At 63.7% G+C, this 54,330-nt stretch carries 52 protein-coding genes; 27 read left to right on the forward strand and 25 right to left on the reverse strand.

Annotated features, from left to right (window positions below; genetic code table 11):
* Both Q7T26_03770 and Q7T26_03775 read right to left on the reverse strand, forming a co-directional pair.
* On the reverse strand, window positions 1-188 hold a 188-nt coding region (locus Q7T26_03770), incomplete at its 3' end, for a hypothetical protein (GenBank protein ID MDO8531275.1).
* A gap of 29 nt (window positions 189-217) precedes the next feature.
* Window positions 218-1,015 (reverse strand): alpha/beta fold hydrolase, encoded by a 798-nt coding sequence (locus tag Q7T26_03775; protein MDO8531276.1) that lies wholly within the window; start codon window positions 1,013-1,015, stop codon window positions 218-220.
* A 697-nt stretch (window positions 1,016-1,712) separates the two neighbouring features.
* Here Q7T26_03775 and Q7T26_03780 point away from each other — a divergent pair.
* From Q7T26_03780 to Q7T26_03790, 3 genes are all read left to right on the forward strand, one after another.
* Window positions 1,713-2,297 carry a sigma-70 family RNA polymerase sigma factor gene (locus tag Q7T26_03780; protein MDO8531277.1) on the forward strand — a complete coding sequence of 195 codons (585 nt, stop codon included), beginning with the start codon at window positions 1,713-1,715 and terminating at the stop codon, window positions 2,295-2,297.
* Entirely contained in the window at window positions 2,294-3,127 is an 834-nt protein-coding gene (locus tag Q7T26_03785) for an anti-sigma factor (GenBank protein MDO8531278.1), read from the forward strand. Before Q7T26_03780 ends, Q7T26_03785 begins: the two co-directional genes overlap by 4 nt.
* Before the next feature lie 294 nt (window positions 3,128-3,421).
* Window positions 3,422-3,997, forward strand: coding sequence for a DUF1802 family protein (locus Q7T26_03790; GenBank protein ID MDO8531279.1), 576 nt, complete (start codon window positions 3,422-3,424; stop codon window positions 3,995-3,997).
* Between the two features lie 105 nt (window positions 3,998-4,102).
* Here the strand turns inward: Q7T26_03790 and Q7T26_03795 are convergent, their stop codons facing one another.
* The 9 genes from Q7T26_03795 to Q7T26_03835 form a co-directional block, all read right to left on the reverse strand.
* On the reverse strand, window positions 4,103-5,050 hold the full coding sequence (locus tag Q7T26_03795) for a magnesium transporter CorA family protein (GenBank protein ID MDO8531280.1): 948 nt from the start codon (window positions 5,048-5,050) through the stop codon (window positions 4,103-4,105).
* Window positions 5,051-5,117: 67 nt separating this feature from the next.
* Window positions 5,118-7,112 carry a glycoside hydrolase family 15 protein gene (locus tag Q7T26_03800; protein MDO8531281.1) on the reverse strand — a complete coding sequence of 665 codons (1,995 nt, stop codon included), beginning with the start codon at window positions 7,110-7,112 and terminating at the stop codon, window positions 5,118-5,120.
* A 50-nt stretch (window positions 7,113-7,162) separates the two neighbouring features.
* Window positions 7,163-9,301: a DUF1926 domain-containing protein gene (locus tag Q7T26_03805; protein ID MDO8531282.1), complete on the reverse strand. Its 2,139-nt coding sequence runs from the start codon at window positions 9,299-9,301 to the stop codon at window positions 7,163-7,165.
* Window positions 9,302-9,502: 201 nt separating this feature from the next.
* Window positions 9,503-10,609, reverse strand: coding sequence for a twin-arginine translocation signal domain-containing protein (locus Q7T26_03810; GenBank protein MDO8531283.1), 1,107 nt, complete (start codon window positions 10,607-10,609; stop codon window positions 9,503-9,505).
* An 84-nt stretch (window positions 10,610-10,693) separates the two neighbouring features.
* The gene (locus Q7T26_03815; GenBank protein MDO8531284.1) at window positions 10,694-11,926 is read right to left on the reverse strand and encodes a hypothetical protein; all 1,233 of its coding nucleotides are present in this window, start codon (window positions 11,924-11,926) and stop codon (window positions 10,694-10,696) included.
* Entirely contained in the window at window positions 11,923-13,389 is a 1,467-nt protein-coding gene (locus tag Q7T26_03820) for a glycogen/starch synthase (GenBank protein ID MDO8531285.1), read from the reverse strand. Before Q7T26_03820 ends, Q7T26_03815 begins: the two co-directional genes overlap by 4 nt.
* Before the next feature lie 104 nt (window positions 13,390-13,493).
* Window positions 13,494-14,780, reverse strand: a complete 1,287-nt coding sequence (locus Q7T26_03825) for a glucose-1-phosphate adenylyltransferase (GenBank protein MDO8531286.1) — start codon at window positions 14,778-14,780, stop codon at window positions 13,494-13,496.
* Window positions 14,781-14,956: 176 nt separating this feature from the next.
* The gene (locus tag Q7T26_03830; protein ID MDO8531287.1) at window positions 14,957-15,244 is read right to left on the reverse strand and encodes a hypothetical protein; all 288 of its coding nucleotides are present in this window, start codon (window positions 15,242-15,244) and stop codon (window positions 14,957-14,959) included.
* 157 nt (window positions 15,245-15,401) lie between these two features.
* Window positions 15,402-15,683, reverse strand: coding sequence for a hypothetical protein (locus tag Q7T26_03835; GenBank protein ID MDO8531288.1), 282 nt, complete (start codon window positions 15,681-15,683; stop codon window positions 15,402-15,404).
* Window positions 15,684-16,355: 672 nt separating this feature from the next.
* Here Q7T26_03835 and Q7T26_03840 point away from each other — a divergent pair.
* The 16 genes from Q7T26_03840 to Q7T26_03915 all read left to right on the forward strand — a co-directional run bounded on the left by Q7T26_03840 (window position 16,356) and on the right by Q7T26_03915 (window position 33,314).
* A complete protein-coding gene (locus Q7T26_03840; protein ID MDO8531289.1) occupies window positions 16,356-19,040 on the forward strand; it encodes a valine--tRNA ligase in 2,685 nt (894 codons plus the stop codon).
* 26 nt (window positions 19,041-19,066) lie between these two features.
* Window positions 19,067-19,939 carry an LLM class F420-dependent oxidoreductase gene (locus Q7T26_03845; GenBank protein MDO8531290.1) on the forward strand — a complete coding sequence of 291 codons (873 nt, stop codon included), beginning with the start codon at window positions 19,067-19,069 and terminating at the stop codon, window positions 19,937-19,939.
* Between the two features lie 213 nt (window positions 19,940-20,152).
* Window positions 20,153-20,470, forward strand: coding sequence for a hypothetical protein (locus Q7T26_03850; protein ID MDO8531291.1), 318 nt, complete (start codon window positions 20,153-20,155; stop codon window positions 20,468-20,470).
* A gap of 39 nt (window positions 20,471-20,509) precedes the next feature.
* Entirely contained in the window at window positions 20,510-20,752 is a 243-nt protein-coding gene (locus Q7T26_03855; GenBank protein ID MDO8531292.1) for a hypothetical protein, read from the forward strand.
* Complete coding sequence (locus tag Q7T26_03860; GenBank protein MDO8531293.1) at window positions 20,749-21,807, forward strand: hypothetical protein; 1,059 nt, start codon at window positions 20,749-20,751, stop codon at window positions 21,805-21,807. Before Q7T26_03855 ends, Q7T26_03860 begins: the two co-directional genes overlap by 4 nt.
* A 206-nt stretch (window positions 21,808-22,013) precedes the next feature.
* The gene (locus tag Q7T26_03865) at window positions 22,014-23,384 is read left to right on the forward strand and encodes an MmgE/PrpD family protein (GenBank protein ID MDO8531294.1); all 1,371 of its coding nucleotides are present in this window, start codon (window positions 22,014-22,016) and stop codon (window positions 23,382-23,384) included.
* 126 nt (window positions 23,385-23,510) lie between these two features.
* Window positions 23,511-24,632, forward strand: coding sequence for a hypothetical protein (locus Q7T26_03870; protein MDO8531295.1), 1,122 nt, complete (start codon window positions 23,511-23,513; stop codon window positions 24,630-24,632).
* A 19-nt stretch (window positions 24,633-24,651) separates the two neighbouring features.
* A complete protein-coding gene (locus Q7T26_03875; GenBank protein ID MDO8531296.1) occupies window positions 24,652-24,963 on the forward strand; it encodes a hypothetical protein in 312 nt (103 codons plus the stop codon).
* Between the two features lie 21 nt (window positions 24,964-24,984).
* Window positions 24,985-25,233: a hypothetical protein gene (locus Q7T26_03880; GenBank protein MDO8531297.1), complete on the forward strand. Its 249-nt coding sequence runs from the start codon at window positions 24,985-24,987 to the stop codon at window positions 25,231-25,233.
* 137 nt (window positions 25,234-25,370) lie between these two features.
* The gene (locus tag Q7T26_03885) at window positions 25,371-25,622 is read left to right on the forward strand and encodes a hypothetical protein (protein MDO8531298.1); all 252 of its coding nucleotides are present in this window, start codon (window positions 25,371-25,373) and stop codon (window positions 25,620-25,622) included.
* On the forward strand, window positions 25,619-25,876 hold the full coding sequence (locus tag Q7T26_03890; protein MDO8531299.1) for a type II toxin-antitoxin system RelE/ParE family toxin: 258 nt from the start codon (window positions 25,619-25,621) through the stop codon (window positions 25,874-25,876). The genes Q7T26_03885 and Q7T26_03890 overlap by 4 nt, the downstream gene beginning before the upstream one ends.
* 216 nt (window positions 25,877-26,092) lie before the next feature.
* Window positions 26,093-26,755, forward strand: coding sequence for a hypothetical protein (locus tag Q7T26_03895; protein ID MDO8531300.1), 663 nt, complete (start codon window positions 26,093-26,095; stop codon window positions 26,753-26,755).
* A 98-nt stretch (window positions 26,756-26,853) separates the two neighbouring features.
* Window positions 26,854-28,185 carry a CoA transferase gene (locus Q7T26_03900; protein ID MDO8531301.1) on the forward strand — a complete coding sequence of 444 codons (1,332 nt, stop codon included), beginning with the start codon at window positions 26,854-26,856 and terminating at the stop codon, window positions 28,183-28,185.
* Between the two features lie 435 nt (window positions 28,186-28,620).
* Window positions 28,621-29,571 carry a MoxR family ATPase gene (locus Q7T26_03905; protein ID MDO8531302.1) on the forward strand — a complete coding sequence of 317 codons (951 nt, stop codon included), beginning with the start codon at window positions 28,621-28,623 and terminating at the stop codon, window positions 29,569-29,571.
* Between the two features lie 24 nt (window positions 29,572-29,595).
* Complete coding sequence (locus Q7T26_03910; protein MDO8531303.1) at window positions 29,596-30,846, forward strand: DUF58 domain-containing protein; 1,251 nt, start codon at window positions 29,596-29,598, stop codon at window positions 30,844-30,846.
* Complete coding sequence (locus Q7T26_03915) at window positions 30,843-33,314, forward strand: transglutaminase domain-containing protein (protein MDO8531304.1); 2,472 nt, start codon at window positions 30,843-30,845, stop codon at window positions 33,312-33,314. Before Q7T26_03910 ends, Q7T26_03915 begins: the two co-directional genes overlap by 4 nt.
* A gap of 150 nt (window positions 33,315-33,464) precedes the next feature.
* Here Q7T26_03915 and Q7T26_03920 read toward each other — a convergent pair whose 3' ends face one another.
* The 9 genes from Q7T26_03920 to rpmH all read right to left on the reverse strand — a co-directional run bounded on the left by Q7T26_03920 (window position 33,465) and on the right by rpmH (window position 42,002).
* Complete coding sequence (locus tag Q7T26_03920; protein MDO8531305.1) at window positions 33,465-33,695, reverse strand: DUF2007 domain-containing protein; 231 nt, start codon at window positions 33,693-33,695, stop codon at window positions 33,465-33,467.
* A 169-nt stretch (window positions 33,696-33,864) separates the two neighbouring features.
* The gene (locus tag Q7T26_03925) at window positions 33,865-34,095 is read right to left on the reverse strand and encodes a hypothetical protein (GenBank protein MDO8531306.1); all 231 of its coding nucleotides are present in this window, start codon (window positions 34,093-34,095) and stop codon (window positions 33,865-33,867) included.
* Between the two features lie 33 nt (window positions 34,096-34,128).
* Window positions 34,129-37,716 carry a DNA polymerase III subunit alpha gene (locus tag Q7T26_03930; GenBank protein ID MDO8531307.1) on the reverse strand — a complete coding sequence of 1,196 codons (3,588 nt, stop codon included), beginning with the start codon at window positions 37,714-37,716 and terminating at the stop codon, window positions 34,129-34,131.
* 67 nt (window positions 37,717-37,783) lie between these two features.
* Window positions 37,784-38,449, reverse strand: a complete 666-nt coding sequence (locus Q7T26_03935; protein MDO8531308.1) for a peptidylprolyl isomerase — start codon at window positions 38,447-38,449, stop codon at window positions 37,784-37,786.
* A gap of 125 nt (window positions 38,450-38,574) precedes the next feature.
* Complete coding sequence (jag, locus tag Q7T26_03940) at window positions 38,575-39,267, reverse strand: RNA-binding cell elongation regulator Jag/EloR (GenBank protein MDO8531309.1); 693 nt, start codon at window positions 39,265-39,267, stop codon at window positions 38,575-38,577.
* On the reverse strand, window positions 39,158-40,081 hold the full coding sequence (locus tag Q7T26_03945) for a YidC/Oxa1 family membrane protein insertase (protein ID MDO8531310.1): 924 nt from the start codon (window positions 40,079-40,081) through the stop codon (window positions 39,158-39,160). The genes jag and Q7T26_03945 overlap by 110 nt, the downstream gene beginning before the upstream one ends.
* An 8-nt stretch (window positions 40,082-40,089) precedes the next feature.
* Window positions 40,090-41,226 (reverse strand): PQQ-binding-like beta-propeller repeat protein, encoded by a 1,137-nt coding sequence (locus Q7T26_03950; protein ID MDO8531311.1) that lies wholly within the window; start codon window positions 41,224-41,226, stop codon window positions 40,090-40,092.
* 41 nt (window positions 41,227-41,267) lie between these two features.
* Window positions 41,268-41,477, reverse strand: a complete 210-nt coding sequence (gene yidD, locus Q7T26_03955) for a membrane protein insertion efficiency factor YidD (protein MDO8531312.1) — start codon at window positions 41,475-41,477, stop codon at window positions 41,268-41,270.
* A 384-nt stretch (window positions 41,478-41,861) separates the two neighbouring features.
* On the reverse strand, window positions 41,862-42,002 hold the full coding sequence (rpmH, locus tag Q7T26_03960; protein ID MDO8531313.1) for a 50S ribosomal protein L34: 141 nt from the start codon (window positions 42,000-42,002) through the stop codon (window positions 41,862-41,864).
* A gap of 110 nt (window positions 42,003-42,112) precedes the next feature.
* Between rpmH and Q7T26_03965 the strand changes: the two genes are divergently transcribed.
* From Q7T26_03965 to Q7T26_03985, 5 genes are all read left to right on the forward strand, one after another.
* On the forward strand, window positions 42,113-42,844 hold the full coding sequence (locus Q7T26_03965) for a TlyA family RNA methyltransferase (protein MDO8531314.1): 732 nt from the start codon (window positions 42,113-42,115) through the stop codon (window positions 42,842-42,844).
* A 10-nt stretch (window positions 42,845-42,854) separates the two neighbouring features.
* Complete coding sequence (locus Q7T26_03970) at window positions 42,855-44,162, forward strand: LpqB family beta-propeller domain-containing protein (GenBank protein ID MDO8531315.1); 1,308 nt, start codon at window positions 42,855-42,857, stop codon at window positions 44,160-44,162.
* 311 nt (window positions 44,163-44,473) lie between these two features.
* Window positions 44,474-46,141 carry a peptide ABC transporter substrate-binding protein gene (locus tag Q7T26_03975; GenBank protein ID MDO8531316.1) on the forward strand — a complete coding sequence of 556 codons (1,668 nt, stop codon included), beginning with the start codon at window positions 44,474-44,476 and terminating at the stop codon, window positions 46,139-46,141.
* A 28-nt stretch (window positions 46,142-46,169) separates the two neighbouring features.
* The gene (locus tag Q7T26_03980) at window positions 46,170-47,102 is read left to right on the forward strand and encodes an ABC transporter permease (protein MDO8531317.1); all 933 of its coding nucleotides are present in this window, start codon (window positions 46,170-46,172) and stop codon (window positions 47,100-47,102) included.
* A gap of 15 nt (window positions 47,103-47,117) precedes the next feature.
* Window positions 47,118-48,125, forward strand: coding sequence for an ABC transporter permease (locus tag Q7T26_03985; protein ID MDO8531318.1), 1,008 nt, complete (start codon window positions 47,118-47,120; stop codon window positions 48,123-48,125).
* A gap of 62 nt (window positions 48,126-48,187) precedes the next feature.
* Here Q7T26_03985 and Q7T26_03990 read toward each other — a convergent pair whose 3' ends face one another.
* Entirely contained in the window at window positions 48,188-49,567 is a 1,380-nt protein-coding gene (locus Q7T26_03990; GenBank protein ID MDO8531319.1) for a peptidase MA family metallohydrolase, read from the reverse strand.
* Window positions 49,568-49,674: 107 nt separating this feature from the next.
* Between Q7T26_03990 and Q7T26_03995 the strand changes: the two genes are divergently transcribed.
* From Q7T26_03995 to Q7T26_04005, 3 genes are read left to right on the forward strand one after another with little or no spacing between them, the layout of a single operon-like run.
* Window positions 49,675-49,941, forward strand: a complete 267-nt coding sequence (locus Q7T26_03995; GenBank protein ID MDO8531320.1) for a hypothetical protein — start codon at window positions 49,675-49,677, stop codon at window positions 49,939-49,941.
* An 11-nt stretch (window positions 49,942-49,952) separates the two neighbouring features.
* Window positions 49,953-51,098 carry a MaoC family dehydratase N-terminal domain-containing protein gene (locus Q7T26_04000; GenBank protein ID MDO8531321.1) on the forward strand — a complete coding sequence of 382 codons (1,146 nt, stop codon included), beginning with the start codon at window positions 49,953-49,955 and terminating at the stop codon, window positions 51,096-51,098.
* 8 nt (window positions 51,099-51,106) lie between these two features.
* Entirely contained in the window at window positions 51,107-51,727 is a 621-nt protein-coding gene (locus tag Q7T26_04005; GenBank protein MDO8531322.1) for a PH domain-containing protein, read from the forward strand.
* 6 nt (window positions 51,728-51,733) lie between these two features.
* On the opposite strand, the gene Q7T26_04010 is transcribed toward Q7T26_04005, so the two are convergent.
* The 4 genes from Q7T26_04010 to Q7T26_04025 all read right to left on the reverse strand — a co-directional run.
* Complete coding sequence (locus tag Q7T26_04010; GenBank protein ID MDO8531323.1) at window positions 51,734-52,231, reverse strand: B-box zinc finger protein; 498 nt, start codon at window positions 52,229-52,231, stop codon at window positions 51,734-51,736.
* Window positions 52,232-52,304: 73 nt separating this feature from the next.
* Window positions 52,305-52,754: a 3-hydroxyacyl-ACP dehydratase FabZ gene (gene fabZ, locus Q7T26_04015; GenBank protein MDO8531324.1), complete on the reverse strand. Its 450-nt coding sequence runs from the start codon at window positions 52,752-52,754 to the stop codon at window positions 52,305-52,307.
* The gene (locus Q7T26_04020; protein ID MDO8531325.1) at window positions 52,751-53,605 is read right to left on the reverse strand and encodes a PHP domain-containing protein; all 855 of its coding nucleotides are present in this window, start codon (window positions 53,603-53,605) and stop codon (window positions 52,751-52,753) included. The genes fabZ and Q7T26_04020 overlap by 4 nt, the downstream gene beginning before the upstream one ends.
* The coding region (locus tag Q7T26_04025; protein MDO8531326.1) for a TIGR00282 family metallophosphoesterase at window positions 53,602-54,330 on the reverse strand (729 nt) is incomplete at its 5' end. The genes Q7T26_04025 and Q7T26_04020, both read right to left, overlap by 4 nt.

Below are 54,330 nucleotides of genomic sequence, written 5' to 3' on the forward strand. Positions count from 1 at the left end.
GTCACGGCGCCAGTGGTGAGCGAGCGGCTCCAGCCGAACTCCTCGGACATGGGCTTGAGGAACACGCTGAAAAGGAACCCCGTGAGGCCCGCCTTAACGAAACCGGCCAGGAACCCCACAAAAACGATAGCCCATCCGTGGTACACGCGACCGTGGACGACGTCGTCCAGCAGCGCCACGACTTTCATGCCGCGCCAGCCGTCCGCCCGACGCAGCCCTAGCCCACCGACCGCAGGAAGTCCAGCACCGCCTGGGCGCAGACGTCAGGATGCGTGTGCTGCACGAACCCACCCGCGCCCGGCACCATGAAGAGCCGCGCGCCAGGGATGAGCTGCTGCTGCTCGCGGTAGACCTCCGAAGGATGGCCGACGCTGTCCCCCGGCGCGATGACAAGAGTCGGCGCCTTGATGCGGCGGATCCGCTCGGTCAGGTCTTTCCCCTGCAGGTACCGCAACGTCTCCATAACCACCCAGGGCTTGGTGCGACTCATCTGCTGGGCGTACCATTCGGCAAGGGCGGGGTTGGCGTCCTTTCCCAGACGCCTGCTCATGGACGAACGCGCCCACGCCTCCACGCCGTTCTTTTGGACGAAGTCCGCCGACTCCCTGTAGTAAGGGCCGAGGAACTTGAACGGCGATGTGCTGGTGGTCAGACTCTTGACGCGCTCCGGGTACTGGTACGCGAACTGAAGCCCGATAGTCCCGCCCACTGTCTCGCCGACGAAGTGGACCTTCTGCACCTTCAGGTGGTCTAGGAGGCGCGCCACGTCCGTGGCGAAGCCCTCCACCGACCACGGATAACCCGACGGTGGCGCCGTGGAGTCGCCGAAGCCACGGGCATCCATCCGTATCACGCGGTAGTGGCGAGCCAGGATGGGCACCCAGGCCCACCAGAAGCGGTGATTCTTGCCGTTGCCGTGGTGGAGAAGGACGGTGTCAGGCGTGCGCCAGGGATCAGTGAAATCGTCAACACAGAAAAACATCTCCAGGGCGTCATCAATGCGGACGGTGGGCATAGAGGTCTCCTTTCAACCAAGTAGATGCGGGCCGCGCCTATGCTACATCAGCAGGCATCTGAGGGCAAGGCTTGGGCGAGGCGGACGACGCATCCAACGTCGCTCTGTCCCGTGGCCGGGCGCGGTGGACGAGTCAGCGTATTTCCCAAAAAATTCCCCTGAAACTCGCTGGGCGCATAGCTGGAAAATTACACGATTGCGCTATAATAAAAAAAGAGCGTTATAAGACTCAATGGTCACCATCCTAAAAGAAAGCGGAGCAAACACCCCTGAAATGAGCAGGGACACAATTGACCTCGATCACCAAAGCATCGTCTCTCCTCGGAATCTTCTCCGGCGGCGAGCATTTGTCACCGCTGTCGTCTTTTGCAAGTCCTCCATCTTTTCGGTCCCTGCTCAACCTCCCTGTAACTGGATGATTATTCCTTGACTCATCCTTATCACGAAAGGGGGTGACCCCACATGCCAGCAGCCAAGAAGGCCGCCAAGAAGGGCAAGAAGTAGCCCGACGCCCGGCGACCCAAAAGCAGAGAGACCTCGGCGGGAGGTCTCTCTGCTTTTAATGAAGGAATGTACTCTGGCCTCGCTCGGAGCAGTTGTGGTAGCATAACGAACAAATTGGGGCCTGGCCCGGAAAACCGTCCGCAGTAATTCTGCGTACTCTCTAGTGAAGGCCGGGCCCGGCACGAGGTTGCCGGTGGACTATACTCCGTTACAGGATGAAGACCTGGCGGCGCGCATCGCCCTGGGGGACCGAGAGGCGTTGGGCCTGATTTATGACCGGTACGCTCGCTTGGTGTTTTCGGTGAGTCTGCGCCTGCTCAGAGACAGTACGGTGGCGGAGGAGACCACGCAAGAGGTCTTTGTAAACCTATGGCTCCACGCGGGAACGTATCATGCGGACAAAGGCAAGTTTTCCACATGGCTGCTGAGCATCGCGCACAACCGCGCGGTGGACCAGCTCCGCCGCATGATCCGGGAGGGCAAGACCGTGCCGCTGGAAGGCCCCGAGATGGATCATGCCGCCTCGGATGGGCCGGACCCCGCGCAGGAGACCGCGCTCCTGGCGGACCGCCGGGCCGTCCGGCGTGGAGTGGACCAGTTGCCGCCTTTGCAACGCGAGGTCCTGGTCATGGCCTACTATCAAGGCCTCACCCAGGTGGAAATCGCGAACCAGTTGGGAGCGCCACTGGGGACTGTCAAGACGCGTATGCGTTTGGGTCTGCTTAAAATGCGGGACTTGCTCAGGAACCTCAATAGGGAGGAGAGCGATTCACGGTGATCAACGGTAGACGTCGCAGCCCACTGATCACGTGCGAGGATATGGGAGACCTCCTGGCGCCGTATGTCCTGGGGGCGCTGGACGCACTGGACAGAAGGCCTGTCGAGGACCATATGCGGGCGTGCGCCCCCTGCGCTCAGTTGGCGCACGAGTACCAGACGATAGCGTCGTCCCTGGCGTACGGCGTGTCCCTGGTCGAGCCGCCCCCCTCGCTGAAAGAACGGATCATGGCGCAAGTCGCGGTCATGCCACAGGCTGCCCGACCGCCGGCGCCTCCCCTAAGTCGCTGGCAGCGCCTGCGGGAGGGGCTGGACGTGTTCCTTAGACCACACGCCGCGGCGGTGGCCATGGCAGGCGCTTTGGGCATCGTCGCGCTGGCCATCTGGATCAGCGTCCTGCAGACGGAGATCTCCAACGGGCGCTCCGCAAACCAGGCGATGGCCTGGACTCTGGAGCAGCAGCAGCAAACGCTTGCCTGGGCCACCACACCCGCGGTGCGCAGGTACGCGATGGACGGCACCGAGTCAGCGCCGACCGCGTGGGCGACCATGCTGTATAAGCCCGCGCACGAAGAGGCCATGCTGGTGGCTGGAGACATGCCGGCCCTCCCTTCGACAAAGGTCTATCAGCTCTGGCTCGTCCAGGATGGAGTGCGCACGAGCGGCGGCACGTTTACCGTGGACGCCAACGGGCGTGGACAGGTGTTGGTCCGCGCGCCCCTGCCCATCACGTCATACCAGTCTATGGGCGTGACCGTGGAACCGATGGGCGGCAGCCCCGGCCCTACAGGCGCACGCGTGCTCAGAGGTCCATCCCAGAACAACCCATAGGAACAAGGCCTTATTCAAGGGAAACGAGGGCTGAAAACAGGGTGCGTGGCGGATGGCGGGCAGGTTCAGCGCCGTGACGAAGCGGAAAAAGGACGAATATGAGCTCGGGTAAAACGCGATGGCTTCTGGCAGCCATCGCCCTGGTGACGGCATTGCCCCCCGTTGTTGGTGTGTACCTCTGGCTCCAGAGCTGCGGGGCCAGGCAGCGCACATAAGGCCCACGAGCGCTTCCCTGGCTGGGCCGTCGCGCTTGTGCTACCATTGATGTCACGGCTAGCCGGGGAGGGACATGAAATGCTCGCTGTCCAGACAAAGGCCTTCAAGGAATGGGCCATCACGATACAGGCGCTTAGCGAAGGACGTCAGGTCCTGCTCCTGCGCAAGGGCGGCATCTATGAGGCGGGCGGCCGCTTCCAGGTGACTTCCCCAGAGTTCTTCCTGTATCCCACCCTTGAGCACCAGCGCGCCGACTTGCTGAAGCCCGAGTACCAACCGTGGCTGGCCCGCCTGCTGGCTGAGGACAGAAGCGACGGCAAGACGGTGACGCTCACCCACTATGCACGGGTCACCGACGTCTTTCAGGTCACCGAGCCGGCCAAGCTCAATGCGCTCGCTCCCTACCACATATGGAGCGACGCCTATGCGGAGGTCCGCCTCCACTGGAAACCGCGCACGCCCGTTTACGTCATGGCGCTGCGGGTCTATCGCCTGGCGCGACCGGACACGCAGCCCATCCTGCCCGCGTATGCGGGCTGCACGTCCTGGCTGGACATGGCGGATGGCATCACCCTGCAGGGCATGACGCCCGTCCTCTCCGACGACCAGTACGAGCAGCGAACACGCCAGATTAAAGAAGCCCTGGACGCGTAATTCACATCAGGACAACACGAAGGCCCCCGACACGCGTCGGGGGCCTTCTCCTTTTGACCGTGATGAGCCGAATGAACACTGGAGTGGTCCCTGTTCGTTCGACTCCTAAAGCCACCCTCGGCGTCGGAACAGGAGAAGCATCACCGCCGCGATAGCCCCGCCGACCACGAAGTGGGCCCAGAAGAGCCACGGTTCGCCCTGAAAGGGAAGCGGCACGTTCATCCCGTAGAGCCCTGAGAAGACCATGAACGGCAACATGACCGTAAAGACGATCGTCAGCACGCGCACGACTTCGTTGGTGCGCTGCACGTTCAACGTCATGTAGGTCTCGTTCAGACCCACGGTGACCTCCTTGGTGTCCTGAAGCTCCGCCCAGATGCGCTGGATGTGGTCAACCACGTCGTCAAAGTAGGCGGACAGGTCTTCATTCATGAAATCGAAGCGCTTGTGGGCCAGGTACTGGAGGACGGCCACCTGGGGCCGGATAATCCGGTGCAGGGCGATGATGTCCCGTCGGAGGATGGAAAGCTCGCGCACCGTCTCTTGCGTGTCCGCCTTCAGGACCTGGTCCTCCACACGCTCCACGTTCGACAGCACCTTGTTGACGATGGGGAAGCAGTAGTCCACCAAACGGTCCAGAATCCGGTATACAAGGTAGCCCGTGCCGCGGCCCATGACGTGCTCGCGAACGCGATGCTCTTCGCGGCACTCCTGAAACAGGCGGACCAGGGGCTTGAGGTCGCCGGCGTGGACGGTGACCACGTAGTCGGCGCCGACGAACATGGTCACCTGGCTTGGCTGGCTCACCCGCGTCTTCTTGTTGAAGACGGGGAAGTGGAAGAGCAGCAGGACATAGTCGTCGTACTCGTCAATCTTCGGGAGTTGGACGCGGCTGACGCAGTCTTCAAGGGCCAGAGGATGAAAGGAGTGGCTATCCCGCAGATAGCCTATCTCCCGGCTGGTAGGGCGCTCGATGTTCACCCAAGTAATCCCATGCCACTTGACGGACGGGAGGTTGGGGTGCCCCGCCTGAGCTTCCGTCGTGACCGCCATGCTCGCCCTTGCCCCCTAGAGCCGCGTTTGCGCAATATCCATTCTAACACGGGCACAAACAGGAGCATCAGCCGCCGGAGTGAGCACGGGCCCTTGTGCGCAAAAGCCTCGTCTTCGCGACGTAGTCCAGCACCGTGCTCACGAACTCCGCATGGCTCCAGCTTAGAGGGGAGACGGACAGCGGCTCACGGGTGTACGGATTCATCTGCTCCCCCAGGACGCCGCTGGGCAAAGCGCAACCCTGGACCCACTCCAGGATTTTGCGCGCCGCATCCAGGTCCGCCAGATCTTCCGCCCGGGCGATATAGTACTGGGCGAGCCAGAGGGTGCAGATGAACCAGGGATTGCCCGGCACATTGGTGATGTCCCCGCTCACCTGGTGAAAATAGTCGTTCTCGTAGCGGGCCATGCCACCCACAGGGGTCCGGACACGCAGACGGTCCGCGATCTGCTCGACGGTGCTGACGATCATGGGGTCCCGAGCCGGAAACATGCCGAAGAGCGTCAGTCCCAGGATGCTGGAGTCCAGAATCGGGTCGGCCTCAAGGGGCTTGTCTCCATCCACTTTAAGGGTGCGCACAAAACAGTTCCGTTTTCGGTCGAACAGGTAGTTGACGGCGGCGTTGCGGATTTCTTCGGCGGCGCGCAGATACTTTTCGCTCAGGTCCTGGTCGCTCAGCATGTGCGCGAAACGGGAGGCCGCTTGCAGGCCCGCCCACACCGCTGCGACTGTCCAGGCGTGGATGCCCCGGCGTTCCTCCCACAGGTCATAGGACGGCGCAGGCAATCCCGTGCGCGGATCGCGGTAGGAAGCAAGGAAGTCGCCCGCCGTCTTGATGAGCGGCCGGTAGAATGGCCGCACGAAGTCCACGTCCTTGTAGCGCTGGTAGTGCCGCCACATGGCATACAGCACCAGGCCCGTCTCGTCCTCCTGAATGGGTAGCTGCTTCTTGCCCTGGGCGTCGGCCCACGGGAGCCAGCTTGACGCCACCGGTCCGGCGGGCGTGTACTTGTGCATGAAATAGCCGTCGCTGGTCAGCAGCGGGATGCAATACTCGAAGAACCGCCGGGTCAGCGTCACGTAGCCCGCCTTGTCCAAGGCGATGGTGGATAGCGCGGCGTCCCTCGGCCACACGTATGCGTAGGTGTCGCGCGCATACGACGCCACCTCCCAGTCGGTGGACGCGACGATGGCGCCTTTATTGTCCACGTGGCTGCGCAGAATCAGAAGGGAGCGTTTGTAGAAGGACTCCAGAGCAGGAGAGAGTTCCGCCACGTTCTCCTCGTCCTTCCGGCACCATACCTGCCAGAAGTTCCGCGTGCGGCTGATGAAACTCTGCGGCCCGCGCGAGCGCACCAGCGTGTCCAGACTCCGCACGTCGCTGACGCTGTCGCCAACAGCGAGCCAATGGTACAGACCGCTAGTGCCGTGCGCGGGCAGCGCACAGCCAAAGGCGAGCGTGGCATCCACCGACCCCTGCGCGACGAGGCCTTGCTCCAGCTTGCCGTCCTCGGCGTCGCGCCACGTGCCCTCGCGCCCTCCGACCTCCGTGACGCCGATGGCCCAGCTGTCCACGCCGATTTTTCCCCCGCTGGCACCATTCATGAGGAAATAGCGCTGGCCCTTGAACGCCACCAGCGCTCGCACGTCGGGGTCGTAGTACACCGTATCTGCCACGCGCACGCCGTAGATGTGCAAGTCGTAGTGGAAGTAGAAGCGCAGGTCACGAGTGGCGTCCGAGCGGTTGGTAATCTGGACTTCCCTGAGGAACAGGTCACGGTCCAAGTCCACCACGTCGTGGAAGACGAGAGTGAGCTGTGCCTCGTCATTCACCGCCGTCACATGGGTGACAAGGCTGTCCTCCACGTAGCGGATGTCTTTTTTCCAGGCGGGGTGCTCCATCCAGTAGAAGCGCCCATCCACCCAGATGCCCGTGCGGCACATGTCGCCCGCGGTGTGGTTCTCCTGCCCCACGTTGTGGTAGAAGATGTCCCGCAGGTTGTAGTCCAGGTCGAAATTGACCTGGAGCTTGCCGTTGCCGATGCTCAGCGATCTTGGCACGCGGACCTGCCTTTCCGGGCGGCCCTGGACAGACGGCCCCACCTAAGCGCCTATTTTACACCTTCAGATGCCCAGCCCATCTCGAAGGTCACGGAGACGCCAGGCGCCAGGTCCAGAGGGAACAGGGGCGCCAGGCACGTCCCCTGGTACAGCCGTTCCACGCCCGCCTCCGAATTAGAGACGCTCTCCACGGAGAAGCGCCACAGCCGGACACTCGCGCCGAAGCTCAGCCGCAGACGCACGCCCAGCCCTGAGTTCTGCACGACGACCTGCTCCACTCCGTCAGTGGCACTCCGGCCATCCAGTGCGTCCTTCGCGCCGCCGGGCAGCGTCTCAAAGGTGGCGAGAGGGTTGCATCCGCCCGCCAGCATGTTCAGGTTCCACTCCGGCGCGAACAGGGCGCGCAAAGTCGCGTCGCCGGCGTTGCTCACGCGATAGATAACGCGCCACGCCGCGGAGTCGGGCCGCACACGCAGCTCCTTACGGATATGCAGCGGCTGTACCCGGCCCTGGATAAGAACGCGGCCCCTTCGTTCCAGCGCGATGATCAGATCTCTCTTGCCCCGGCGTCGCGTCGCGCGATAGACGCCCGCGGCGAAGTCCCCCAACTCCTGGTACCGGCAGCGGGCAAAGTCCTCCAGCGTGGTGTCCTCCGGCAAAACGTGGTCAATAAGGCTGTAGCGCGGGTGGCGGTCATAGTCCAGATCCACGCGCCCGCCCATGTCCTTGACGCGCAGGCCCGCGTGGATGGTCTCCACCCGGACGGCGGGCTTCTCGGCCTCCTGGCGCAGCGCCTCTCGAAGCGCTGTGTGATAGGCCTCCGGACGCCGCGCCACGGTGCTCTGAACGTTCCAATCTCTGCCGCGCAGGTCCCACTCGCAAAGGCTGCCGCCCTCGGCGGGGCGCAGGTAGAGGCCCAGCGCGCGCGACTCCACCAGAAGCTCTTCGTGGCCGTCGCAATCGTAGTCGCTCTCCTCCACCTCCAGCCACGACGAGGACTGCTGAAGGACGCGGTCGGCGGCGGACTCCGCGCGCAGCAGGTGGCGGTAGTTGGCCGAGCGAACGTCCGCAAGGTAAAGCCCGCCGAAGACGCCGTGCCAGTAGGGACAGTTGCATTGGCCCTTCCACAGGTCGTCCAGCGCATCCCTCCCCAATCCGAGCGCACGGGCCAGGTGCACCTTGGCATGCACGCGGAGCATCTTCTTATGCAGAAGGTTGGCCTCGGAGTATTTCGCCAGGAACACCCGCCAGAAGCCGCCGCGCATGTATGCGAGGACGTCCTTGCGGCCCTCCGCCTCCAGAGCATGCGTCAGGCGGGCGAACTCCTCCGACTTCCGCGCGGGCAGCGCCCACTCCATCATCTCGGAGTAGGAAGCGGCGGGCAGGTAGGCCCTGCCGAGTGGCGGCTGCGCGGCGGCCCAGTCCCCCAGGCGGACCGTCTGAAGCCACTCCGCATTCTGCTCCAGCGCGGTGAAGAAGCGTTCCACCCAGCCGTTAGTCCAGCAGTGGTCGCGCGTGCCGGGCCAGAGGCCAAGCTTTTCGCCGTCGTCTCCCATCACCGCTATCTTCGCGCCGTCCTCCGTCGCCTCTGAACGCAGATAGGCGATGACTTCGTCCACGTCCCGCCAGGGGATCATGTAACGCAGGCGCTTGCTGGACGCGAAGAGCTTGAGGACGTAGCCTTGCTCCTCCGTCAGGTAGTAGCCGAAGAGGTCCGCCTCATCCAGGCCCACCATCTCGAAATGCGCGTCGTCCACTACTGTCCACCCGACGCCCGCCTGCGCCAGCGGAGCGGGCAGGCCCGGCTCCCAGACGCGCTCGGCGAGCCACAGGCCGGAGGCGCGCGCGCCGAAATGCCGCCGCACCGCCCGCGTCATCTTCCGCACCTGCCCCACCTTGTCCACGTCCGGGACGGCGGGCAGAACAGGCTCGTAGTAACCGCCGGTCATCATCTCCACCTGACCGCGGCGCGCCAGCTCCGCGACCCCGCGGACGAAGTCGGGGCGCTCGGCGAGCAGCCAGTCCAGCAGCGGCCCGCTGTAGTGCAAGGAGACCCGGATAGTGGGGTGGCGCTCCAGCGCATCCAGAAGAGGCAGGTACGCCTGGGCATACGCCCGCTCGAGCACGGAGGGGAAGTTCCCGACGGGTTGGTGGCTGTGGATGGCCAGGCCGAGGGCGATACGCTTCATGGCGACGGCCTAGCGCCAGAGGCCGCTCTTATGTGGCGGTTAGATTCAGACATGCTTAGTCATGCACATGGCTCGACATCGTGCGACGATGAAACGGCGTCCAGGAGCACAGCCATTCACCCGTTATTGACGATGACAAACGTGACAGCAAGGTGGGCACTCCTGAAGAGACTCGCGGGTCTGCTTACCTACTCTACCACTCTAAGCAGTAGTCTTGTCCATTCCATACCGATAATAGGTCAGAGCAGGCGCGTTGTAGACCTCATAGGTCAACTTGGGATTGTTAGGAAAATCGTTCTGGATAACTTTCTTATAGCTACCTCTAATGGAGAGGCTCCTGACTGTGTTCCTCAATGATAGGCCCGCAAACCAGACGGCGGCCTTCATAGCGATGTCACTGGCGGCCTCAACAACAAGAAAGTTCACCACGTTATCATTACAGTCAAGCACAAGAGGAGCGCCTGTCTCATGGAACGATATTCCTACTGGAAAGGGGCCATCGTCCTCCGTAGGCTCGTACTTCGGATCACCCGACTTGGCAAGGTGAGTGTACGAGTAGTCAAAGTAGTTGTTATCAGCAAACGTATTGACTACGATGCCACCATACACTATGTTCCTACTACTGATGAACTGAAAGAAGTTGTTTCTTGTGGCGGCTTCCTGGCCTTCTCCTCTTACCTCAAAGTTCCACCCCATATTGTCAATCCAGATGGGTCCAAAGTAGTTACCCGAAAACTCACCCCCTTTGGCCGTCCCGGAACACTGCATCCCAAGTACCCACGGCGCCCCGTTGGTAATATAAATGGGCAGCGTATAGCTTTTTTGCAGGCTTCGGGGCCGCAAACCGATGATGTTGACCTTTCCACCCAGGTCCATCATGAAGTTCCCAAAGGCACAGTTTACAGCAGGAATGTCAGTCTGGTTTTGTAGTATCCCAGTGTCTTCAGTTGTGTTCGCTCCCACATATTTGAGCTTTGTTTTCCATCCCTGACCCACAAAGCTCATGTTGCTACGTGGATAGTCAATCAGCTTTTCCACAAGGAATTCGCCGTCACTGAGAACAATACCCTTATTCTCATCCGCCGCCTGCTTGAGAGCCTTGCTGAAGGTCTCATTGTGGAATCCACCCCCGCAAACATAGTCGGCCTTGGAGAAAAAGTCGGGAGAGGCATTGGGGGCTGCAATGATAATGTTGGCGTTGGAGGTTTTTTCCGAGGCGAATACCCGGGGAATAGAATACAGCGCCCCCATCCCAGCAACGGCACCCGCGCCGAGACCTTTGAGCACTTCTCTGCGAGTCAAACCCATAGTCGCCACTTCACAGCGGCAAGCAACACGACCTGCCTTATCTACCTTCCCGCGATGGATTATAGCGCGTGGGGACTGGGGGCGCTACGCGTGCACCAGTCTGTCCGTTATCTGGGCGCGCAGGTCCCGCGAGGCCGCGACCAGATAATAGGCCTCCCGGCGCACCGACTCGGCGCCGCTGCTGCACTCAATAGCCTTGCACGCGTTCAGGATGACCTCCTCCTGCTCCAGAAGGCCCCGGTGCACCATGTTAATGTCCCACCCGGCGCGCTTGCTGGCCCACCAGAACTGGCAACTGTGGAGCGCGGGGTCCAGAAAGCCCCGCGCCAGCGCGGCAAACCGCTTGCTCGTCGCGTCGCTGGCCAGGCCCTCCGCTCTCTTCACAAGCTGGATACAGATGTCCGTGTGCTCCCACTGGAGCCGGTGGATATCGTTGTACGGGGCCTTCCAGAGCGGGTACGGCACCTGCGCGGCGAGGTCATCGCGGGAGGTGCTCCACGACGAGGGGTGCGGCTCCACGGGCACGCCGCGCGGAAAGCTGTCAACTATCTCGCTGAGCGTGGCTGAACGCACAACGGGGGCTTCGTCCTGCGCCAGGCGGTCCGCCAGGGCGCTGTAAGCCTCACCCAGGAACAGCCGCTCCCAGCCCTTGTGATGATGGCCGAAGGTCTCCGCATCCATGGCGGTGACCACATACGCACCACCGTTATACTGGGCCATGCTTCTCAAGTGCTCCACAAAGCCCCGGCCATCCAGCTTCCGGAAGCTGATCTTGTCGCTCAGGACATCGTCCCGGAACAGTACGGCCAGGTGGTCGAACCCTTGCCGAATCTCGTGGACCACCTGGGTGGGCCAGTCCACCGGACACGCCACACCGCTGGCGAGCACCCACGAGTAGCGCGGCTCTATTAGCGGCGCCACCAGTCCCGGCCCATAGCACAGCTCTGGTGGGAAGAAGCCCAGGGGTCGGTACGCATCGCCCAGGAAGTGGCGATTTGTCACATGGTTAAGTTGAATCTGACGCCGCATCTCCGCGTCGGGTATCAGCGGCAGGATGGCGTGGTGCTTGGCGGAGCCGGTGAACTCAATCTGCCCCTTCGTCCCAAGCTCCCGCAGGCCGTCAAGGATGTCCCGAAAACCGTGCTCCCACAGCGACTCCGTCAGCACGCCGTTGATGTTCACGGTGACGCGCGCGTGCGGGTGCTGGCGCAGGACATCCAGCACGGGGCGGTAACACTCCTCCGTCACCTGGCGCAAGACGGAGTGGACCTGCGTCGGCGGCTGGTAGAAGTGCAGAAGGAGGCCCCAGTAAATCACTGCGCCGCGCCTCCGCGGTCCTCGGAAGCCCACTCCAGCGCTCTGCCGTACAGGTCCACGTACTTCCGCGCCGAGGCATCCCAGGAGAAGTCCAGACGCATGCCCTTCACCATCAGTTGCCGCCAGGCCTCGCGCTTCTGGTAGGCCTGGGCCGCGCGGCGGATGCAAGCGAGCAGGTCACCCGCGTCGTACCGCTCGAAGACGAAGCCATTGCCCCTGTCGAGCGACTCACCGCAGTCCTGCACCGTGTCCGCCAGGCCGCCCGTCCGGCGCGCCAGCGGGATGGCGCCGTAGCGCAGCGCGATGAGTTGTCCCAGCCCGCACGGCTCGAAACGGGAGGGCATAAGGAAGACGTCGCACCCCGCGTAGATGAGCTGGGCCATAGACGGGTCGAACCCTTCGACAAAGGCCGCCTTGTCCTTATGCCGGTCGGCGACCTCTCGCATCAGCTTGTGGTATTCGGGCTGGCCCGTGCCCAGGAGGACGAACTGCACGTCCATCTCCAGCACTGCTGGCAGCGCCTGCGCCAGGATGTCCAGCCCCTTCTGGTCGGCCAGCCGCGTGACCATGCCCAGGATGGGGATTTCCGCCTTCAGCGGCAGACCGGCGCGGCGCTGGAGAGCATCCTTGTTCATGGCGCGAGGCGCGCTGCGCTCCGCGCTGTAATGGACGGGCAGGGCCGGGTCAGTGGCAGGGTCAAGCTCCTGGTAGTCAATGCCGTTGATGATGCCGCACAGCCTGTCCCCCCGACTTTGCAGCAGCCGCTCCATCCCGTAGCCGTACTCCGGCGTCAGTATCTCGCGGGCGTACGTCTCGCTCACGGTGTTGACCGCGTCCGCGTTGGCGACGCCCAGGGCCAGCATAGAGTGGTTGCCGCCGCCGGCCAGGACACGGTCCAGCCCCAGCGTTCCGGCGTCCGGAATCGCTTGCCCCGGCCACTCCGGCCCGAAGTTGCCCTGGTACTGGACGTTGTGCATGGTCAGCACCGTGGCGGGTCGCGGCCCCGCGCGCGTGGCCCTCAGGCGGGCCACCGCCAGCGCCGAGTGCCAGTCATGCGCGTGCACTACGTCCGGTTGCCAGCCAATAGCCCGCGGCGCCTCCAGAGCGGCCAACGCGAAGAAGGCGAAGCGGTCCAGATCATCGGGCTGGCCGTAGATAGTGGGCCTCTGGAATTGCGGCGGGCTTTCGATGAAGTACACCGGTATGCCGTTGCCGCCCAGGATCTCTCGAAGCCCTACCTTCGTCCGCTGCCCCCGGTACGTCACGGCAAACTCGGCTCGCGCGCTGAGCTTGAACCGGGCCTCGTCAATGCTCGAGTAGCGCGGCAGCACCAGGCGCACGTCGTGGCCCATGCGGGCCAGCGCCTTGGGCAACGCGCCCGCTACGTCCGCCAGACCGCCGACTTTGGCGTAAGGCACCGCCTCCGCCACAACAAAGAATACTTTAAGATGTGGAACAGCCACGGACCCTCCTTGCCGGCGCACCGGATTTCCTAAGCTAAAAAGCTATTGTAGCATGAGAATTGCTGGCATACGCCTGGCAGACCGCGAGAGGCGTGCCGCGCGGTTCACACCCGGAATGGCGACGTCTGCGTTCTGGCCTCCACAGTGGCGCCGCTCTGGACAGACGGGCCGGGGAAGTCGCTCTCCCGCGCTCCAGGCATGACCTTGCAATTGCGGCCAATGGTCTCATTCGGCGGAATGCGCGCGCGCTTCCCTACCAGGGTGATGCCGGAGAAGAGGTGCGTGGGTTCGTCCTGGTTGGGCGTCATGTCGTCGCCGTGGCCCACGCGCGCTCCCGCGCCCACCACGACCTCCTTGTCCACGATGCTCCGGTGCAGCGCGGCGTCCCGCTGGACCACCGTGTCGTCGAACACGATGCTGTCCTCCACGACGGCGCCCTCCTCCACCACCACGCCCGGCGACAGCACCGACCGCCGCACCGCGCCTCGCACAATGCAGCCGTGACTGATAAGGCTCTGGGATACTTGGGACGTGGCCAGGAACTTGGCGGGCGCGCGCTCGCTGGAACGGGTGAACACGGTGTCGGCTGGCCCCCAGAGGTCCAGGGGCGGCGCGCTCTGGAGCAGCTCCATGCTCGCCTTGAAGTATGAGTCCACCGTGCCCACGTCCCGCCAGTAGCCCTTGTAGCGGTAGCCGTACACGCGGTACCGCTTCATCATGGCGGCGACGACGTCCTTGCCGAAGTCATGGCTGGAGGTCTTGTTCTGGGCGTCCGCCGTCAGCGCCTCCAGCAGGGCCTCCCTTCGGAAGATGTAAATGCCCATTGACGCGAGATTGCTCTTGGGTCGGGCGGGCTTCTCGTCGAACCCAACCACCGCATCGTCATCGTTCAGAGAGATGATGCCGAAGCGCGAGGCCTCTTCGATAGGAACCTCGATAGCGCCTATGGTCACGTCGGCCTCCGTCAGCCGGTGGTCGGCGATCATGCCGTCGTAGCGCATGGTGTAGATGTGGTCCCCCGCCAGGACCAGGACCTCTTCCGCGTCCATCTCCTGCACGAAGGACAGGTTCTGAAACACGGCGTCCGCGGTGCCCTTGTACCAGTCGGACGCCTTGCGGCCCATGTAGGGTTGGAGCAGGTGGACGCCGCCGCGTTCCCTGTCCAGGTTCCACGGCCTGCCGATGCCTATGTGGTCGTTCAAGGAGCGAGGACGGTACTGAGTGAGAACGCCCACGTTGGAGATGCCGGAGTTGACGCAGTTCGACAGGGTGAAATCGATGATGCGGTACTTGCCCGCAAAGATGACCGCGGGCTTGGCCCGCTCCTCAGAAAGAATGCTCAGGCGGTCGCCCTGTCCGCCCGCCAGTATGAGGGCCAGCACCTTGTTCATGGCTTCCTCCTGTCCGGGCCGACGCGATAGCCATTTGCTACCTCGTCCAATCGGAGCGCTCCTCCACGCCCATCTTAAGAGATGGACGCAGGTACGGCAAGTGTGTGGCGGGCCAAAAACATGAAGGCCGCCGGCATACGCCCGCGGCCTTCATAAGAAGACTCAACGCCCTTGTACTAGCAGCCCGCCTTTTCTCCCTTAAGCAGAGTGCGCGCCTCTTCGCCCGTGCCCAGGTCCACGCAGTCGCAAAACGTGGAGAAAAGGACGTGCCGCACCGCCTTCACAAGCACAGGGTCCCTTGCCTCTTCAGGCTCCCTGCTGAGCGTTTCCTGAAGCTGCACAAGCCGGCCCAGTCGGAGGAGAAAGTACGCCTGCATGGGGCTGTAGGCCCGCACAGGCATCCGATCTCCCTCGGATTGGGCCACTATCTGGCTGGTCTGCTGTCCTACGCTTTCTCTGGACATATGCGCCACCCCCTATCCGGTCTGTGGGTGTCTATGCCCGTTCTTCTCATGCCTTGCACTTATTATAACGCTGGACGCTCCCCAAAAGATGCATCGCCGGGAGGCAATTTCGATTGGGATAATTATTGCCGCATCCGCGGGCGAGCGCAAGGCAGGACTAACCCCATTTCTGGACCTTAATGCGCTCCGTGCGCGGAGTATGCACGGGACACCCATCATGCGGCGGAGGCGCGTCCCCCTGCGTTGCGCTGCTGATCCCTGAGGAGGAGCATGTGCAATACCACTGCTCCACCTTCTGGGCCGCAGCGATGATGCTGCCGAGGCCCCACAGGGGGAACGACACCTGCCGCGCCATGGAGTCGGAGATATTCACCAGGTCGTCCTGGACTACCATGTGGATATCCGCGGCATCCGGCGCCAGTTCTACATGCCAGCCCATATGCTCCCTTTCCCGACATCCTGAGCGGCGGGATGGTCTCGCGACGCTCCGATCGGTTGAACCCTACCATGTCCATGGTAGCACACGATGTACGCCTCGCCCAAGGCACGCGCGTCTTGGGGTTGGCGCCCCCACTCTAATAGGATACGGCCATGCTTTCAAGGGTACTGGCCCCTAACTGTCCCACAGGGCCTCCTGTACAACCTGGCCCGCATTGTCCCGCCCGCAGCATCGGCCCGTGCCCGCCAACAACCCACCAGCGCAAGGGCAATCGCGTCTAATCCCTTTCTACTTATGGACCCGGCAAACCACCAAGGGGCGTCCCTTTGTCTCTCCGGCGAAAGCCGGAGCCCAGGGACGCAAGCTCGCCTGCAACTGGCACGCTGGATTCCGGCCCCGTATCAGGTACGGGGCAAGCTCTCCGCCGGAATGACGGTGGTGAACTAGCGGGCTTTCCCCAGCATTTCTTCACAATCTCTATGGGACGGATGGGAATGAACGCCTACATTAAGGCGCGATTGCCCTGCCGCCAGCACCCGCGCGTTGACGTTCTTCGTAGCCATTGCTACAATGGGCCTTCAAGCGAGGTATCGTCAGAGGCCCCGCATTTTTCCGACGCCCGCCCCCTTACGAGGCGGGCGTCGCGCCGATGCCACTCGGAAGGAGTCCCCGTTGCAGACCCCACGGGAAGAACTGCCCAAGGCCTACGACTCGAGCGCCGTGGAGCAGCGGCTCTACCAGACCTGGACTGAGCGCGGCTACTTCACGCCCCACATAGACAGATCGAAGAAACCCTTCGTCATCATCATGCCGCCGCCCAACGTGACGGGCGAGTTGCACCTGGGCCACGCCCTGACCGCCACCCTGGAAGACACGATGGTGCGCTGGCACCGGATGCTCGGCGAGCCGACCCTGTGGCTGCCGGGCACCGACCACGCCGGCATCGCCACGCAGGTGGTCGTCGAGAAGGAGCTGGCGAAAGAGAAGCAAAACCGCCACCAGATGGGCCGCGAGAAGTTCCAGCAGCGCGTCTGGGAGTGGGTGCGCAAGTACGGGAGCGCCATCACCGAGCAGCACAAGCGGCTCGGCGCCTCCTGCGACTGGTCCCGCAACCGCTTCACCCTCGACCCCGGCCCCAGCAAGGCCGTGCTCACCACCTTCGTCAACCTGTATCGCAAGGGCCTCATCTACCGCGGCGAGCGCATCACCAACTGGTGCCCGCGCTGCGCTACCGCCCTCTCGGACCTGGAGACAGACCACGAGGAGACCCAGAGCCACCTCTGGCACATACGCTATCCCCTGGCCGACGGCAGCGGCTTCGTGACCGTCGCGACGACGCGCCCGGAGACGCTGCTCGGCGACACGGCGGTGGCCGTGAATCCCAAGGACCCGCGCTACGAGGGCATGGTCGGGCGCAGGGTGGTCGTCCCCGCCGTCAAGCGCGAGATACCCATCATCGGCGACGACGCGGTGGACATGTCCTTCGGCACAGGCGCGCTGAAGGTGACGCCCGCCCACGACCCCGTTGACTTCGAGATAGCCCAGCGCCACGGCCTGCCCGCCATCAACGTCATGCGCCTGGACGCCACGCTGAACGAGAACGCGGGGCCGTACCAGGGCATGGAGCGCTTCGAGTGCCGCAAGCGCATTGTGGCGGACCTGGAGCGGGACGGGCTGATGGTCAAGATAGAGCCGCACGTCCACGCGGTGGGCCACTGCCAGCGGTGCAAGACGATAGTGGAGCCTGTCCTCTCCAAGCAGTGGTTCGTGAAGATGGAGCCGCTCGCGAAGCCCGCCATCAAAGCGGTGGAGAGCGGCGCGACGAAAATTATCCCGGAGCGCTTCACCAAAGTCTATCTCAACTGGATGAACAACATCCGCGACTGGTGCATCAGCCGCCAGCTCTGGTGGGGGCACCGCATACCCGTCTGGTACTGCGACGACTGCGCCAAGCTGACGGTGCAGGTGGAGACGCCGGAGCGCTGCACCCACTGCGGCTCGACGAAACTGGCCCAGGACCCGGACGTGCTGGACACGTGGTTCAGCTCCGCGCTCTGGCCGCACTCCACGCTCGGCTGGCCGGACAAGACCGAGGACCTGCAATACTACTACCCCACCGCGGTCATGGAGACGGGCTACGACATCCTGTTCTTCTGGGTCGCCCGCATGATCATGATGGGACTGGAGAACACAGGCAAGACGCCTTTCCAAACCGTCTATCTGCACGGCCTGATCCGCGACGAACAGGGCGACAAGATGAGCAAGGTCCGGGGAAACGTCATCAACCCCCTGACCACCACAAAGCAGTATGGCACGGACGCCCTCCGCTTCGCGCTGACCACGGGCACGACGCCAGGGAACGACGTGCGCCTGGGCGCGCCGAGACTGGAGTCGGCCCGCAACTTCGCGAACAAGATATGGAACGCATCGCGCTTCGTCGTCATGAGCATTGACCAGCCTGTGCGTTTGGAACGCTTCGACACGCCGCCGTCCGGCCTGCATCGCGAGGACCGGTGGATTCTCAGTCGGCTGAACCAGGTGGTGGCACGCGCCAACCAGCTCTTCGCCGAGTTCCAGTTCGGCGAGGCCGAGCGGGAGATGTACGAGTTCTTGTGGGGCGAGTTCTGCGACTGGTACATCGAGATGGCGAAGATACGCCTGCGCCAACAGGACGGGTCGCCCTCGCCGCTGCCCGTGCTTGTGCACACGCTGGAGAAGATGATGCGCCTGCTCCACCCGGTGATGCCCTTCATCACCGAGGAGGTCTGGCAGACCCTGGGCAAGCGCCTCCAGCCCGACCCTCAGCGGACGGAGTCCGTGATGATAGCGCCCTACCCCGTCGCGAACGAGCGCCTGGCGGACGCCGCCGCCGAACGCGAGATGACGCTCGTGCTGGACGTGGTGCGGGCCATCCGCAACGCTCGCGCGGAGTACCGCGTGGAGCCGAACAAGACCGTGGACGCCATTGTGGAGGTGGAGGAGGGGCCGTCCCTCCTGGGAAGGACACTGGAAGACGAGTCGGCGGCCATGCGCGTTCTTGCGCGCGTCGGCAACCTGCGCGTCGTCGGCAAGGGCGAGCGCCCGCAGGACATGGGACCCGCGTTCACCGCGGTGCTGGCGTCGGCGGTGGTGTACGTGCCGCTGGCGGGCGTGGTGGACATTGACGCGGAGCGCGCGCGGCTGCACAAGGAGCAGGCGGAGACGCAGGAGGCGATGGCGCGGCTGGAGGGCCGGTTGAACAACGAGCAGTTCACGAGCAAGGCCCCCGCCGAGGTCGTCGAGAAGGAACGCGAGCGGCTGGCGTCGATGCAGGGCAAGGTACGGAACACGCAGGAACGGCTGCAGGAGCTGGGATAATCGCCGCGCAAAGCCGAGGTGACATGATGCGACTTGGTGCTATTTTCCCTCAGACGGAGATCGGCGCGGACCCGGGCGTCATCCGCGAGTATGCCCAGACGGTGGAGGGGCTTGGCTATCACCACCTGGGCGTCTATGACCACGTCCTCGGCGCCAATCCGGCCTCACGGCCCGGCTGGCAGGGCGCCTACACGCACAGGGAGATGTTCCACGAGCCGTTCGTTCTTTTCGGCTATCTCGCCGCCGTCGCGCCCAGGCTGGAGCTTGTCACGGAGATACTAGTCCTGCCGCAGCGCCAGACGGCGCTCGTCGCCAAGCAGGCCGCCGAGGTGGACATCCTCACCGGCGGCCGCCTTCGCCTGGGCGTCGGCATCGGATGGAACGCCGTGGAGTTCGAGGCCCTCGGCGAGGACTTCCACACTCGTGGACGCCGCGTGGAGGAGCAGGTGCGCGTGCTTCGCGCGCTGTGGACGAACGAGCTTGTGACGATCAAAGGGCGCTGGCACACCATCACCGACACAGGCATCAATCCGCTGCCCGTCCAGAGGCCGATTCCGGTCTGGATGGGCGGGACCGCGGACGCGGCGCTGAGGCGCATCGCGCGCATCGCCGACGGATGGTTCCCCCGCGAGGGGCCTACCGACAGGGGAAAGGCGCGACTGGAGGCGTTCCGTGCGTATGCGCGCGAGGCGGGACGGGACCCCGCGAGCATCGGCGTAGAGGGCCGCATCAGCGTCGCCCGGCGCACGCCGGACGAGTGGATGGCGGAGGCGTCGGCGTGGCGCACCCTCGGCACGACGCATATCGCGGTCAACACCATGGGCGCGGGATTCCGGTCCGTCCGCGACCATCTGAACGCGCTGCGCCAGTTTAAAGAAGCAGCCACACCCCTTATCTAAGAGCCGTCCCGAAAACCCTCCACCGGTCTTCGCTCAGTTTGGTACAGTGAAGGGGTTGAGACCAGCGGGCCATCGCCACGTCGACCAGCGCCCAAGTTTGACAGGACGGCGGCGGGCGCGTAGATTAGGTGCGGTTCCACAGGGGGGGCCTGACGCCGGTCGCGGGGCTGGAACAGGTGGCTCCGAGTCTCGTCGAAACCATCTGGAGGTAGCATGGACAAGTTACGCATCCTTGATCCCGTGGTGGAGTCCCCGAAGGAAGACAAGGGCCTCGCGCCGCTTCTGGACAGCGTGGAGGGCAAGTCGGTTTTCTTCCGCATTCAGTGGGACGCCTATGACGTGTTCACGAACCGCTTTCGTGAGCTGCTGGAAGAACGCGCTCACCCGCGCGAGGTCACCACGCTGGACCTGCGCTACGAGTCGCCGGACTACGTGCCCTACGCCGACCGCCGCAATAAAGAGAAGTGGACGAAGAAATTCGACGGCTACGCCGCGAAGGCGGACTGGGCCGTCATGGGCCTGGCGGCCTGAGGCTCCTGCACGGCGTGGTGTATCCACGATACGATTGACATGCAGAAGCGCGGCGTGCCCACGGTGACGCTCGTCACCGAGCAGTTCGTCTCGCTGGCGAAGGCGGCCGCGAAGTCGCTCGGCTATCCGGACATCCCGCTGGTCGTCGTGCCGCACCCGTTCGAGACGATGCCCCGTGACCGGGTGCGCAAGCTGGCGGAGCAGAAGTACGACGAGATTGTGGGCAAGGTGGTCAAGGCCACTCCTCATCGCGTGCCGGGGAAGCCAGAGGCGGCGCGATGAGCGCCAGTGTCCACGAGGTTGACCAGGACATCGAGCAGGTCTTCGATTACGCGTGCGCGCACGGCTGGAGCGACGGCCTGCCGATTATTCCGCCCACAGAGGAGCGGGTCGCGCGGATGCTGGCGGCGGCGGACCTGAAGCCGGACGCGGTGATCGCCCACCTGCCGCCGCGCAGGGGTGACGTGACGGTGGAGAAGTTGGCGGTGAATGCGGTCATGGCCGGGTGCACGCCGGCCTGCTTCCCCGTCATCATAGCGGGAACGGAGGCGTGCGACGACCCGAACCTCAATATCTACTCCCTGAACACGACCACGAACTCCGTTGTCCCCGCGTTCATCATCAACGGCCCCATCCGAAAGGAGCTGGACATCAACTGCGGCTGGGGCTGCCTGGGGCACGGCTGGCGCGCCAATGCGACGATAGGCCGCGCGATGAGCCTGATCATGCTGAACGTGTCGGGGCGTATTCCGAAGCAGGTCTGCAAGAGCACGCACAAGCAGCCCGGCGCGTACGCCTTCTGCTTCGGCGAGTACGAGGAGCTCAGCCCGTGGGAGCCGCTGCACGTGGAGCGCGGGTTCAAGCGCGAGGACAGCACCATCACCGTGCTGGGGCCGTCGGGGACAACGAACGTGATTGACCACGACAGCCAAACGGGGGAGGATGTGCTGTACACCATAGCCTCGTCCTTGATGTGCATCGGCAGCAACAACTTCAGCCCGTACTACGGCGAGGGCGAGATGGGTGTGGTGCTGTGCCCGCCGCACGCGGACCTGATCGCCAAAGAATTTCCCACCAAACAGAAGGTGAAGGAGTTCCTGCTGCGCGAGACATCCAAGATTCCGTTGAGCTGGCTGCCGGAGCGCCGACGGAAGGCGCTGGTCAAGAAGAGCAGCGGCGGGCAGGTGCAGGGCGACTTCGCCCGCATGGCGGCCAGGGCGGACCAGTTCCTTGTCGTCGTCGCGGGAGGCCTGGGCGGCTACCACTCAGTCGTTTTGCCCACCTTTGGCACATACGCCGTGACAAAGCTCATCCACCGCCCAGCGCGAGCGGGGTAGCGTACCTTCATCCTTCTGGTCACGCTCCAGGGCGGCCTGGACAGGTCTTTGCCCCGCTTTGCGGGGCCGTGCCCGTGGTAGAGTGCGCTGCTCTCCTTGACTGTTCAGCCCAGCGAGGAGACACACGCCACATGCCACACTGTGGCCGTGCGCCGCGCATCGGCGGGGCGAGACGGGCACAGATTATTTGAGCGACGAGGTGCGTTATGAGCCTGGAAGCGCGTATCGCCAAACACGCCGCCGCGGTGCGATTCGAGGACTTGCCCAGGGAAGCAGTGGATGCGGCGAAGAAAGAAATACTGTGGGCGCTGGGCACCTCCGTCGCGGGCGCGGGCGCGACCGGCTCTGAGATGGTGCTGACAGTGGTGCGCGAGCTCAGCCGAGGTTGCACCGGCGACGCTACCATCATTGGGTACGAAGAGCGGGCGCCGGCGCTGCTGGCGGGCTTCGCCAACGGAGTGTTCGCCAAGGCCGTCGAATACGAGGACAAGCACTGGTTTGGCAACACGCACGCCTACGCCATCGGCGTCGCGGTGGTGCCCGCGGCCTTCGCTGTTGGCGAGCATCTGGGCGGTGTTGATGGCAAGGCGCTGGTCAATGCCGTGGCGGTGGCGACGGATGTTCAGGCGCGCCTCGTCAATGGGGCGCCCAATGCCATCAAAACGCCCTTCAACGCCACCTATATGTTCTCGCACTTCGGGGCGACTATCGCGGCGGCCAAGCTCCTTCGCTTGACGGAAGAGCAGATGATTGATGCCCTGGGTATCGCCTATACACAGGCGGCGGGCACCTTTCAGGCCCATCACGAAGGAACCCTGGCCGTCCGCATGCAGATGGGCTTCTGCGTTCGCAATGGCGTCTTCGCCGCGCTCATGGCGAGGGCCGGCATAGATGGCCCCCACCAGTTCCTGACCGGGCGCAGTGGCCTGTACCCAAGCTTCTATAAGGAGTGCGCTGAAGAAGCCATCGTGAAAGACCTGGGGGCTATGTTCTGGGGAACGAGGCTGGGCTTCAAGGGCTATCCCTGCTGCGCCGCCATGCACCAGGCCCTGGATGCGATGTTCCAGGTGAAGCAGGCCCATAAGATCAGGCCGGAGCAGGTCGTGGCCGTTGACGTCTACGGCTCCCCCAGCATGGCTATTACCTGTGCACCAATTGAGGAGAAGCGGCGCCCACGGAATCACGTGGAGCAGGAGTTCAGCCTGCCGTGGGCGGCGGCCTGCGCCCTGACAGACGACCGTCTCGACCTGAGCCACTTCCAGGACGCCGCTCTGAAGGACGCGGCGAAGATGGCCCTCGCGCGGAAAGTCACCGCACACACAGACCCGAAGGACGCCCAAGTCTATGCGGTTGTCACGCTGACCGATGGCCGGAAGCTCACGTCGGCGCGCATAGGCCCGCCAACGGGGCACCCCGATAAGCCGATTCCCCTTGCGGAGCTTATCAGACGCTACGACGACTGTGTGACATACAGCCCCCGGCCTCTGGCTCACGAGAAGACAAAGCGAGCAAGAGACCTGGTGCTGGCGCTTCCGGACGTTCCGGACGCAACGGAGGCGATAAAGCTGCTTGCCTGAGGATTGCCTGTCTGGACCGCCACGCGCGGGACAAACACCCGCCAATATGCACCAAAGTTGCCCCGTCACGTGCGAGGGAATATAATCGCACCGCGAAGTTCCAGCGCGTCCCCATAGGAGGCTGCCATGACCTCAGGCCAAACCTCAGCCAAGGTCCTCGAATTCACCGATGCCTGGGACTGGCTTGACCACGCCTATCAGAACGGATGGACCGATGGCCTGCCAGTCGCGCCACCCACGGAGGAGCGCGTCGGCGCAATGGTCGAACACGTAAAGCGCCGCCCGGACGAGCTGCTCGGCCTCATTCCGCCTATGCAGGGCAAGGCGACCCTCGAGAAGGTCGCCATCCAGGCCGTGATGGCGGGCTGCGCGCCCGAGCACTTCACGGTCGTCCTCGCCGCACTGGAGTGCATGCTCTGCGAGGAGGACAAGGAGCACTTCAACCTCAAGGGAGTGCAGGACACCACGAACCCCGTCACGCCGCTGGTCATTGTCAGCGGCCCGGCGGTCAAGCAGCTTGGCTTCCACTACAAAGAGAACGCCTTCGGCGGCGTCTCCCGCGCCAACGCCGCGGTGGGTCGGGCCGTGCGGCTTATCCTGTGGAACCTCGGCGGCGCCCGCCCCGGACAGACGGACATGACGCATCTGGGCCATCCCGGCAAGTACTCGTTCTGCATCGCCGAGAACCCGGACATGGAAGAGAACCCGTGGACGAAGCTGAACGTCGAGTGGGGCTACCCCGCCGACCAGAGCACCGTCACCGTCTTCGGCTGCGAGGCGCCGCGCAACGTCCTGACGCTCACCTCCGTGGGCCGCGAGGGCAACCCCGGCCCGGAGCGCGCTCTGCGCTTCATCGCCCGGAGCATGTCCACGCCCGGCTCCAACAACTTCCACTTCATGGGGCAGGTACTGGTCACCTTCGGCCCGCGCACCGTTGCGCAGTTGCACCAGGCGCGCTATACCAAAGAGACCGTCCGCCGCTTCCTGTTCGACCAGGCGCGCAACCGCCTCGGCGACCTTATCCGCGACGGCTTCTACAACCCCGCCGTGGGCAATGACACGTGGCGGGACTACGCCCCCTGGGTTGACCAGACGAACCCGCAGACGATGGTGCCCATCGTCGAGCGCGAGGCGAACATCCATATCACCGTCACCGGCGCGGCGAGCCTGCCCTGGAACTCCGTCTGCCACGGTTGGGGCAACTTCGGCGCGTACGCGGTGACTCGGCCCATCAAGTTCCCCAAGTAGTTGAAGGAGGCAAACCGTCATGATGAAGCTTCGAGTCCTCGACCCCACGGGTGAGGCGGCGCAGCCGGAGAGCAAGCTGGCGCCGCGCCCCACGGACCTCACCGGCAAGGTGCTGTGGTTTGTGGACGGCCGCGGCCATGTGGAGAACAGCGTGCCGGGAATGAACCGCATCTTCCGCGTCTGGAAGGAGCGACTCCAGAAGGAGTACAAGCTCGGCGACGTGCGCTACGTGCGGACGGACAACATCGCCTCGCCGTTCCGCCACGGCAAAGAGACGTTCGAGGAGATCGTCCGGACGGCAGACGTGGTCGTCAACGGCGTTGCGCTCTGAGGCGGCTGCACGTCGTGCAGTGTGCACGATGCAGTCCAGATGGAGCGGCGCGGCGTGCCGACCGTCACCCTCGCCCACGACGTCTTCGAGAGGGCCGCGCACGCCCAGGCGAAGGTCATGGGGGCGCCGGACCTGCCCATCGCAGTCGTCTCCCAGCTCATCTACAACCGTGGCACGGACGAAGAGGTGAAGAAGGCGGCGGACGCGCTATACCCGCTGGTGGTGAAGAGCCTGACCTCCGGCGTCGCGAAGCCTCTGCCGCAAAGGTAGGCCGCGCGGCGGGATCTGACCAAGCTGTACGAGGAGGTCTTCCGCGGCACGCCGCGCGCTTGACACGGCGCAGGCGCGGGATATAGTGACGGCGTAGGGAGTGGAACTCAGAGAAAGCGGCTCAAAGGAGTTCGGCCATGACCCTGAAAGAAGAAATTCACCGGCTGATTGACGTGCTGCCCGAGAAAGAGTTGCCGACAGTGCGTCGTTTCGTGCAGTACGTCCGGCTCCTCCATGAGGACCCCGTTTTCCGCGCGCTTCTGGAGGCGCCTCTGGACGACGAGCCGGAGACCCCGAAGGAAGCAGCCGCCGTACGCGCAGCGCGGCGCGCGTTGAAGCGCGGCGATGTCGTCGCGGACGCCGACCTCGCCCGCGAGCTGGGGCTGTGACTTGGCGCGTCATCTGGACAGGCCCGGCCGCTCACGATATGCGCCGGCTGGACCGCCAGATAGCGAAACGCATCCGCGACAGGGCCCTGCGCTTCGCCGAAACGGGACAGGGGGACATCAAACGGCTGCAAGGACATGAACAGGAGTGGCGCTTGCGCGTCGGAGACTGGCGCGTGAGGCTGACCTTCGACGTCCACGACGGAACAATGAACATCCTGCGGATTCACCATCGCAGCGAGGGATATCGGAAATAGAAAAGGAGCAGTCGTAATCGCAGGAATATGACGGCCGCTGGACGAAGGCGTCCCGCCGAACGAGGCGGTGGCGCGCGTGGTGCGGGAGACGGGCCTACGGCGTCGCGACGTGTACGCGCTGCGGATGCGGATGGGGAAGGGGCGCGGATAGGCGCGAGACTCCGCGGCGAAGGGCGGACGACGGATAGACCTTTGTATTCCAAAAGAAGCGGATATATGGATGATCTAGACCCCGTTCTTGTTGCCAAATTCCAAAAGATGCTTAAGATACTTGAATACCACCTATGGGCAGCAAATACGCATCTCAACATCTGGCAAGCGCTTATGTCGTCGCCTGGAAAGCTGCGCCTGTGTCACACCTATACCGGTTTCTTCTATTGGACTAGGGATGCACATATTGACCGTTTGGTGATAAAGATATGCGTTGCCACCGACGACCGCGATAAAGATCAGCCAAGCATACACAAGCTCTTGAGGCTCGCTAAACGCCATCCAAAACTGGCCGAAACCCTGGACACCTCTGCAATTGAGAGCAAGCTGACGCAAATCAGTACAGAACTAAAAGCGATCCTAGACGTAAGGGACCAACGCAGTGGCCATTGGGATATGAAGAAAGACCCGCCGCTGCCTAATGCAGAAGATATTAAGAAGGTGCTGGCCATTTTAGGTGAGATCTACAACGACATTTACAATGCGCATCACCCTCCACCGCCCAAGGTGGACTTTCCCTTTCCGCAAGGTTTTTCCATTCCGCAAGAAATGACACTATCCCCACGGCACTTAACCCCGTTGGATAAGGAAGGGACAACCCATACTGATTATGTCATGAATGTGCTTATTAAGGCTCACCCACACCTGAAGGAGACGAAAGGCGAGTAGTCCTTCCAACAAATGGGCTGACGCGCATTCCGTCATTCTGCGGTACAATAGACAAGCCACTCACGTTGCCGCACATTCTATCAATCTGGAGTTGAACAATGGACGAACTACGGAAAGCTCAGCCTCTCTACGGCGTACGCGTTTTAGACTTTGGACAGGCGTACGCTGCGCCGTGCGCCGCGCGCCTCCTCGCGGACATGGGCGCGGATGTGGTCAAGGTCGAGCCGCCCAGCGGCGACTTCTGCCGCCTCAGCGGTCGCGTGGAGGGCGACAGCGCCGTCTTCCTCGGTCTCAACCGGGGCAAGCGCAGCATATCGCTGGACCTCACCACCGATAAGGGCCGCGCGGTCGCCATAAAACTCGTGAAGAAGGCGGACGTGCTCGTCGAGAACTTCCGGGTCGGCGTGCTGGACAAGATGGGGCTGGGTTACGAGGCCACCAAGAAGCTGAACCCGCGCCTCATCTACTGCTCCATCTTCTCCTATGGAAGCACCGGCCCGTGGGTCCGCCGTCGCGGGGGCGACCCGTGGGCGCAGGCCGTCAGCGGCATCGTCGCCAGCATGGGTGTCAAAGGCCAGCCGCCGCAGATGATCGGGCACTCCGTCATCGACTTCTCCATCGGCGCCATGACGGCGTTCGCAATCATGAACGCGCTGTTTCAGCGTCAGGTTACGGGCAAGGGCACGCGCGTGAGCACCAACCTGATCCACGCGGCCCTCTTTCTGCAGGAAGGCGCGTTTCACGACTACACGGTGGACGACGTCCTGCACGTCAAGTGGGGACGCGGCCTTCGCGGCCTGTTCCCCTTCGGCCCGTATCCGGCCAAGGACGGAGACGTGCTGACCATCTACGGCCAGGACGACGTGGAGTGGGCGGACATCTGCTCCATCCTGGGCATCGAGCACCTCCTGGCGGACGAGCGGTACGACACGCTGGAGAAGCGCATCGAACGCAAGCCCGAGTTGTACCCAATTCTGGACGAGGCGTTCAGGAAGAAGACGCGCGAGGAGTGGAAGGACGCGTTCCGGGCGCGGAACTACCGGTGCGATCCGTGCCTCAACTACCAGGAACTGATGGAGACCGAGCAGTTCAAGGCGAACAATATGCTGCTCGACGTGGACCACCCCACGGAGGGCAAGCTGCGCCTGCTGGGCAACCCGGCTCAGGTAAGCGAGAACAGCGAGTGGCGCGGCGACACGCGGCACCCTCCGCTCATCGGTGAGCACTCGCGCGAGGTCATGAAGGAGGCCGGCTACACCTCTGCGCAGATCGAAGCGCTCATGTCGGAAGGTGTTGCCGTTGAACCGGAGCCCGCCTCCATCAAGATCAGAGGCCGCGACAAGTCCATGCGGTCGGCCACGCAAGTCTCCGACAAGAGCCGCATGCAAGCGCAAGCGCAGGCCAACCAGGACCAGCTACAGCGGAAGTAACGGCCGGGCGGGAAGCGGCTCTTGACTAACGCCGCTTCCCGCCGCTTGGTCCACCCGTCAGTTTCGCAACTACGGGTTTCGTCCTCGTATACGCCTCCCGCCAGACCACGGGCTGCCGCGCAAGGCTCTAGCTCTACTAGCTGAACCAGCAGCGGATAAGCGGAGTTCGGCGTTCATGGCGCATTTTACGATCGAAGCCTCACCCCTATGAAGCCCCTGTATTTAGGCAATTGGAGCCGCCTGTTTGCGCCTTTCGGTAGCTCAAATGGCTGCTGGCTGCTTCCCGTCAATTAATCAGGCTGCGTTCGGCGGATGATTGCCATCACCTCCTGTCTGGACTCCGAACCGCGTAGGCCCAGGCCTCAACCACTGGACAGAACGCCCTGACTAGCGGTATCCTGTCTGTCCAACCTGCTCGGTGGTGAAGGAGGGCACGTGGAGACACCCAAGGATATCGCCGCCAGGATCATCGCCAATGTCCAGAAGGTCATCATCGGCAAAGACCAGGAGGTGGAACTGGCCCTCATCGCCCTGCTGTGCCAGGGCCATGCCCTGATTGAGGACGTGCCGGGCGTCGGCAAGACGACGCTGGCCAAGAGCATCTCCCGGTCCATGGGATGCACCTTCAAGCGCATCCAGTTCACGCCGGACCTTCTCCCCAGTGATATCACCGGAGTCTCCGTTTACAATCAGAAGACGGGGACATTTGAGTTCCGAGCGGGGCCGGTCTTCGCTCAGATCGTGCTGGCCGACGAGATCAACCGGGGCACGCCCAAGACCCAGTCTGCCCTGCTGGAGGCGATGGAGGAGCGGCAGGTCACGGTGGACGGCCTGACCCACAAGATGCCCCGCCCGTTCCTGGTGCTCGCCACGCAGAACCCCATCGAGTATGAAGGGACGTTCCCATTGCCCGAGGCCCAGCTCGACCGGTTTCTGCTCCGCATCACCCTTGGCTACCCTTCGGCGGCCGACGAGGTCACCATCGTCCAAAAGCAGCAGATTACACATCCCATTGATGCGCTGGACCAGGTGGCATCCCCGGAGGAACTCGTGGAGCTGCAGGATGCGATCAAAAAAGTCTACCTGGACCCCATCCTGATCCAGTACATAGTCAGTCTGGTGGATGCCACGCGATCCCATTCGTCGGTGTACTTGGGAGCATCGCCGCGCGGCTCTCTGTCCCTATCGAAAGCAGCCCAGGCGCACGCTCTGCTGCGGGGCAGGGCGTTTGTGCTGCCGGACGACATCAAGGGCCTGGCGAGCCCCGTGCTGGCCCACAGGATTATCATTGGCGCGGCGGCCCGGATGAAAGAGGTGACCGTGAAGCAGGTGGTGGCTGAAGTGCTCAACAACGTTCCGGTCCCGGGCGCCCGGGTCCAGCGCTAGAAGCCCATCACAGAGAGAGATCCCATGCGAGGAAGCAAGGCGGCCCTCATCATTCTAGCCTCCACGATGGTCTTCGCGCTGGCCACGGGGTTTCCCCTGCTCACTCGCTTCATCTACGTCCTGATCCTGGGCATGGGACTCACGTTTCTCTGGACATGGTTGAGCCTGCGCGGGCTGCATGTAACGGTTGACCGCCGCACCTCCCGCACCCAGGTAGGCCGACAGGCGGATGAGACTATCACCATCCGCAGCGACAGTGTCCTGGGGAAGCCCTGGCTGGATGTCCAGGAAGCGACCACCATGCAAGGGCAGCGCACAGGCGCCGTTGTTTCTCTGGGGCCGAAGAGCGAACACACCTGGGACCTGCAACTGGAGTGCCTGCGTCGGGGTGTGTTCACCGTGGGGCCGGTGCGCGTGGCCACAGGCGACCCGTTTGGCCTTTTCCGGCTGGAGCGCTCGATGGGTGGCACGCATACGCTCATAGTGTACCCGGCCACGGTTGACCTCCCCAATCTGACCCTGCCCCCCGCGGACCTGCCCGGCACTGCCGCGTTCTACCGTCGCAGCCTGCATGTCACCCCCAATGCTTACGGCGTCCGCGAGTACGTGGCCGGCGACAGCTACAACCGCATTCACTGGCCTACGACGGCGCGTGTGGGGCGGCTCATGGTGAAAGAGTTCGAGATGGAGCCCACCAGCGATGTCTGGATTGTGGTGGACGGCCAATCCGCGGTCCAGGCAGGGACATGGCCGGACAGCACGGAGGAATACGCTTGCACCGCGGCTGCGTCAGTCGCGCGCAAATACCTTGAGAATAACTACACTGTCGGCCTGCTGGCGCACGGGGCGGAGGCGCACATCTTGCCCGCCGACCGGGGCGACCCCCAGTTCACGCGTATCCTGGAGGCCCTGGCGCTGTTCCAGGCCCGCGGCTCCGTGGGCCTGGGAGATATTCTCGCCGCCCGCGGAGAGCGCTTTGGCCGCCACACGACGGTGGTGCTGATCACCGCCGCAGCCGACCACGACTGGCTTGCAGCGGTGCGCTTCCTCGTTCGCCGCAAGGTCAAGGCAGCGGCTATTTTGCTGGACGCATCCACCTTTGGCGCCCGAGGGAGCGTGCAGCCCGTTGTGAGCGGGCTGGCGGCGCTGGGCGTCCCCGCATGCACCGTAAAGAGAGGGGAGCCTCTTTCCACCGCCCTTCGGCTGGAGATGACGACGGGGACGAGGCCCATCGCCCGAGAGCAGTACGTGCCCAGGCGGGAGGCGCGCCCATGACCATGGGGGCCATCTGGACCCGCGGCGTCCGTCCGCCCGCCGAGGCGCCGGCGCCGGTGCGTGGCCTCAAACGCCTTCTCTCCTGGGAGGGCTGGCTTACCTTGGGCCTTGAGGCGATCGTATTGCTCAGCACCGTGTGGTCGGTGGAACAGGCCCAGTGGGTGCCCGTGCTGCCTTCCCTCAGTCTCATCGCCGTGCTGGGCATGGCCGCCGCCGCGGGGATTGAGCGCGCGCGCTGGCATACCGCCCTGGGGATGCTGGCGGGTCTGGCGCTTATTGGCATCCCGGTCGTGCTCTGGCAGAGCGCAGCCGCTCTCCCGAGCACCGCATGGGATGCCCGTTTTGGCGAGTTGCTCACGCGTATGGCCAAGTGGTGGGAGCTGGCCCGCACGGGTGGCATCAGCATAGACCCCCTGCCGTTCGCCGTGGCGCTGGCCTTTCTGGTCTGGGCCTTAAGCTTCACATCCACCTGGTTCCTGCAGCGCCGCCTGAACATGTGGTGGGGCATCCTGCCCGCGGGGTTCTGCCTGCTCACCAACCTCAGCTATCTGCCAGAGAGCTACTACGGCTACTTCTGGACATACCTCCCCGCCGCCATGCTCATCATGATGCGGACCAATGTGCTGCGGCTGCAGAAGGGCTGGCGGGAGAATGGCACCCGCGTCCCGCGAGGCCTGGGCATCACCTTCCTGATGCACGCCGGATGGTTCTCTCTCCTGGTCGTCGGCATCGCATGGGTGCTGCCCCTGCAAACGGCCACGGTCGTGCCGCTCCGCGCCGCATGGGAGGCGGTGCGCGCCCCCTGGGCTGACATGGAGACCGAGGTTGGCCGGCTCTTTTCCTCCCTCCCCGCGCGAAAGGCAGTCCCCCTGCACGCCTTCGGCCGCGCCATGCCTTTCCGTGGCGCTATCAACCTGGGAAACGAGGTGGCCTTGCTGGCCCAGGCGGACCACGCGGGTTACTGGCGCGCCAGGGTCTATGAGGTGTACTCCGCCGAGGGCTGGCTGATAGGAGACAGGAATGCCTCGGACCTTTCCGCGGCCTCGCTCAACTCCCGCGAGGCCAGGGGGGCTGTCTACCGGGCGCGCAAAACAGTCACCCAGCGGGTGGAGGTCAACTTCTCCACCGATACGCTCTTCGCCCAGGGCCAACCTCTGGAGGCCAACATCCCCGCCCTGATGGAGACTGCCCCGGCAGGGGTCTACGGCATATCGCTGACCGACGGCGCTGGCGCTCAAAACCTTCCCTTTGACCTTCGGAGGCTATCGGGCAATTTGCGCCAGGCCCTTCAGGCCCAGGGGTCCCTCAGCCGGGACGAAGTCCTGCGACTTCTGCCCTCCGGTGTGCGGCTCAAGGATGTGCAGGAAAGCGGCGGCCATGTTGTGGCGGTCCAGATCACGCGTGAAGCCGAAACATCGGACGTGCTGGGCCTCCGCAGCCCCAGCCGGTCCCTGGGCCCGCGCGGCTACCAAATGGTGTCGTCCGTCTCTGTGGCGTCCGCGAGGGAGCTGCGCGCATCCGGCGTTTCCTTCCCACGATGGGTGACCGATCGCTATCTGCAGTTGCCGTCCGGCATCCCGGACCGGGTGCGCCGCCTGGCGCAGGAGGTCGGTCGGGACGCGCCCACGCCTTACGACAAGGCGGTCGCCATCGAGGCGTACCTGCGGCGAATCCCCAACGCCACCGATATTGAGGCGCCGCCACCGGGCGCGGACGGCGTGGACCACTTCCTGTTCTCTGTACGCCGCGGCTATAGCGATTACTACGCGTCAGCCATGGTGGTTATGTTGCGCTCAGCCGGCGTCCCCGCGCGATTGGCGGTGGGCTACGCCACGGGACAATGGGACGACCAGACCAAGGTCTATGTAGTCAGGGAGCGCCATGCACACGCCTGGCCGGAGGTTTTCTTCAACGGATACGGATGGGTGGAATTCGAACCCACAGCCGGGCACGAAGCCTTTGCCCGCGGAGACCAGTCGGAGGAGGCGTCAGCCTCCAGCAACGACACGACGGGCGATGAGTACCCGGCGTTCGACGATGACCTCTTAAGCGAGATGGATGGAGCCGACCTGAGCGACTTTCGCGATGACGCAGGCCCGTGGGCAGCAGTGGCCCGCGTGACCAGCGTTACGTTCTTCGTCGGCCTGCTGGCTCTGGCCGCGATGTGGCTGGTGTGGATGCTGAGCTTCCGCGGCCTGCGTCCCGCCATGGCCGCGTATGAGAAGATGGCGCGTCTTGCGGGCCTCTCCGGTCTTGCGCCAAAGGTCCACGAGACTCCTTCCGAGTACGCGGGGACGCTGACACAGGTCTTGCCGTCTCAGAAGGACGCCATCCAAACGATCACTCACGGCTTCGAGCGGAGCCAGTACGGCAAGCAGTCTCTGAGCCCTCAGGACGAGGAGGAGATTAGTTCCGCCTGGCGCACAATCCGGTCCCGGCTGCTGCGGCGCGTACTCCGCCGCCTGTAAGACACGGAGTCCCTGTTCCTCTGGGAGGCACTGGTGAATACAAAGAGGCCGCCACCGACATCGGTGCGGCCTCTTCATTTCCGGCTAGGCGCCTTCCGCAGGAGAGCAGCGGCGCTCAGCCCCGGACGGAGTCTGTGGGCGTGGCGCTGGTTACTCGCCGTCTTCGGCAATGCGGAGCGCGCCTAACTCAGCCAGAAGGGCCATCGCCTTTGGCTCGTACTCGTTCAGCGCCATCACGCGGCACGGTATCGGCGTCACGCCCAGGAAGCCGAAGGTGTCCTCGGCGCGCACCTGCGCGGGGACACCCTCCTGCCGCAGCAGGTCCACCCACATCTCGGCGGTAATCTGGTCCGGGGCGGTCGCCACGTACACCCACTTCATGCCTGGTGTCCTGTCCCTGAAATACACCTATGAATTGTCATTGCGAGGACTCCGGCAAGCCGGAGGGCGAAGCAATCTGGAGGAGGGGTGTACCCCGCAACCAGATTGACACGCCCCGATTTCATCGGGGCTCGCAATGACATTGGCAACGAACTTCGGAGACGCCCCACTAGCCGCCGTGTCCGTTCCGCCGTCCGCTACGCTCCAACGCGGCCTTCGCCGCATCCTCCTGGCCCTTTCGCACCACGACCTGAAAAGACGCGCTCCAGCCCGCATCCCACGGGCCCGATTGAGATGGGCTAAGCATCGCCTCAACCCCCGCCGAACGCAGCGCCCGCACGATTGCCTCCGCCGCCTGCAGGTCGGGCGCGGTCGCTACGGACACCCATTCATCCGGCACAGTCAGCCTCCTGGGTCACGTTGCACACGGCCATCAAGGAATCACGGACGGTGCGGCAGGTCCGCTGTCCACCGTGACTCCCCCCTCGCCGAGCATGCGCGCCAGTTCCAACCGCAGATCGTCGCACAGTCCAGTCGTGAGACCCGGCAAGTCCAGTTGCTGTGTCTCCGAGCCAAGCTGCCGCACCACGATGCGCACACAATCGCGGCCTGGGAACCGCCGCAGAATTGCGACCAGGCTCTGTAGAAACGCAATGTCCTTCGCTGAGTCCTCTGTCTCCGCTACGGCAATCGTGATGGAGCGGGACGCGTCGGGCGCGGGCCGAGACAACTCGTCCAGTTGTTCGGACGGCGCGAGCACAGGCTCACTGAGGGCCTCCTGGACCCCTTCCCCGGAGTTTTCCGCTTCAAAAGGGCGAACGTCGTCACAGGACAGCGAGACTCGGTCGGCCCGCACGCGCACCCGGCCCCGCACCATCAAGACAGATCCCTCGCGCCAAAGCTCCATAGTCCGCTGGTAAACGTCCGGCCAGACAGCCACCTCGACGCCGCCCGTTGTGTCCTCCAACTGCGCAATGACAAAGGCGCGCCCATCTTTTGTGAGAAGGGAGCGCATGCTTCGGACAAAGCCCGCCGTCTGAATCACCTCGCCGTGCAGCCCCGGCGTGCTCTCCACCAACTCCGGTGTTATCTCCGCGGGCAAGTAGTCCACCTGCCCGCGCAGGGCCGCCTGCGCCCGGCTAAACGGGTGCTCGGAGAGGTAGCCGCCGACAAGCTCACGCTCCCATTCCAGTTTCTCGGTCGGCGAGACGTCGCCACCGGACAGTTCGATGCCTGGTAACGGAGTGGACACGGCAACGCCGAACATGTCAAACATAGTCGCCTGGCCCGTCTCGCGAAGCTTTGCCTCCCGCTGGGCCTGGCCCGTGATCTTCTCCACCACCGCCAGCAGCCCGCCGCGCGGGCCGAGCGTGTCCAGAGCGCCTACCTTGATAAGGCTCTCCATCGCCCGTCTGTTCGTGTTCCGCAGGTCCGCGCGGCGTATAAAATCGGAAAGGTCTTTGTACGCACCGCCCTTTTCGCGCGGGGCTATAATGCCCTGCACCGCGGATGCGCCAACATTCTTGATGGCCCCCAGGCCGCAACGAATGCCGCGACCGGCCCCGGGCGATACCTCTATGGCGAACTCAACGCCGCCGTGGTTCACGTCGGGCGGCAGCACGGGAATGCCCAGGTGCCAGCACTCGGCGAGCATCGTCGCAACCTTTTCTTCCTTGCCTATGAAGGCGTTCAGGGCGGCGGTCATATACTCCTCGGGATAGTTCGCCTTGAGATACGCCGTCCAGTAGGAGATGAGGGCATAGCTGACGCTGTGCGCCTTGTTGAAGGCATAACCCGCGAATGGCAGAATGAGGTTGAAGACGGCGACAGCGGTCCCCTCGTCATACCCGTTCCCGACGGCGCCCGCGATGAACTTCTCCCGCTCCTTCTCCATGACCGCGGGGATCTTCTTGCCCATCGCCTTGCGGAAGATGTCCGCCGCGCCCAGCGTGTATCCCGCGAACTTGCGCGCTATGTGCAATACCTGGTCCTGATAGGTGATAACGCCGTACGTTTCGTTCAGTATCTCCGACAGCGCCGGATGAGGATGACGGATAGGCTCCTCTCCGTGTTTGGCCTTGATGAACGTTTTAATGTGCTCCATAGGGCCTGGCCGGTAGAGCGCGATCATGGCGGACAGATCCCGGACCGACCCTGGACGAAGCTGCTTGATATACTGCCGCATGCCGGGGCTTTCAAGTTGGAAGATGCTGGTTGTCTCTCCGGAGGAAAGGAGGTCAAAGGTCTTCCTGTCGTCAAGTGGAATCTGGAGAAGGTCAATCTCACCGCCCCGCGACCTGGACACCAGGTCCCGCGCCTTTTGCAGAATGGTGAGGTTGATTAGACCAAGGAAGTCCATTTTCAGCAGGCCCATCTCGGCAATCGTCTCCATGGAGAACTGGGTGACCACGACTCCGCCGCCGCTCTCCTCGGCCTTCTCCACCTTGGTGGGCCGCTGCAACGGCACATAGTTGCTAAGCGGCTCGTCGGAGATGACAACACCCGCCGCGTGGGTGCTCGCGTTCCGGGCTATGCCCTCAAGCTGCCTGGCCGTGTCAATCAGCTTCCGCAGGATATCGTCCGCCTCGGAGACGGCGCGCAACTCCTGGCTCGCCTTCATGGCTTCATCCATGGTCTTGGCGTCGAACGGCACCAGGCGGGCGACCCGGTCCACGTCCCCGTACGCCATGCCGAGGGCGCGGCCCACGTCCCGGATGGCGGCCTTGGGCCCCAACGTGCCAAAGGTGATGATCTGGGCGACGCGGTCGGCGCCGTACTTCTGCACGACGTAGCTGATGACCTCGTCGCGCCGATCATCTTGGAAGTCCATGTCAATATCAGGCATCTCCTTGCGCTCCAGGTTAAGGAAGCGCTCGAAGACGAGATTGTAGTCCAGGGGGTCCACGCTGGTCACGCCCAGGCAGTAGAGCACAAGGCTGGCGGCGGCGCTTCCCCGAACGCCGAAGAGGATGCGCCGCTCCCGCGCGAACCGGGTGTAGTCCCACACCACCAGGAAGTAGTTCGCGAAACGCGTCTTCCTGACGACGTCCAACTCGTACTCAAGACGTCGCCGTATTTCGTCGGTCACGTGGGGAAAGCGACGGTCCAGGCCTTGCCAGCACAGCTCGGCCAGGTACTCGTCCGCGGGCTTGCCGCCGGGCGTTGGAAACTGGGGCAGGTGCAGCTTGCCGAACGTCAGCGAGACGTCGCACATGTCAGCTATGCGCTGCGTGTTGACGACGGCCTCCGGCAGGTGCGCGAAGGCGTCCGCCATCTCCCGCGGGCTGCGCAGATAGAAGGAGTCGTCGGACATCTTCATCCGCTTCTCCTCTTGCACGGTGGCGTTGGTCTGAATGCAGAGGAGCACGTCCTGGATGCCCGAGTCCGCGCGGTTAGTGTAATGGACATCGTTCGTAGCCACCAGAGGCAGGCCGATCTCCTGATGGAGGCGCAGCAGCTCCTTGTTCACCTGGACCAGCTCGGGGATGTTGTGGTCCTGCAGCTCCAGGTAGAAGTCGCCGAAGACCTCCTTATACCAGAGGGCCGTTTGCCTTGCCTCATCGTGACGGTTTTCCAGGATGAGACGCGGCACCTCGCCGTTCAGGCAGCCGGACAGGACGATAAGGCCCTCATGGTGCTGCTCCAACAACTCGTGGTCCATGCGCGGCTTGTAGTAGAAGCCCTCCAGATGGGATTTGGTGGAGAGCTGGATGAGGTTCTTGTAGCCCGTGGCGTTCTTGGCTAGCAGCAGGATGTGGTAGGAGTTCTTGTCGGCGGCGCCGCGGCTGAAGCGGCTTCCGACGGCCACGTATCCCTCAATGCCGAGGATGGGCTTCACGCCCTCCCTCTTCGCCTCTCGATAGAAATCGATAACGCCGTAGAGGGCGCCGTGGTCGGTAATGGCCATGGAGTCCATCCCCATCGCCTTGGCCTGCTGGATGAGGTTGGGAATGCGACAGAGGCCGTCCAGAAGGCTCAGCTCGGTGTGGAGGTGGAGATGGGTGAACTGAGCGGCGGCCATGCAGCCTCCCAACGGGCAAAGTTCACGCCATTATAGCCCGGCGGACGGCTGAGGCACCAAGAAGGAGCTATTGCTCCTGGATAGTAATATTGAGGATTTTCTCGCCAGGCGGCGCGTTGGGACTGCGCGAGGGGTCGCGCGGCGCGAGGGCGTTCAGGACACTCTGGCCCTCCACAACCTTGCCGAACACGCTGTGGCGGCCGTCCAGCCAGGGCGTGGGCACGTAGGTGATGAAGAACTGGCTCCCGTTGGTGTTGGGGCCTGCGTTGGCCATGGAGAGGATGCCTGGGCTATCGTGCTTGAGGGTGGGACTGAACTCGTCCCCGAACTCGTAGCCGGGGCCGCCCGCGCCGGTGCCGGTGGGATCGCCGCCCTGGGCCATGAAGCCGGGCAGCACGCGATGAAAAGTAGTGCCGTTGTAGAAACCCTGCCTGGACAGAAACACGAAGTTGTTGATTGTCTTGGGAACCTGCTTGGCGAACAGTTCAACCACCATCTTGCCCTTGGTGGTTTCAATTGTAGCGGTATACCGTTTGTTGGGGTCAATGGTCATGGGAGGCGGCGCGTCCCATCGCATCGCGCGCGTCTGTGTGGGATTCGAGCGTGGCGTGGGCGATGGAGGCGGCGCGGGCGTAGGTGTAGGAGGAGGCGGGGGCGGAGCGCACGCAGCCAGAAGGAGGGGCGTGCCAAGGACGAACGGAAGTATGCGGACAAAACGCGTCAAGCGTGACATGTAGTCGAAACTCCTTTTATTCATCTCTCCAGAGAGAGCGACAGACCAATGCGCGCGGTCTGCCCCGCGGCGCGCAGACATTTGTTCCCTATATCATTTCGTTCCAATACGCCCGCGCAGGCAAGCTACGGGGACCGCGGACGCGCCATGGGTGGTCGCGCCTCGACAACAGGCGAGCGTTGGACGCTTTCGGCGCCTCTGCGCGGAACGATGACCACCTTGCGGCCTTCGCCGTCGCCGACGCTCTGCGTCGTCACGTCCGGGTGCTCCGCCAGGGTCATGTGCACGATGCGTCGCTCCCGAGCAGGCATAGGCTCCAGCGTGATGGGGCGGCCACTAGCTTTGACGCGCTCCGCCATGCGGCCGGCCAGCCCCTTCAGCACCTCCATGCGGCGCTCGCGGTAACCCTCCACGTCAAGATTCACTATCACCTTTGTCCTGAGCTTGCGGCTCAGCATGAAGTTCACCAGGAACTGGAGAGACGAAAGGGTTTCGCCCCGCCGCCCGATAAGCAGGCCGGCGTCTTCCCCGCTGATATCAAACGAGACGGCGGTCTGCTCCGGAGAGACAGGCTCCGCCGACGGGCGCGGCGTCAGCGTGACGTTCACGGACATTCCCTTGAGGAGAGCATCCAAAGTTTCCCGCGCGGCCTCCGCGACGTTGGCGGGAGGTTGGGCAGCGCGAGGCGTTACTCGGACACGGGCTGGCTCAGCCCCCAGCCCCAGAATCCCCTTCCTCCCTTCGCTCAGAACGACGATCTCGACCTCGTCCTTGCTTACCCCCAGTTGTTTTAGGGCTTGGTCTATCGCTTCGTCCACCGTCTTGGCTGTCACTTCCAGACTGTCCATCGCTCACCAACTCCTTCGCCGGCGAAGAGGCCGGGGCCTGAGCGGGCGCAGTCTGGAAAAGAGGGAAGAGACTGCCCCACCCGGTAATGAAATACTGAAAAACTACACCGACAAGGTTAGATACCACCCAGTACAACGCGAGGCCGCTGGGGAATTGAAAGGTGAAGAAGGCGAACATGGCGGGCATCATCCACAGCATCATCTGGTTCGTCTGGGCCTGCTGTGGGTCCGTAGATGGCAGCATTGTCATCTTTTGCTGCACCCACATCGTGACGAAAACCAGGATCGGCAGGACAGGCAGAGCGTCCGGCACTCCCAGGTCCATCCACAGGAACCGGCTGTGCACCGGGATTGCCTGGTGCACCATAGGCAACCAGGGATACAGGTGACTCGACACGTCTATCAGCCCCTCGGGCGCGGGCGGCATAGCCTGGATGATGGCCTGGTACAGGCCTATCCAGATGGGGAATTGGACGACTATAGGACCCAGACAGCCCAGTGGGTTGATACCCGCTTCCTTGTACAAGCGCATCGTTTCCTGAGAGATGCGTGCACGGTCCTTGGGGTACTTGCGCTGAAGCTCCTGCAGACGCGGCTGCAGAGCGGACATCTTCTTGGTGGAGTACAACTGCTTGATCGTCAGGGGAAGCATGACCGCGCGCACCAGCAGCGTGAACAGGATGATGGCGACGCCGAAGTTGCCAAACACGGTGTACAAAAACACCACCGTGTTCAGCATGGGGCCGAAAACGACTACGTTCCAGATTGTCGCCAGGAATTCCACCGGTACTCCTACTTCACTTCCGTCTTGATGGTAACAAGCTTGTTGCCCGCCTTGACGTCCAGGGCAACAATGTCCTTATTCAGCGCACTCGCATATACGGCCTTGCCATCGGTGGCAAGCGGCGCGTACACGGGCGAGCCAAGCGCCGTGTCCCAGCGCTGGTCCCCCGTGCGCGCGTCAACGGCGAATACGCGCCCGTCAACGTCGCTGAAAACGACCAGCCCATCGGTCAGGACGGGCCAAGCCCGCAGAGCGCCCGGGGGCTTTACGGTGGCGGAGGGAGCGGAGGGAAATCTCCAGCGCACCTGTCCCGTGGCGGCGTCGAAAGCATAAAGCCGCCCGTCCATGCTCGTGGCGTACACAGTGGCGCCCGACGCTACGGGCCGCGTCCAAAACCAATTGTCGGACTGATGCCGCCATTTGACCTGGCCGGTCTGGGCGTCCAGCGCATAGAAGGTGCGGTCGAACGAGCCGACGTACACGGCGTCCTTTGTGACCAGGGGCGGCGCCGCGATTGCGCCTCCGGCCTTGAATGACCAGACGCGGGCGCCGGTGGCCGTCTTGAGCTTGAAGAAGTCCCCGCTCATGGTTCCCACGTAGACCGCCTCGCCGTCCAGCGCGGGGCCGGCCCATATCCTGTCACCCGCGGTGAACTCCCATGCCTTGATGCCGTCTTGCCTCTGGAGGCTATAGAGCTTGCCGTCCTCGGATCCCGCGTACACCCTGTCGGCGTCAACAGCCACATCTCCGACGATGGGCTTGCCGGTCGAGAACTCCCATTGCTTCAAGCCCGTCTTCACGTCCAGGGCGTACACTTTGCCGTTGTAGCCGCCGTAATAGACACGGTCGCTGGATATGACGGGCGTCGAGTAGACGTGGCTGACGAAATCTGTTCCTCGGGGGTATTCCCAAGTCACTTTGCCTGTTTGCTGCTCCACCGCAAGCATTTTGCCGTCTCGAGAGCCGATAAAGAGCGTACCGTCGTTAAGAACGGGGCCGGACCAGCCCGCGGGAGGGCGTGGAGCCTGACCGCACGCGGCCAGGAGGAAGACAAGGCCGAGGAGAACGCAAACGAGGACAAATCTCTTATCGAAACGGTGTCCAGCTATACGGAGGGTATCAGAGAACCGGCGCTGTAACGTCACGCTAACTCACACATCCGCCCCCTCGGGAGCGGGTCGAAAATCTAAGGGACCGGGTCGTAGCCGCTTACGACGAAGGGTGTGCACCGAGCCAGGCGCTTCAACGCCAGCCATCCGCCGCGCCAGACGCCGTGACGCTCGACCGACTCGCAGGCATACTGTGAACAGGTCGGCAAGTACCGGCAACTGACCGGGCGGAACGGAGAGACAGCCCACTGATAGCCATGAATGAGACCCAGCACAATGCGTTTCATACACGTCCAGTTGATGTGATTCCCTCTGGATGCCTGTCATCCAGAGCCCGCGCGCGCCGCAGCAAGTCGCTTACGGTCTGAGCGAGCCTGGTGTACGGGGCCTCCGCGACGCCGACGCGCGCGATAAAGACCAGGTCCCACCCCGGCGCAACGCCCGTCAAACGTACCGTCTCCCTGATACGCCGGCGAACCAGGTTCCGGACCACCGCTCCCCCGATCCTCTTGCTGACTACGTAGCCAAACCGGCTGTGCGGAAGTCCGTTGCTCAACGTCCGCAGAACGAGGAAGTTGCTGTTCCAGCCCCTCCCCCGCTTGCGGACTGCGTCAAACTCAGATTCCTTGCGAAGGCGCTGCTCCCGCCGCATGGGCGTGAACGCCCGCCGTCTATGTAGTTACCGCGCGCCAGCGACCCTTGAGCCGGCGCCGCTTCAGCACCTTTGCGCCATCCGCGGACGACATGCGCTCAAGAAATCCATGCTTGCGCCGTCGAGATATATGCTTAGGTTGGTACACGCGCTTGGTCATGAATTGTTCCTTCCGAAGTCCGACTTGGCACATTGTAGCCCACCCGTACCTATATGTCAATCTCAGCAACCGTGAAGAAGAGCGGTGTTACAATATGCAAGCAGGTAGATATGGCGAAACAACGTGCGGACGTGCTGCTCGTGGAGTGCGGGCTTGCGGAGAGCAGGGAGAAGGCCCGGGCCCTCCTGCTGGCCGGCCAGGTCCGGCTCGGCGAGCGCGTCGTTGACAAGCCCGGCGTGCTGCTGCCGGAGGGCGCGCGATTGCGCGTGCTGGCGAAGGCGCCCTATGTCGGACGAGGGGGCGTGAAGCTGGCCCACGCCCTGGATGTCTTCCGCCTGGACGTGAGCGGCATGACCGCCCTGGACGTGGGAGCGTCCACCGGCGGCTTCACCGACTGCCTGCTGCAGCGGGGCGCCCGCAAGGTGTACGCGCTGGACGTAGGCAAGGGGCAGATAGACTACCGGCTGCGCACCGACCCGCACGTCGTCGTGATTGAGGGTGTCAACGCCAGATATCCCTTCGCACTCCCCGAGCAGGCGGACATGGCCACGGTGGACGTCTCCTTCATTTCTCTCACCCTCGTGTTGCCGAACGTCCTGGCGATGGTGAAACCCGGCGGCCCTGTGGTGGCCCTGGTCAAGCCTCAGTTCGAAGCGGAGCGGAAGCAGATCCAGCGAGGCGGGCTGGTCAAAGACCCCGCAATCCATGCACAGGTGCTGGGACGTATCATTATTTGGGTAGTGGAGCACGGCGCGCGACTGCGCGGGCTGACCGCATCCCCTATCCTTGGCGGCGATGGCAACAGGGAGTTCTTTATCCACGTGGAGACCACAAAGGACTAGCGACGATCCTATGGGAACCCGCTCACGTCTGCACGCGCAGCTACTGGCCCTCGTGGTAGCGATGTCCACGCTCACCGGTCTTGTCGCCGGATGCAACGTGCGCGGCGAGGATGCGGCGAGCCGCATTAACCGCATTCTTTACGTTGACACAGAGGGGCGCATCCTCACTGTCCTGCCGGACGGCTCGGACCGTCGGCAACTCACGCCCGCGGGCGACGTGTTCACCTCCGCCGGCATGGGCATCCAGGGGCAACTGCAAGTCCTATCTGACTGGTCTCTGTGGTCCCCAGACGCACGACTTGTAGCCTACACGCGCCAGGAGATGGACGGCTTGTCCCGACTCTCGCGGGCACTTTATGTCATGCAGGCGGATGGCTCGCGCCCCGTGAAGCTGTTCGAGGACGCGCAGTCAGTCCCCTTTTTCATGTACTGGTCCCCGGACAGCCAGTGGCTGGCATTCTTTTTGTCCGACTCCCGAGAGCAGCGCCTCATGGTGGTTCCCGCGGACGGGTCACGGCCCGCATCCGTCCTGGCTTCCGGCGCGCCCGCCTACTTTGCCTGGTCGCCGGACAGCCACCGCATCCTGCTGCATCTGGGCGGAAGCACGCAGCGGAACCCCGCCGCGCGTCTGACCGCTATCAACCTGGATTCTCGCCAGAGCGAGGTCATTGACCAGAAGCCTGGCGAGTTCGGGGCGCCCGCGTGGTCGCCGGATGGTCGGCGCATCGCGTACGTGGTACATGGCCCAGACGACGACAGCCTGTGGACCGCGGACGCTCAAGGCGAGGCGCGCCAGCTCGTCGCGACTCTTCCCGGCGGTGGCTCTCTGTCCTGGTCGCCGGATGGAGCACGGCTGGGCTATCTGAGCGGCGCGCACCCGGATGCGCCCTTCGGGTTCCTGGCCACCTACGATCTGGCGGCGCGCGTGGAGACCGTGCTGGCGCGCGGGCCGTTAGTCGCGTTCTTCTGGTCGCCGGACGGCAAGCGCATCGCCTATATCACGGCGGACACGGGAAAGAGTCAGCTTGTCTGGCACGTGGCCGAAGTGACCGGCGGCCAGGAGCGCGTCATCTCTACTTTTGCCCCCACGGCGCACCTGGACTTCCTGTTAGACTTCTTCGACCAGTACGCCCTGTCCATGTCCTTCTGGTCGCCGGACAGCCGCTACCTGGTCTATCCCGCGCTTGGCAACGGCGAGACGCTGAGTCCAAGGGGAGCGTCTACTTTCGGCGATGTGGTGTATGTGGCGCCAGCCGACGGCGGCGCGCCGCCTCGCGCTATCGCGGAGGGCCGTTTCGCTTCCTGGTCGCGCAAGTAGCACCAAGTTGCAAAAAAGCACGGTGTGAAAAGCCGCTCATGGTTCGACAGGCTCACCATGAGCGGGCCTGGGGCGAACCTGGTGTACGCGAACGTACGCAACCGAGCAATAGCCAGGGCCGCCAATGAACAGACCTGCAATTGGCCGCTGTCGTAGCTGCCGCACCGCGTCGCACTACGCGGGGAAACGCGGCTTGCATTGAGGACTGCAACACGCCTATAATCGAGCTTCATATTTGCGTCAAGGGCCAAACAAGAGGACTCTTTATTCCGCTTGAGGCTATCGTACGCCGGCGGAGGAGGTAGGCGACTATGCGCAGGCACACACTGATTGCACGGGCGCTCGCCGTGTTATTTGCCCTCGCCCTGGTGGCTTCGGCCTGCACGGCGCCGGCCCCCTCGGCGCCAGCTGCACCGTCCGCCACGCAACCGTCCGCGCCGGCCCCGGCCCAGGCGGTGGGCGCGCCGTCCACGGGCGCTGGCAAGGGCGGCACCCTCCGTCTCCTCTGGGATGACCCGCCCTCCCTCGACCCTGCGCTGGCCTCGGACACCACCTCCTCAGGCATCATCCTAGAAGTGTTCAGCGGGCTTGTGTCCTTCACCCCCGACCTGAAGCTTGTCCCGGACTTGGCCGAGAGGTGGGAGGTCACCCCGGACGCCAGGACTTACACGTTCTTCTTGCGGAAGAACGCCAAGTTCCACGACGGCAAGCCAGTGACCGCCCGCGATTTCAAATACTCCTGGGACCGTATCGCCAATCCGGCTACCGAGTCCACGACCGTGGATATTTATCTGGGCGACGTCGTGGGCGTGAGCGACGTCGTGCGCGGCAAGGCCAAGGAGATATCGGGCATCAAGGTGATCGACGATTACACCTTCCAGGTGACCATTGACGCGCCCAAGGCGTACTTCCTAGCAAAGCTGACGCTCCCCGCCGGGTTCGTCGTTGACAAGGCGAACGTGGAGTCAAGCAAGAACTGGACGCGCAACGCCAACGGGACGGGCCCCTTCACGCTGAAGGAATATGCCATTGGCAAACAGATCGTCCTAGCTCGCAACGCCAACTATTATCGCGAGCCCGCACCAAAGCTGGACCAGGTCCTTTACAGCCTCTCCGGAGGCACGCCGGCCACCATGTACGAGAACAACGAGATTGACGTGAGCGGCGTGAGTCTCGCCGACCTTGACCGGGTACGGGACCCCAAGAACCCCCTGAACAAGGACCTGGTCGTCTCTCCGCCCGAGTTTGCCCTGTACTTCATTGGCTTCAACGTGAACAAGCCGCCTTTTGATGACGTGAAGGTCCGGCAGGCCCTGACTCTCGCAGTGGATAAGGACGCTATCACGAAAAGCGCTTTCTCCAGCCTGCGTGTGTCCGCCTACGGCATCCTGCCGCCGGGCATGCCGGGGTTCAACAAGGACTTGAAGGGGCTGAGGTACGACCCTGCAAAGGCAAAGCAACTTCTAGCAGAGTCCAAGTACGCGGGCAAGATGCCGCGCATCCTTCTTAACGTGCCAGGCACGGGTGGCTCCGTGGGCCTGGACGACGAAGCGATGATTGAAATGTGGAGAAAGAACCTGGGTGTCACGGTGGAAATCCAGCAGTCCGAGTGGGCCACCTACCTCCAGGACCTGAACGCGCGCAAGTACCAGATGTGGGGCGGCTCCGGCTGGATCGCCGACTTTCCGGACCCGCAGAACTTCCTGGAGGTCCTTTTTTACAGCCAGAGCAACAAGAATGATGGTAACTACAAGAACCCGGACGTGGACAAACTGATTGAGCAGGCCAGGACATTGCAGGACGTGCAGAAGCGCATGGCCATGTACCAGCAGGCGGAGGACATCATTGTCAACGAAGTGGCAGTCCTGCCCGTTTGGCACGGAACGGAAAGCAACCGCCTGGTCAAGCCGTGGGTCAAGGGGTTGACCTTCCCTCCCATGCCCGTCCCGCGCATGCAATATGTCGCGATAGAGAAGTAGCGGTCGGTAATGGCAGGGAGACACGACGATGTTTGCCTACATTGTCAAGCGCCTGCTCTGGACACCGTTCCTGCTCCTGGCGGTGTCCTTCATCACGTTCTTCCTGTCGCTCTACGGGCCGGGCGACCCCGTCCAAGTCCTCCTGGGGCAGCATCAGAACCCTGAGGTGCTGGCCCGCATCAAAGCGCAGCGCGGCCTGGACCGTCCCTTCCTGGAACAGTATGGCCGCTATATCTGGAACGCCTTCCAGGGCGACCTGGGAGAGAGCCTCAAGTTCCGTGGACAGCCTGTGGGCGAACTGCTGGCAGGCAAGGTCTGGACAAGCTCCAAGCTGGCCGTCGTCGCCCTGGTCATCGGACTTGCCGTTGGCATCCCTCTCGGTCTCGTCGTCGCCAACAAGCAGGGCACGGCGATGGACCCTCTCATCGTCAGCGTCTCGCTGTTCTTCTCATCGCTGCCCGTTTTCATCACGGCGCCGGCCTTGCTCCTCATATTCGTTATCTGGCTCAAACTGATGCCCAGCGCGGGATGGGCCGGCGACCTGGCCGACCCGCGCCTCATCCTCCCCGCCCTCGTGATGGCTCTCCCCTCCATATCGTCCATCATCCGGCTCATGCGCGCGAGCACCCTTGAAGTGCTTGGCCAGGAGTTCGTCCGCGCGGCGCGCGCCAAGGGCCTGACGGAGATGGCTGTCCAGAGCAGGCACGTGGCGCGGAACGCCCTTATCCCCGTCATCACCGTGGTGGGGATGTCGCTGGGGACGCTGGTGGAAGGAGCGTTCATCACGGAGACCATCTTCGGCATTCCCGGCGTGGGGCGGCTGGCGGTGGACTCGCTCTTCGCGCGAGACTACCCCGTCATCATGGCGATGACATTACTCATCGCGGTGTCCTTCGTCATGGCGAACCTGCTTGTGGACATCGCGTACGCGTTCCTGGACCCGCGCATCCGCTACAGCTAGCCAAAAGGAGGCCGGATGGCCCAGTCCCGGCGGGAACCCACGGGCGGCGGCAGTCAAACGGACGTCGCGCATGCCGATGTCGGCGTGAGCGCGCGTCAAATTGGCCGCAGCTTGTGGAACCGAGCATGGCATCGCCTGCTAGGTAAGCGGATTGCCGTTGGCGCCATGGTCGTCCTAGGCATGCTCTACCTGGGCGGCATTCTGGCCCCCGTCCTCTCGCCGTACGACTATAACGCGCAGGACTTCGCCATCCGTAATCAGGGGCCGTCGTTCGCGCATCCCCTCGGCACCGACTGGCTGGGGCGCGATCAGTTCACCCGTGTCCTGTGGGGCCTGCGGACGACCGTTATTATTACGGTCACCTCCGTCCTGAGCGGGGCCTTGCCCCTGGGTCTGATCATCGGCACGGCCTCCGGCTACATGGGCGGGAAGTTCGACAATGTCGTGATGCGCATCGGCGAGGTGTTCCTGGCCTTCCCGGGCCTCCTGCTGGTCATTCTCCTGGCGGCGACGGTGAAGCCACGGGTGGTGGACCTAGCAAGGGCCTTTGAGGACTGGGGCAACTTCAGAGGGCTGGTGGCGAGCGGGTTTCCAGATTACCTTGTTATCTTTGGGTCACTGGCCATCTTCGCGTGGGTGGGCATGGCCCGGCTTGTCCGCAGCCAGGTGCTCTACCTGCGACAGTCGCAGTTCGTTGACGCCGCCCGCGCGGCGGGCGCCAGCCATTGGCGCATCATGATCGTGCACATCCTGCCGAACTGTCTCGGCCCGGTGATTGTGTCCGTCTCCATGGGGATGGGCGCCGCCGCCGGCTCAGAGGTGGTGCTGAGCTGGCTCGGCATCGGCATTCAGCCGCCGCATCCAAGCCTGGGGCGCATGCTCTATGAGTACGGGAGCATCAGCATCCTGCGCCAGTACCCCCACATGATCATCTTCCCCGCGGCCGCCGTGTCCATCATCATCTTCGCCTGGAACCTGTTGGGCGACGCGCTGAACGACGTGTTCAATCCACGGACGCGGTAAGCAGCGCACCGCTGTCCCATGAGGGACACAACACCTCAGTTCAAGCTAAGGCATTCCTTCGGCTAGCGACGGCGCAGGACGAGCAGCAGGCCGGGCAGCGCGAATATGGCGATGGCCGCCGGGTCAACCGTCGGCTCTCCCACGCGGGGGTTGCACGCCAGTCCGCCTGACGCGCCTTGTCCGCCCTGGGCAGACGCGGGCGTGGGTCCCGCAGCCGCGGGCTGGGCAGACGCGGCCGCCAGTGGAATCAGGGGCGAGACCGGCGGCCCGCTGAACGGCGCCATTGTGGGGATCGCCACCACCGTCGGCAAAACGGTGGGCGTGGCGATGAGCACGAGCCGTGCGTTGATGGACTTGCGCCAGGTGTTGTCCAGTTCGTCTATGCCCATGCCATAGACCTTCTGGAGGGCGTCGGTGATTTTCAGTCCGTCGTCAAGGGCGCGCAGCAACGTGGCCATCTTCGGCCCGCCGTACGTCTCTATCATGAACCGGACGACGCTCCTGCCCTCTCCATACATGAGGATGACGTCGTCAGGGCTGCCGGGCCGTGACCCCAGGTCACGCAGCGGAATCAGAGTGTTGGTCACCTGACGGCGCGCCAGCGTACGGTCGTACTCAGCCCCCGGCTGGATGTTCCCGAACTCCGCCAGGCCCTCGTTCAACCAGGGTGGTATCTGGGCCAGCGGACTGGGCGCCGCCTGATGCACAAGAAGGTGCGTGGCTTCATGGGAGGTTACGCCGCGGATGTTGGGGTCGCCGCCAAAGAGCAGCAGAACGCCCTGCTCGGAGTAGGCCTGACCCTCGGTCAGCAACGCGGTCTCGTAGGTGGTGCTGACGAAGGGCAGCGCCGGGCCCATGTCCGAGTACAAGTTATACGCGATAAGGCGAATAGGCTCCTTAAGCTGCGTCTCCAGCACGCCGCCCATCGTTTCCATGGTCTGCCGCGTCACGGCGAGAATCGAGTCGGCGCGAGCGCGCTGGCCGCCGTGATAATAGACCGTGATGAACCCGTCCGAAACGGTTTCCCACTTTATGCGTGGGTCCAGGTAGGTGTGGGACTGGGTCGGCGTGTCCAGCGCGTTGCCCGCCTCGTCGGTGATGCGATACGAATACGTGACATCCTGCCCCGGCGGGTAGTAGCGGTTCGTGCCGATGCGCCGGTGCGTGTAGTCCGTGGCGATGGTCGTGGCGCCCTTGTCAAAGGCGGGCTGGGCCACCACCTGCCCCCGCGAGCCGCGTATCATCATCCGCAGCTCCACCGACTTGATGGCGCGCTCCGATTTGGCCTCCAGGGTGAACCGCATGCCATCCGGAAACGTGTCCGTCACCGCTTCCTTCACCACGATGATCGGCTGGCCCTGCGCGCCGACCAGCGGCGGCAAGAGGGCGACGATCATCGCCAGTATGATGAGAATGGCGACTATAAGGGACACAGTACGCATACGGGGCCTCCTGTCCGCCTTCCATTCTAGCGGACTTGCGCGGCGCTGCCAAGCTCCTTGACACGTGCATCAGACAGACGTTATAGTCCAGGACAGGGGTTGCGGGCTTGAAAGACCACATCCACACATTCGCACGTCAAAAGAGCGGCCTCCTGCGTTGCTGGGAGTGCGGCCAGGAGTTCACGGACATCCAGGCGCTGTCCTACCGGCGCCAGATACTCTCCGCCTACGCCTGCGTGGTCTGCGGCGAGCCCGCCGCCTACCAGATCGGCGAGAAGACGCTATGCGACTTCCATGTGCGCGAGCAGGTGGACAAGGGCGTGGCTGAAGTCATGCGTAGAAAGACCAAGCAGGAGAAGCCTGCGAAGGAATGAGGTATAAGAGCATGCCGCAAGAGTATGGAAAAGTTACCGAAGAGGGGCTGGCCTATTTGCGGGCCAAGATCGGCCAGGAGCGCCCTATCACCGACCCCTACAACGAGTTCGTAACAAAGGATGGCATCAAGCACTTCGCCCGGTCCATCGGCGACCCCAACACCATGTGGTTCAACGAGGACTATGCCCGTAAGACACGCTGGGGCGGGATGATCTCGCCGCCGGGCTATCTGTACAGCATGAGCTGGGGAAGCTGGGACCTCCGCCGTGGCCGCGGCCTGGCCGGCGTTCACGGTCTCCACTCAGGCGACACATGGGAATGGTTCAAGCCCCTGCGCCTTGGCGAGAAGCTCACCACGTCGCACCACCTTGTGGACCTCGTGGAGAAGAAAAGCTCCTACGCGGGACGCATGTTTCACCAGATAGAGCAGGTGACCTTCCGCAACGAGCGCAAGGAGACCGTCGCCACATGGCAATTCTCGTCCATGCGCGTGGAGCGACATGAAGGCGCTTCCCGGGGCAAGTACCTGAAGACCAAGCTGGCCAAGTACACTCCGGACGAGATGAAGAAGATAGAGGCCGACTACGACGCGGAGGAGGTCCGCGGCGCGACGCCGCGCTACTGGGAGGACGTACGCGAGGGCGATGCGCTCACCCCTGTCGTCAAGGGTCCGCTGACCACCCAGGACATCATCGCATGGGTCATGGGCGCGGGGTCTCCCCACATTCGCGCCTTCCGGTTCTTCCTGGAGTACCGCCGCAGGACGCCCGCGGTGGCCGTCACCAACCCGGAGACCGGAGTGCCGGAGCCTATCGAGCGTGTCCACTGGGACAACTGGATGGCTGCGGAGATCGGCATGCCCGCCGCCTATGACTACGGCTCGCAGCGAGGCGCATGGGCCAGCCATCTGCTGACCAACTGGATGGGCGACGACGCCTGGCTCCGACGCATGGCCGTCGAGTACCGCGGTATCAACTTCCTGGGCGACACGGTCTGGCTCAAGGGCAAAGTCGTGCGCAAGTACGAGGAGGGCAACGCCCTCCTGGTGGACATTGATATCTGGGGCGAGACACAGCGGGGCCAGATTATCGTGCCCGGCAAGGCCACCATCGCCCTGCCGAGTCGCACGACCGGCCTGCCGAAGGTGGCGGAATAGGCGGCCCGGTGCGGGGCGCTCCTCCGCCTGACGGCGGCAGTCTGCGCGGTGAGCTGTCAGGCGGCGAAAAGGTCCTGTGGGAGGGAAAGCCGGTACGCTGGTTTTTCCAGTTCGTAGGCTCGCCCGCAGGGCTGTTCGTCGCCGCCTTCAGCTTGCTCTGGTTCTTTCTTGGCCTGCTGCTGTTCTACACCATCTGGATAGCGCCGCCGGAGGACGAGGCCCCGCACTTTGTCATACAGTTGCTTGCCCTTTTATTCCTCCTAGCAGCCTGCTACTTCGCGTTCGGGCGTTACCTGCTGGCCGCGGGGGAATGGCGCAACACCTCGTACCTTCTGACCGACCGACGGGTGCTGCTCTCCGCAGGCGCCATCGGCAAGGGGACGACGAGCGTGGACCTGGCGTCGCTCCGGCAGATACACGGCATGGTGCTGGCGCCGGGCCTCGGGGACATCTACCTCGGAGGCGCACCCCCCTTCAAGGGGCTGGTCGGACGGGTGCCCGGCTGGCTGCCCAGCGGCTTGCAAAGCCACATACCGACCCTGCAGTCGGTGCGCGACGTGGAGGCCGTGTACCAGGCGATTCTCGACGCCGCGCGGATGGCCCGTCCGCCGCAAGACGCCGGGGGCTAGCCCTTCCTACCGCAGGCGCATGACGGCGATGTAAATGCCGAAGCCTACTGCCGCCAGGCTCCACAGACCGCCGAAGTAGAAGCGCAGCAGAGCGCCGCTGACAGCGAAGCTCAGGAACACGCTCAGCCCGCCGATGACCGCCAGACCCGTGCTGCGCTTGCGGTTGACCGCGAGGCTCATAAGCTCGCCGGTGAGAAAGCCGATGCCCACAATGGCGGCCATTCGGAGGTACGGCAGCAGGAACGTAATGAAGAAGACGAAGGGTAGCTCCGTCTCCAGCACGTACCAGCCCACTCCCGTGCCCACGGCGAATCCAAGACCCACGACCGCCCCGATGATGTAGTGACGCGCGCTCACCTGAAAGGTGGGCAGGCGCTTGAGCTGGGCGCAGGCGCGACAGCGCGTGCCGACGGGCGTATGGACGAGGCACTTGGGACAGATGGGCGTCCCACACTTGCCGCAGCTCAGGTTTGTCTCAGTCTTGGGATGAGCGGCACATTGCATGGCGAAAGCCTTTTTCAGAACTCAGGGGTAAGCGACCAGACGGCTGAACGCCAGTTGGGCTGACGCCCGCTCGTTACCGCTTGGTCACGTCGTCCGGGCTGACGAGAGCGAAGATCAACTCGCCCTCCGCGACGACCTGGCCGTTCACTTCGGCCCTGGCGGCGCCCTTGCCAATAGGCCCACGCATCTTCGTCAGCGTGACCTCCAGACGGAGGGTATCGCCGGGTATGACGGGCCTGCGGAAGCGAAATGCGTCAATCCCCGCAAAGAGGCCAAGTTTACCCTTGTTCTCTGGCATGCTGAGAATCGCTACCGCGCCCACCTGCGCCAGCGCCTCCACGATCATCACACCGGGCATCACGGGGTTGCCCGGGAAGTGGCCCTGGAAGAAAGGCTCGTTCACCGTCACGTTTTTGATGCCGACGGCCTTCTCTCCCTGCCGGACCTCGACAATGCGGTCCACCAGCAAGAAGGGGTACCGGTGGGGAATGATGCCCATGATGTCCTTCGCTTCAAGCGTCATCTGCGCGCCCTCCCTTCCACGGAAGGGCGGGCCATCTCCATGAGGCGCTCCGCGACCTCCATAGGCGGCCCCGCGTTTCCCGGCTCCGTTTCTCCCTCCTGGCCCAGGGCATGGTAGTCAGTGCCGCCGCAGGGCAGCAGGCCGTGCGCCGCCGCCATCCGCGCCAGCCTCTCCATCTTTTCGGGAGGGTAGTTATTGTAGTGGACTTCCATGCCCACCATGCCTGCCTGCTTCAGCTCCGGCAGGACCGCATCCAGGTTGTCCACCTCACCTGGATGAGCGATAACAGGCAGCGCGCCCGTGCGACGGAGGAACCGGACCGCTTCGACCGGCGTCAGCTTCTCACGCTCGGCATAGGCGGGGCCGTTCCGGCCAATGTACTTATCGAAGGCCTCCTTGATGCTGATTACATGCCCCTGCTCCACCATCGCCTGGGCCACGTGCGGACGGCCCACGGACCCCCCTTTCGCCAGCTCCAGCACCCGCTCCCACGGTACGGGCATTCCAAGCGCAGCCAGCTTTTCCACCATACGCCGCCCTCGACCGACGCGAGAGTCCCGCATCTGGGCAAGGAAGGACTCAAACTCCGCGTTGCCTCTGTCCACAAAGTACCCCAGCACGTGGATTTCGCCGCCGGGCACATCCGTGCTCAGCTCCACCCCGGAGATAAGCTTCAGATGCGGATGGGCGCGGGCGGCCTCCAGGGCGACGGGCAACCCGTCCGTCGTATCGTGGTCCGTGACGGCGATGATCCTGAGTCCTCGTGACACTACCAGGGCCACAAGCTGCTCCGGGCTTAAGCGCCCATCGGATGCGGTGGTATGGAGGTGCAAGTCAACAAGATGGTTCATTCCACGCCTCTGTCCAGACGCTGGATGCTACGGGCGCGCCCCGTCCCGTCGTCCGTCTCTATCAGGACCGAGTTAAACGTGACCGGCCCCTTGGCTACCTCAAAGCGCGCAGGCATCTGCGTAAGGAACCGGTGCAGCACACCCTGCACATCCACTCCGATGACGGAGTCACGCGGGCCTACCATGCCAATGTCGGTGACGAAGGCGGTGCCGCCGGGCAGAACGCGAGCGTCCACTGTGCCCACGTGGGTGTGCGTGCCGACGACGGCGCCCACCCGTCCGTCCAGATACCAGCCCATCGCCTGCTTTTCGGACGTGGCTTCGCCGTGGAAGTCCACGATGACCACTGAAGGCTTGGGATTAACGTCGGCCAGGATGCGGTCCGCGGCGCGGAACGGGCAATCAATGTCCGCCATGAATGTCCGCCCCATAAGGTTGATGACCAGGACGCCGTTCTTCTGGATATAGCCCCGCCCCGGCACGCCAGGGGGGTAGTTATAGGGACGCACAATGGGTAGCTCGCCGTCCATGTGCTGAACGATGTCCTTCTGGTCCCACACATGGTTCCCAGTGGTGACCACGTCCACGCCGCACTCCAGGAACTCCTGCATGTTCTCCAGTGTGATGCCGAACCCGCCCGCCGCATTCTCCCCGTTGGCGATAATGAAGTCAATGTGGTGCTCCTTGCGGAGCTGGGGCGCGAGCATGCGGACGGCACGGCGCCC

The sequence above is a fragment of the Dehalococcoidia bacterium genome, assembly GCA_030648205.1.
Classification (GTDB): Bacteria; Chloroflexota; Dehalococcoidia; order JAUSIH01; family JAUSIH01; genus JAUSIH01.

Coding starts and splice junctions, on each gene's coding strand:
- Q7T26_03930 (MDO8531307.1), bottom strand. CDS start 37,716: ATGGCCGCCGCTCAGTTCACCCATCTCCACCTCCACACCGAGCTGAGC.
- rpmH (MDO8531313.1), bottom strand. CDS start 42,002: ATGACCAAGCGCGTGTACCAACCTAAGCATATATCTCGACGGCGCAAG.
- Q7T26_03935 (MDO8531308.1), bottom strand. CDS start 38,449: ATGTCACGCTTGACGCGTTTTGTCCGCATACTTCCGTTCGTCCTTGGC.
- Q7T26_03790 (MDO8531279.1), top strand. CDS start 3,422: ATGCTCGCTGTCCAGACAAAGGCCTTCAAGGAATGGGCCATCACGATA.
- Q7T26_03850 (MDO8531291.1), top strand. CDS start 20,153: ATGGACAAGTTACGCATCCTTGATCCCGTGGTGGAGTCCCCGAAGGAA.
- Q7T26_03910 (MDO8531303.1), top strand. CDS start 29,596: ATGCGAGGAAGCAAGGCGGCCCTCATCATTCTAGCCTCCACGATGGTC.
- Q7T26_03865 (MDO8531294.1), top strand. CDS start 22,014: ATGAGCCTGGAAGCGCGTATCGCCAAACACGCCGCCGCGGTGCGATTC.
- Q7T26_03990 (MDO8531319.1), bottom strand. CDS start 49,567: ATGCGTACTGTGTCCCTTATAGTCGCCATTCTCATCATACTGGCGATG.
- Q7T26_03795 (MDO8531280.1), bottom strand. CDS start 5,050: ATGGCGGTCACGACGGAAGCTCAGGCGGGGCACCCCAACCTCCCGTCC.
- Q7T26_04020 (MDO8531325.1), bottom strand. CDS start 53,605: ATGAACCATCTTGTTGACTTGCACCTCCATACCACCGCATCCGATGGG.
- Q7T26_03975 (MDO8531316.1), top strand. CDS start 44,474: ATGCGCAGGCACACACTGATTGCACGGGCGCTCGCCGTGTTATTTGCC.
- Q7T26_03915 (MDO8531304.1), top strand. CDS start 30,843: ATGACCATGGGGGCCATCTGGACCCGCGGCGTCCGTCCGCCCGCCGAG.
- Q7T26_03825 (MDO8531286.1), bottom strand. CDS start 14,780: ATGAACAAGGTGCTGGCCCTCATACTGGCGGGCGGACAGGGCGACCGC.
- Q7T26_04010 (MDO8531323.1), bottom strand. CDS start 52,231: ATGCAATGTGCCGCTCATCCCAAGACTGAGACAAACCTGAGCTGCGGC.
- Q7T26_03920 (MDO8531305.1), bottom strand. CDS start 33,695: ATGAAGTGGGTGTACGTGGCGACCGCCCCGGACCAGATTACCGCCGAG.
- Q7T26_03845 (MDO8531290.1), top strand. CDS start 19,067: ATGCGACTTGGTGCTATTTTCCCTCAGACGGAGATCGGCGCGGACCCG.
- Q7T26_03895 (MDO8531300.1), top strand. CDS start 26,093: ATGGATGATCTAGACCCCGTTCTTGTTGCCAAATTCCAAAAGATGCTT.
- Q7T26_03855 (MDO8531292.1), top strand. CDS start 20,510: ATGCAGAAGCGCGGCGTGCCCACGGTGACGCTCGTCACCGAGCAGTTC.
- yidD (MDO8531312.1), bottom strand. CDS start 41,477: ATGAAACGCATTGTGCTGGGTCTCATTCATGGCTATCAGTGGGCTGTC.
- fabZ (MDO8531324.1), bottom strand. CDS start 52,754: ATGACGCTTGAAGCGAAGGACATCATGGGCATCATTCCCCACCGGTAC.
- Q7T26_03775 (MDO8531276.1), bottom strand. CDS start 1,015: ATGCCCACCGTCCGCATTGATGACGCCCTGGAGATGTTTTTCTGTGTT.
- Q7T26_03875 (MDO8531296.1), top strand. CDS start 24,652: ATGATGAAGCTTCGAGTCCTCGACCCCACGGGTGAGGCGGCGCAGCCG.
- Q7T26_03980 (MDO8531317.1), top strand. CDS start 46,170: ATGTTTGCCTACATTGTCAAGCGCCTGCTCTGGACACCGTTCCTGCTC.
- Q7T26_04000 (MDO8531321.1), top strand. CDS start 49,953: ATGCCGCAAGAGTATGGAAAAGTTACCGAAGAGGGGCTGGCCTATTTG.
- Q7T26_03885 (MDO8531298.1), top strand. CDS start 25,371: ATGACCCTGAAAGAAGAAATTCACCGGCTGATTGACGTGCTGCCCGAG.
- Q7T26_03900 (MDO8531301.1), top strand. CDS start 26,854: ATGGACGAACTACGGAAAGCTCAGCCTCTCTACGGCGTACGCGTTTTA.
- Q7T26_03860 (MDO8531293.1), top strand. CDS start 20,749: ATGAGCGCCAGTGTCCACGAGGTTGACCAGGACATCGAGCAGGTCTTC.
- Q7T26_03985 (MDO8531318.1), top strand. CDS start 47,118: ATGGCCCAGTCCCGGCGGGAACCCACGGGCGGCGGCAGTCAAACGGAC.
- Q7T26_03965 (MDO8531314.1), top strand. CDS start 42,113: ATGGCGAAACAACGTGCGGACGTGCTGCTCGTGGAGTGCGGGCTTGCG.
- Q7T26_03830 (MDO8531287.1), bottom strand. CDS start 15,244: ATGTCCAGAGAAAGCGTAGGACAGCAGACCAGCCAGATAGTGGCCCAA.
- Q7T26_03810 (MDO8531283.1), bottom strand. CDS start 10,609: ATGGGTTTGACTCGCAGAGAAGTGCTCAAAGGTCTCGGCGCGGGTGCC.
- Q7T26_03970 (MDO8531315.1), top strand. CDS start 42,855: ATGGGAACCCGCTCACGTCTGCACGCGCAGCTACTGGCCCTCGTGGTA.
- Q7T26_03805 (MDO8531282.1), bottom strand. CDS start 9,301: ATGAAGCGTATCGCCCTCGGCCTGGCCATCCACAGCCACCAACCCGTC.
- Q7T26_03870 (MDO8531295.1), top strand. CDS start 23,511: ATGACCTCAGGCCAAACCTCAGCCAAGGTCCTCGAATTCACCGATGCC.
- Q7T26_03835 (MDO8531288.1), bottom strand. CDS start 15,683: ATGGGCTGGCATGTAGAACTGGCGCCGGATGCCGCGGATATCCACATG.